Annotated in this window: 49 protein-coding genes, 1 tRNA gene and 2 pseudogenes; 18 read left to right on the forward strand and 34 right to left on the reverse strand. The window is 62.1% G+C overall.

Annotated features, from left to right (window positions below; translation table 11 throughout):
- Positions 1 to 920 precede the first annotated feature (920 nt).
- Both O7B34_RS29695 and O7B34_RS29700 read left to right on the forward strand, forming a co-directional pair.
- Positions 921 to 2150 (forward strand): hypothetical protein, encoded by a 1230-nt coding sequence (locus O7B34_RS29695; protein ID WP_337138455.1) that lies wholly within the window; start codon positions 921 to 923, stop codon positions 2148 to 2150.
- Positions 2137 to 2760: a hypothetical protein gene (locus tag O7B34_RS29700; RefSeq protein ID WP_337149342.1), complete on the forward strand. Its 624-nt coding sequence runs from the start codon at positions 2137 to 2139 to the stop codon at positions 2758 to 2760. Before O7B34_RS29695 ends, O7B34_RS29700 begins: the two co-directional genes overlap by 14 nt.
- A 103-nt stretch (positions 2761 to 2863) precedes the next feature.
- Here O7B34_RS29700 and O7B34_RS29705 read toward each other — a convergent pair.
- The 6 genes and pseudogenes from O7B34_RS29705 to O7B34_RS29730 form a co-directional block, all read right to left on the reverse strand.
- Positions 2864 to 3264: pseudogene (locus tag O7B34_RS29705) on the reverse strand (AraC family transcriptional regulator); the annotation flags it as partial.
- Positions 3265 to 3371: 107 nt separating this feature from the next.
- Positions 3372 to 3821, reverse strand: a complete 450-nt coding sequence (locus O7B34_RS29710; RefSeq protein WP_337149344.1) for a GtrA family protein — start codon at positions 3819 to 3821, stop codon at positions 3372 to 3374.
- Positions 3799 to 4551: a class I SAM-dependent methyltransferase gene (locus O7B34_RS29715; RefSeq protein WP_337149345.1), complete on the reverse strand. Its 753-nt coding sequence runs from the start codon at positions 4549 to 4551 to the stop codon at positions 3799 to 3801. The genes O7B34_RS29710 and O7B34_RS29715 overlap by 23 nt, the downstream gene beginning before the upstream one ends.
- Positions 4466 to 5533, reverse strand: coding sequence for a glycosyltransferase family 2 protein (locus tag O7B34_RS29720; protein ID WP_337139014.1), 1068 nt, complete (start codon positions 5531 to 5533; stop codon positions 4466 to 4468). The genes O7B34_RS29715 and O7B34_RS29720 overlap by 86 nt, the downstream gene beginning before the upstream one ends.
- A gap of 98 nt (positions 5534 to 5631) precedes the next feature.
- Entirely contained in the window at positions 5632 to 5856 is a 225-nt protein-coding gene (locus O7B34_RS29725) for a hypothetical protein (RefSeq protein ID WP_337138451.1), read from the reverse strand.
- Between the two features lie 266 nt (positions 5857 to 6122).
- Entirely contained in the window at positions 6123 to 7463 is a 1341-nt protein-coding gene (locus O7B34_RS29730; protein WP_337149346.1) for a DUF6600 domain-containing protein, read from the reverse strand.
- A 640-nt stretch (positions 7464 to 8103) separates the two neighbouring features.
- On the opposite strand from O7B34_RS29730, the gene O7B34_RS29735 reads away from it, so the two are divergent.
- Together O7B34_RS29735 and O7B34_RS29740 are read left to right on the forward strand one after the other, a co-directional pair.
- Positions 8104 to 9243: a helix-turn-helix transcriptional regulator gene (locus O7B34_RS29735; protein ID WP_337138449.1), complete on the forward strand. Its 1140-nt coding sequence runs from the start codon at positions 8104 to 8106 to the stop codon at positions 9241 to 9243.
- A 174-nt stretch (positions 9244 to 9417) separates the two neighbouring features.
- Positions 9418 to 10197, forward strand: coding sequence for a DUF1194 domain-containing protein (locus O7B34_RS29740; RefSeq protein WP_337149347.1), 780 nt, complete (start codon positions 9418 to 9420; stop codon positions 10195 to 10197).
- 87 nt (positions 10198 to 10284) lie between these two features.
- On the opposite strand, the gene O7B34_RS29745 is transcribed toward O7B34_RS29740, so the two are convergent.
- Together O7B34_RS29745 and O7B34_RS29750 are read right to left on the reverse strand one after the other, a co-directional pair.
- On the reverse strand, positions 10285 to 10491 hold the full coding sequence (locus O7B34_RS29745; RefSeq protein WP_337149349.1) for a hypothetical protein: 207 nt from the start codon (positions 10489 to 10491) through the stop codon (positions 10285 to 10287).
- A 237-nt stretch (positions 10492 to 10728) separates the two neighbouring features.
- The gene (locus O7B34_RS29750) at positions 10729 to 10893 is read right to left on the reverse strand and encodes a hypothetical protein (protein ID WP_337138446.1); all 165 of its coding nucleotides are present in this window, start codon (positions 10891 to 10893) and stop codon (positions 10729 to 10731) included.
- Positions 10894 to 11038: 145 nt separating this feature from the next.
- On the opposite strand from O7B34_RS29750, the gene O7B34_RS29755 reads away from it, so the two are divergent.
- Positions 11039 to 11929 carry a hypothetical protein gene (locus O7B34_RS29755; protein WP_337149350.1) on the forward strand — a complete coding sequence of 297 codons (891 nt, stop codon included), beginning with the start codon at positions 11039 to 11041 and terminating at the stop codon, positions 11927 to 11929.
- 299 nt (positions 11930 to 12228) lie between these two features.
- On the opposite strand, the gene O7B34_RS29760 is transcribed toward O7B34_RS29755, so the two are convergent.
- The gene (locus O7B34_RS29760) at positions 12229 to 12480 is read right to left on the reverse strand and encodes a toxin-antitoxin system HicB family antitoxin (protein ID WP_337138444.1); all 252 of its coding nucleotides are present in this window, start codon (positions 12478 to 12480) and stop codon (positions 12229 to 12231) included.
- Positions 12477 to 12905 (reverse strand): putative toxin-antitoxin system toxin component, PIN family, encoded by a 429-nt coding sequence (locus O7B34_RS29765; protein ID WP_337138443.1) that lies wholly within the window; start codon positions 12903 to 12905, stop codon positions 12477 to 12479. The genes O7B34_RS29760 and O7B34_RS29765 overlap by 4 nt, the downstream gene beginning before the upstream one ends.
- A gap of 444 nt (positions 12906 to 13349) precedes the next feature.
- Between O7B34_RS29765 and O7B34_RS29770 the strand changes: the two genes are divergently transcribed.
- Entirely contained in the window at positions 13350 to 14513 is a 1164-nt protein-coding gene (locus tag O7B34_RS29770) for a recombinase family protein (RefSeq protein ID WP_337149351.1), read from the forward strand.
- A gap of 438 nt (positions 14514 to 14951) precedes the next feature.
- On the opposite strand, the gene O7B34_RS29775 is transcribed toward O7B34_RS29770, so the two are convergent.
- Positions 14952 to 15028: transfer RNA gene (locus O7B34_RS29775), tRNA-Met, on the reverse strand.
- Between the two features lie 239 nt (positions 15029 to 15267).
- Here O7B34_RS29775 and O7B34_RS29780 point away from each other — a divergent pair.
- On the forward strand, positions 15268 to 16233 hold the full coding sequence (locus O7B34_RS29780; RefSeq protein WP_337149352.1) for a Gfo/Idh/MocA family protein: 966 nt from the start codon (positions 15268 to 15270) through the stop codon (positions 16231 to 16233).
- Positions 16234 to 16275: 42 nt separating this feature from the next.
- Here the strand turns inward: O7B34_RS29780 and mnmA are convergent, their stop codons facing one another.
- Positions 16276 to 17466, reverse strand: coding sequence for a tRNA 2-thiouridine(34) synthase MnmA (mnmA, locus tag O7B34_RS29785; RefSeq protein WP_337149353.1), 1191 nt, complete (start codon positions 17464 to 17466; stop codon positions 16276 to 16278).
- 287 nt (positions 17467 to 17753) lie between these two features.
- On the opposite strand from mnmA, the gene sciP reads away from it, so the two are divergent.
- Positions 17754 to 18029: a CtrA inhibitor SciP gene (gene sciP / locus O7B34_RS29790; protein ID WP_006203587.1), complete on the forward strand. Its 276-nt coding sequence runs from the start codon at positions 17754 to 17756 to the stop codon at positions 18027 to 18029.
- Between the two features lie 62 nt (positions 18030 to 18091).
- Here sciP and O7B34_RS29795 read toward each other — a convergent pair whose 3' ends face one another.
- Positions 18092 to 19018: an NADP-dependent oxidoreductase gene (locus O7B34_RS29795; RefSeq protein ID WP_337149354.1), complete on the reverse strand. Its 927-nt coding sequence runs from the start codon at positions 19016 to 19018 to the stop codon at positions 18092 to 18094.
- Positions 19019 to 19107: 89 nt separating this feature from the next.
- Between O7B34_RS29795 and O7B34_RS29800 the strand changes: the two genes are divergently transcribed.
- A complete protein-coding gene (locus O7B34_RS29800) occupies positions 19108 to 19506 on the forward strand; it encodes a winged helix-turn-helix transcriptional regulator (protein WP_140770061.1) in 399 nt (132 codons plus the stop codon).
- A 109-nt stretch (positions 19507 to 19615) separates the two neighbouring features.
- On the opposite strand, the gene O7B34_RS29805 is transcribed toward O7B34_RS29800, so the two are convergent.
- A complete protein-coding gene (locus tag O7B34_RS29805) occupies positions 19616 to 19993 on the reverse strand; it encodes a flagellar export protein FliJ (RefSeq protein WP_027146385.1) in 378 nt (125 codons plus the stop codon).
- Positions 19994 to 20444: 451 nt separating this feature from the next.
- Here O7B34_RS29805 and ctrA point away from each other — a divergent pair, with 451 nt between their 5' ends.
- Entirely contained in the window at positions 20445 to 21140 is a 696-nt protein-coding gene (gene ctrA, locus O7B34_RS29810) for a response regulator transcription factor CtrA (RefSeq protein ID WP_006203583.1), read from the forward strand.
- A gap of 160 nt (positions 21141 to 21300) precedes the next feature.
- On the opposite strand, the gene O7B34_RS29815 is transcribed toward ctrA, so the two are convergent.
- Positions 21301 to 21669, reverse strand: coding sequence for a response regulator (locus tag O7B34_RS29815; protein ID WP_337149355.1), 369 nt, complete (start codon positions 21667 to 21669; stop codon positions 21301 to 21303).
- 244 nt (positions 21670 to 21913) lie between these two features.
- Positions 21914 to 22543, reverse strand: a complete 630-nt coding sequence (chpT, locus tag O7B34_RS29820) for a histidine phosphotransferase ChpT (protein ID WP_027146387.1) — start codon at positions 22541 to 22543, stop codon at positions 21914 to 21916.
- 385 nt (positions 22544 to 22928) lie between these two features.
- Here chpT and O7B34_RS29825 point away from each other — a divergent pair, with 385 nt between their 5' ends.
- Together O7B34_RS29825 and O7B34_RS29830 are read left to right on the forward strand one after the other, a co-directional pair.
- Entirely contained in the window at positions 22929 to 23465 is a 537-nt protein-coding gene (locus O7B34_RS29825; protein ID WP_245262388.1) for a DUF1134 domain-containing protein, read from the forward strand.
- A gap of 155 nt (positions 23466 to 23620) precedes the next feature.
- Complete coding sequence (locus tag O7B34_RS29830; protein ID WP_337149356.1) at positions 23621 to 24775, forward strand: hypothetical protein; 1155 nt, start codon at positions 23621 to 23623, stop codon at positions 24773 to 24775.
- A gap of 41 nt (positions 24776 to 24816) precedes the next feature.
- Here the strand turns inward: O7B34_RS29830 and O7B34_RS29835 are convergent, their stop codons facing one another.
- The 5 genes from O7B34_RS29835 to O7B34_RS29855 all read right to left on the reverse strand — a co-directional run bounded on the left by O7B34_RS29835 (position 24817) and on the right by O7B34_RS29855 (position 28548).
- A complete protein-coding gene (locus tag O7B34_RS29835; RefSeq protein ID WP_337149357.1) occupies positions 24817 to 25611 on the reverse strand; it encodes a TrmH family RNA methyltransferase in 795 nt (264 codons plus the stop codon).
- Positions 25612 to 25730: 119 nt separating this feature from the next.
- Positions 25731 to 26075: an ArsR/SmtB family transcription factor gene (locus O7B34_RS29840; RefSeq protein ID WP_027146391.1), complete on the reverse strand. Its 345-nt coding sequence runs from the start codon at positions 26073 to 26075 to the stop codon at positions 25731 to 25733.
- A gap of 164 nt (positions 26076 to 26239) precedes the next feature.
- A complete protein-coding gene (locus O7B34_RS29845) occupies positions 26240 to 27007 on the reverse strand; it encodes a HugZ family pyridoxamine 5'-phosphate oxidase (protein ID WP_337149358.1) in 768 nt (255 codons plus the stop codon).
- A 107-nt stretch (positions 27008 to 27114) separates the two neighbouring features.
- Entirely contained in the window at positions 27115 to 27876 is a 762-nt protein-coding gene (locus tag O7B34_RS29850; RefSeq protein WP_337105894.1) for a 3-hydroxyacyl-CoA dehydrogenase, read from the reverse strand.
- A 147-nt stretch (positions 27877 to 28023) separates the two neighbouring features.
- Positions 28024 to 28548 (reverse strand): GNAT family N-acetyltransferase, encoded by a 525-nt coding sequence (locus O7B34_RS29855; protein ID WP_027146394.1) that lies wholly within the window; start codon positions 28546 to 28548, stop codon positions 28024 to 28026.
- 267 nt (positions 28549 to 28815) lie between these two features.
- On the opposite strand from O7B34_RS29855, the gene O7B34_RS29860 reads away from it, so the two are divergent.
- Positions 28816 to 29808: a glutathione S-transferase family protein gene (locus tag O7B34_RS29860; RefSeq protein WP_337149359.1), complete on the forward strand. Its 993-nt coding sequence runs from the start codon at positions 28816 to 28818 to the stop codon at positions 29806 to 29808.
- A gap of 1 nt (position 29809) precedes the next feature.
- Here the strand turns inward: O7B34_RS29860 and O7B34_RS29865 are convergent, their stop codons facing one another.
- Positions 29810 to 30307, reverse strand: coding sequence for an NUDIX domain-containing protein (locus O7B34_RS29865; protein ID WP_337149360.1), 498 nt, complete (start codon positions 30305 to 30307; stop codon positions 29810 to 29812).
- A 53-nt stretch (positions 30308 to 30360) separates the two neighbouring features.
- On the opposite strand from O7B34_RS29865, the gene O7B34_RS29870 reads away from it, so the two are divergent.
- Positions 30361 to 31290, forward strand: a complete 930-nt coding sequence (locus O7B34_RS29870; RefSeq protein ID WP_337106052.1) for a metallophosphoesterase family protein — start codon at positions 30361 to 30363, stop codon at positions 31288 to 31290.
- Here the strand turns inward: O7B34_RS29870 and O7B34_RS29875 are convergent.
- The 4 genes from O7B34_RS29875 to leuA all read right to left on the reverse strand — a co-directional run bounded on the left by O7B34_RS29875 (position 31274) and on the right by leuA (position 36744).
- Positions 31274 to 31888 carry a hypothetical protein gene (locus O7B34_RS29875; RefSeq protein ID WP_337149361.1) on the reverse strand — a complete coding sequence of 205 codons (615 nt, stop codon included), beginning with the start codon at positions 31886 to 31888 and terminating at the stop codon, positions 31274 to 31276. The two genes, O7B34_RS29870 and O7B34_RS29875, sit on opposite strands and share 17 nt — an antisense overlap.
- A gap of 109 nt (positions 31889 to 31997) precedes the next feature.
- Positions 31998 to 32798 carry an alpha/beta fold hydrolase gene (locus tag O7B34_RS29880; RefSeq protein WP_337149362.1) on the reverse strand — a complete coding sequence of 267 codons (801 nt, stop codon included), beginning with the start codon at positions 32796 to 32798 and terminating at the stop codon, positions 31998 to 32000.
- Positions 32799 to 32995: 197 nt separating this feature from the next.
- Positions 32996 to 34765: a tetratricopeptide repeat protein gene (locus O7B34_RS29885; protein ID WP_337149363.1), complete on the reverse strand. Its 1770-nt coding sequence runs from the start codon at positions 34763 to 34765 to the stop codon at positions 32996 to 32998.
- Between the two features lie 239 nt (positions 34766 to 35004).
- On the reverse strand, positions 35005 to 36744 hold the full coding sequence (leuA, locus tag O7B34_RS29890) for a 2-isopropylmalate synthase (protein ID WP_337138430.1): 1740 nt from the start codon (positions 36742 to 36744) through the stop codon (positions 35005 to 35007).
- Positions 36745 to 37147: 403 nt separating this feature from the next.
- Between leuA and O7B34_RS29895 the strand changes: the two genes are divergently transcribed.
- Positions 37148 to 38314, forward strand: a complete 1167-nt coding sequence (locus O7B34_RS29895; protein WP_337105886.1) for an ATP-grasp domain-containing protein — start codon at positions 37148 to 37150, stop codon at positions 38312 to 38314.
- Between the two features lie 6 nt (positions 38315 to 38320).
- Positions 38321 to 39097 (forward strand): esterase family protein, encoded by a 777-nt coding sequence (locus tag O7B34_RS29900; protein ID WP_337149364.1) that lies wholly within the window; start codon positions 38321 to 38323, stop codon positions 39095 to 39097.
- Positions 39098 to 39136: 39 nt separating this feature from the next.
- Here the strand turns inward: O7B34_RS29900 and O7B34_RS29905 are convergent, their stop codons facing one another.
- A complete protein-coding gene (locus tag O7B34_RS29905) occupies positions 39137 to 40672 on the reverse strand; it encodes an MFS transporter (protein WP_337149365.1) in 1536 nt (511 codons plus the stop codon).
- Between the two features lie 148 nt (positions 40673 to 40820).
- On the opposite strand from O7B34_RS29905, the gene O7B34_RS29910 reads away from it, so the two are divergent.
- Positions 40821 to 41711, forward strand: coding sequence for a LysR family transcriptional regulator (locus tag O7B34_RS29910; protein WP_337149366.1), 891 nt, complete (start codon positions 40821 to 40823; stop codon positions 41709 to 41711).
- On the opposite strand, the gene O7B34_RS29915 is transcribed toward O7B34_RS29910, so the two are convergent.
- The 3 genes from O7B34_RS29915 to O7B34_RS29925 all read right to left on the reverse strand — a co-directional run bounded on the left by O7B34_RS29915 (position 41708) and on the right by O7B34_RS29925 (position 43371).
- Complete coding sequence (locus O7B34_RS29915; protein ID WP_337149367.1) at positions 41708 to 42016, reverse strand: putative quinol monooxygenase; 309 nt, start codon at positions 42014 to 42016, stop codon at positions 41708 to 41710. The two genes, O7B34_RS29910 and O7B34_RS29915, sit on opposite strands and share 4 nt — an antisense overlap.
- 59 nt (positions 42017 to 42075) lie before the next feature.
- Positions 42076 to 42861 carry an SDR family NAD(P)-dependent oxidoreductase gene (locus tag O7B34_RS29920; protein WP_337149368.1) on the reverse strand — a complete coding sequence of 262 codons (786 nt, stop codon included), beginning with the start codon at positions 42859 to 42861 and terminating at the stop codon, positions 42076 to 42078.
- A 72-nt stretch (positions 42862 to 42933) separates the two neighbouring features.
- A complete protein-coding gene (locus O7B34_RS29925; RefSeq protein ID WP_337149369.1) occupies positions 42934 to 43371 on the reverse strand; it encodes a DsrE family protein in 438 nt (145 codons plus the stop codon).
- Between the two features lie 97 nt (positions 43372 to 43468).
- Between O7B34_RS29925 and O7B34_RS29930 the strand changes: the two genes are divergently transcribed.
- Positions 43469 to 44566: a hypothetical protein gene (locus O7B34_RS29930; protein WP_337149370.1), complete on the forward strand. Its 1098-nt coding sequence runs from the start codon at positions 43469 to 43471 to the stop codon at positions 44564 to 44566.
- Between the two features lie 112 nt (positions 44567 to 44678).
- Here O7B34_RS29930 and O7B34_RS29935 read toward each other — a convergent pair whose 3' ends face one another.
- The 4 genes and pseudogenes from O7B34_RS29935 to O7B34_RS29950 form a co-directional block, all read right to left on the reverse strand.
- Entirely contained in the window at positions 44679 to 45626 is a 948-nt protein-coding gene (locus O7B34_RS29935) for a cation diffusion facilitator family transporter (RefSeq protein WP_337149371.1), read from the reverse strand.
- Positions 45627 to 45631: 5 nt separating this feature from the next.
- Positions 45632 to 47821: an anthranilate synthase gene (locus tag O7B34_RS29940; RefSeq protein ID WP_337149372.1), complete on the reverse strand. Its 2190-nt coding sequence runs from the start codon at positions 47819 to 47821 to the stop codon at positions 45632 to 45634.
- Positions 47822 to 48041: 220 nt separating this feature from the next.
- Entirely contained in the window at positions 48042 to 49097 is a 1056-nt protein-coding gene (locus O7B34_RS29945; protein WP_337149373.1) for a succinylglutamate desuccinylase/aspartoacylase family protein, read from the reverse strand.
- A 150-nt stretch (positions 49098 to 49247) separates the two neighbouring features.
- Positions 49248 to 49792: pseudogene (locus O7B34_RS29950) on the reverse strand (MFS transporter); the annotation flags it as partial.

Below are 49792 nucleotides of genomic sequence, written 5' to 3' on the forward strand. Positions count from 1 at the left end.
TCGCGAAGATCATTGGAAAGAGGTCGAGTCATCAGATGCTGGCCTCCATTCCAGCCAGCATCTTGAATCACAAAACCGACTGATCCGGAATCCCTTCGATTCCATCAACTCGTGAACCGCTCTAGCTTGATGAGCATATTGACGATACCGGTCAATTGGCGGCGGTGTCCAGTCAGGACTGGGACCTTCCGAGTGCAAGGAATCGCTCTTGCGCGACCAAGGCTTGCTTCTCACGCCCCTCGGGGCACCCTTACTCTTGTTTGGGGGCCAGGGGCGATCGGCATCCGCGTAGTTAGGATTGAACGCGATTGTGCGCCGGTCTTCCTTGCGTCTCAACCGCGAACTGCAACGCATCGACGGCGCTGGGAAACTCGATCAACAGACTGTCGCCCGCGGTGCCGACCAGCCGACCCTTGAATTGCGCGATCTTTGGATCGATTACTTCGGCGCGCAGTGCTTATAGATGGAAGAGAGTCCCGGCCTCCTCGGCCCGCATCAAACGCGAGTAGCCAGCTACGTCCGCTGCCAAAACCGCCACAAGCTTTCGTTCCGGACGCGCCACGATGCCTCCGTCAGTTGCTATAGCGCAACTAGCCACCAGAGAGCATCCGCTTTAGCGCCAAAAGGCTTGGCGGATGGAGATCGCTTTCAAGGCGGCCGTCATCGGAGGGGGTACCCAGCGGCCGGCCCACTGAGCCATGCATGTCGATGAAGAAGGCCGCCCGTTGTGAGGAAAAGATGCCGTTGAAGCGTGAAATCTCGCTCCCTTGTTCGGCTGGTGTGATCGGTCGACCTGACCCAACGACTTCCTGCTGCAGAAGGAACCGAAGCGGCGCGGCATCGTTGATCCTTAACATCAAGTCGCAGACGGGGGCTTCAAGTCTGGCTGACGAACTTGACGCTTTCGATGGACCGATTTTATGGCTGGCAGCGCCATCGACCCAGGCTCGCCATCGCAGAGTGTGGCGCCATCACCTGTGGAGACACAACTGGCGCTTGGAGACATGGCCCGCGCCAACGCTGGCGGTCGTCTTTGGGTCATCGCCGCTGCGGTTCCGCTCCTGTTCATGATCAGCGGGCTTGTCATTCGGTATGCTGCATTCCAATCAGTCTCGGCCATACCAGGCTTCGAAGCTTATGCGCGTGCGCTCTGCAGGTGGGACTGCGCGTGGTATGTGGACATTTCCGAACACGGCTACGAGCGTTTTCCCATTCCAGGCCAAAGCAACGTCGGACGCTGGGGCTTCTTTCCATTGTATCCCATGCTCGTGACGACTCTTAGGTTTGCTTTCCCTTTTTCCACGATTCTGATCGCGACGATCACCTCGATTGCATGCAGCTACGCCGCCTGCATTGTGGCATGGCCACTTCTGGAGAAGAACATGCGCGCTTATATACTGTATTGCGCATTCCTGCTTAGCGGCCCGTTCTCCTTCCACTTCACCACGTTCCTTACCGAACCTCTATTCGTGCTCCTGACGTCGTGCGTCTTTTTGGCACTCAAGCGATCCAACTACCTGGCCGCTGGCGTTTCATGCGCTTTGCTGTCGGCAACGAGGCTGGTCGGGGTCCTTGCTGTGTTTGCAATCGTCATCCAAATGTTCGAGCAGCACCGCCAGCAGGGCGGGTCGGCGGTGTCTTTCCCGCGATGGGTGCTTGGTCGTCCGGATATGCTCGTAGCTATCTTCATCTCGCCCGCCGGCTTGTTTGCTTACATGCTCTTTTTGTATCTCACTGTCGGGGACGGGTTTGCGTTCATGCACGTCCAGCGCGCGTTTGGGCGGGTTGCTGGCGATCCGCTCCTTTTTCTATGGGACGGTCTCGCTGCTGTGCCGACAAAAGGATGGCTGCCCACGGCGCCGCAATGGAGCGCGCTCGCAGCGATCATAGGGCTGACCCTATCGGTCGTTCTGGCGGCTCGCAGGCGATATGGCGCTGCGCTCTTCTGTGCGAGCAGCATCATCCTGCCGTTGATCACCAACCTGGCTTCCATGGTTAGATACGTCATTGGGCTTGCGCCGCTGATGATGTTGATTGCCGAGCTGCTGTCGGTATCGAAGCTGACTTATCTCGTGATTTTGGCTCTTTTCCTGAGCGCATGTTATTTCATGACTTTGGCGTGGATTGGAGGCTATCTTGCCCTGGTCTGACAGCCTGTCACCCTATGGCCGTGCTGCCTCGACTGGCGGCTACGCGCTGGCGTTGGTTCTGGCCGTGTCCGAGATCATCATCCTCGCACTCGCTCTCAATCCAGATGTCAACGCCGATTATCGGGCCTATTACATCGATCGCACGACGACCTGCCTCAATCGCGATGCGGTTGGCAGCTACACTCCTAGCCAGACGGTATCGTTTCGGTCCGACGGCGCCAAACAAGCAGTCGGCATGATGGTCTGCGGTTGGTCGGGCCCGGTAGCCGACGGAACCCATTCGCTGGGCGAGACCTCTCGGTTAAGACTGAAAATACCTTCGCTTCGCGACGGGCTAACGGCAACGCTACAAATGTCCGCCGTCATTCGTCCACCACAGACCACTCAAAGGGTAATGATCTCGGTGAACGGAGTTCGGGTACACGAGGTAACACTGTCGAGCAAAGACCCGACGACGATCTCGTTCGCAATCCCGCACGCAGCGTTTGCCAGCGCAAAGGTACTCGAAGTGACTTTCGATTATCGCGACGGGATTCCGCCAAGCCCGGCCGCCAGCAAGATCTACAAACGCGCCATTAAATTGGTATCGTTTCGGCTGGACGCCGGCTAGAGCACTTCGCCGTTTTGCGGAAGCGATGAAGTGCTCTAACTCTTTGATTTGACGCAATTCCGGACGGAAACGCCCCTTCACAATTTTCTGGAGTTGCCCTATTTCAGCAGCACAACAGTTCCGTGATTATCTCATGTGCCTGTACCTCCCGGATGGAGGACAGCCAGCGTTGGCAATAGTTCGGGAAGTCGCGTGCCTCCTCGCCGCTGGCCGGCAGCCAATCGCGACAAGGTAGAGCGCGGCGGCTCGAGATCATTGCAGCACTGCGCAGCGTCCGCCGGGGTCACGCCAGCTTTCATTTGCGCGTCGTTCGCCTCGATCGGCTGATCGGTCCGGGACGCAGGGCTCCCTTTCGGAACGGAAGATCAATGAAAGTAGGGCTTGTCTGCGGCGACAAACCATTCGCTTTGCGCCAGGCCCTGAACCGCTTGAAGGTGTCTTCGAGCGTCACCGGTCCCCGCGATGCTCGATGATCACCACCGGCGTAGGTGGCACATCACGGATCGTTCCTTGCGTTGGAAGCCGTGATTCAGCAAGCGGCTTTGGAGCAGTTCATCGTTTCCGCGAAACGGTGAACTGCTTTAGTACAAATCTTTCTGGCGGATCACCCATCAGCCATCGCCGGACTGATCGGGAATGTGTTCTGCAAAGACCCATCGGTCGAGCACGACGAAATTGATCGCGGGCACGAGCAAGCAGGTAATCATGATGGGAAAGATGAGCGGCAGGCCCAGCTTCGCCGTCAAAAGCGCCGGCGCGCCATAGGCGATAGCCAAGCCGATCGCCGCCAGCAAGAGAAAACGCGGAGCCTCTGATCTATGCGACCCGCGCGATATGAAGGTTACTGACCTGTGCGCGAGATAGGAAAACAACGCCGCGGCTGCGTAAGCTGCAAGGGACGCTCGGACGGGGCTGAAGCCGAACTGTTCCGATTTGACAAAGGCGGCTGCCAAGGCGGCATACAGGATTGTGGCGACGATGCCGACCAGGCCGAAGCGCGCCAGAAGCTTTAGGGCGGCGGCGCCGGCAGACCGATGCTCAGACAAGCCCGCTACACGCATACTGGGCTCCAAGCGGCAGCAGCGCCAGGGCACGTTCAACCTTTCTGGCGAACCCGCCGGCCGACGGGAGCAGCAGGAAGTGCTCGGATCGAACCTCCCTAAAGCCTGCTTGGCGAAAGAGGGCCGCTGCTGTGACCGCGTTGAGCAGGACCGCGTCTTGGTCGAACGGACACCGGACCACCGCCAGACGCGTCAGCGGATTATAGGGATTGTGCTCGATGATGCAGGCGACGCCGCCTTGCCGCACGACGCGTCGCATCTCGCGAAAAAAATCGAGCCAGGATGCGGGCGAAACATGATGAACAACACAACTGGCAAAAGCCAAGTCGAACACGCAGTCGTCATAAGGCAGGCTTGTCGTGGTGCATGTTCTATAGACGACGCCCGGATTGTCCTCGCTGGCGCGCTGGATCGACCCTTGCGAGACGTCGCAGCCATCCAGGCGCTCGAAAGCGCCCTCTAGATAAGGATGGAGCGAACCGACACCGCAGCCGACATCAAGCGCCCGCACCATGGCTCCCCGGCGACGAAGTCCTCGCTCGGCGACTAGGCGCCGCAGCAGGTCGGCCTTTGCGACCAAAAAGAAATCATGCTTGAGTCCCGAAAAGCGGATCGACCCATCGATCGTCTCTGCATAACTGGATCTATAGCTGTCGAAGAGTTCGGACACTGGGAGCGACTCCGTTCTTGGGCTTGCGAAATGATCTCCGGCGCCCATCAGCGATGGCACGCACCGGCTCGTCGAAGCCGGTAAGCCGATTGATCACGTAAAGAGGGCGGCGTTTCACCTCGGCGTGGATGCTACCGACATAGAGGCCGACCACGCCGGTCATGAAAAGATTGATGCCACACAGGAACGATACGATCACCACGGTGGACGTCCAGCCGGCAATGACGCCGGTTCCAAAAATCCAGGCGAACACGGCATAAGCGCCAAAGGTCAGCGCAAGTGCGGAAATGGCCGATCCGCCCCAAAGCGCAAAGTGGAGCGGCTTTTCCGAGAAGCCGACAACGGCGTGGACGGCAAGGTGCATCATCTTCCAGAAAGGGTATTTGGTCTGGCCGATGGTCCTCGGGGGGCGTTCGAATTGCACCGCCGCTTGCTTGAATCCCATCCAGCCGAACATGCCCCTGACGAAGCGATCATGTTCAGGCATGTGTCTGAAAACATCCAGCGCATGGCGGCCGACCAGGCGGAAGTCCCCGACGTTGCGCGGGATGTTGACCGGCGTCATCTTTTCCAGGAAACGGTAGAAAAGATCGGCGCTAAGCCGCTTGAACCTGGATTCGCCCTCTCGCTTGACACGGCGGGCATAGACGATCTCGAAACCTTCCTTCCACTTTGCTACGAGATCAAGAACGACCTCCGGTGGATCTTGCAGGTCTGCATCCATGACGATGACGGCATCCCCCGCAGCAGCATCCATGCCAGCCGTGATCGCAATCTGGTGTCCGAAATTGCGGGAAAGCTCGATAAGCCGGAAGCGAGGTTCGGCGGTGACCACCCGCCGAAGGTATTTGACGCTGCCGTCATGACTACCGTCATCGACAAAAATCGCCTCGGTCTCTCCGTCCAGCCGACTGATCAGTGACCTGATCCGTTCGATCAGTCGCGGCAGCACTTGTTCTTCATTATATATCGGCAGGACCAGCGAGTAGCGCGGCGACGCGTTCACTCCCGTCCCGACGCTTTGGATCACAGAGGCTCGCATGCGGATGAAAATGAAAGGGCCGCACCAAAGTTCCATAAGGCATAGCTAATTTAGGAAATTTAGATATTGCCGAACCGCCTGAGGCAACCACAAGATCTTTAACCCGCGAGACCGCCGTCGCGATGTTCAACGGCATGAATGATCGCTTCATAAACGCTACCGATCTCTTCATCGATCTCCTGAATTGGGATGCCTTCGACGGCGGCGGCCCGCAGGGCCTGGTCTGCCATATCGGTCACAAGCCGGCCCGGCTCGTCGGTTGGCCCTTCCGGCATATGTTCGGAAATCCATTTGTATAGAAAGTCGGCACCGCGGGTGCTCATGGCAGTTTCTGGATAACGACCTCTGTCTGTTACCCATCCTAGGTTTGTCTCGGCAGATGTCAGGCCTTTCGAAATAGCCTCGGGCGAGGTGACGTTTCACCCTCTTGGGGTTGCATGTCTACCCTGTGTTCGTTGACGGGCGTTCCGCGCTTCCAGCCGGTATAGAGAGAGCAGGCAGCAGCGAAGGAAAGTGGCGAGGGTTCGCAGTTTTTCGCGCATTGCCGTTCAGCGGCACCGCGATGGAATAATCGCGGTGCCGCGCACAGCTAGCAGTTCGCGTCAGTCTGCGGATCGCACGCCTTGTTTTTTTGCTTCTGTGGCTTGGGCTTGGCCGCCTGCTCGGGCTCGGCCTGCTGCGGCTCGGCGGCGGGCTGCTTCTTGGCCTTCGGCTTCTCAGGCTTGGCCGCCTGCTCGGGCTCGGCCTGCTGCGGCTCGGCGGCGGGCTGCTTCTTGGCCTTCGGCTTCTCAGGCTTGGCCGCCTGTTCCGGCTCGGCCTGCTGCGGCTCGGCGGCGGGCTGCTTCTTGCCCTTCGGCTTCTCAGGCTTGGCCGCTTGCTCCGGCTCGGCCTGCTGCTGCTCGGTGGCCGGCTGCTCCTTGGCCTTCGGCTTCTCAGGCTTGGCCGTTTTGCCGGGCTCGGCCTGCTGTTGCTCGGTGGCCGGCTGCTCGCCGACCTTTGGCTTCTCAGGCTTGGTGGTGCCTTCGGGCTTAGCCTGCTCGGTCGTTGCAGCGCCTTCGGTCGGCTTCGATTTCCGGCTAGCCTGAACCTGCTTTACCTCGTCAGTGTCTTTGAGCTTGGCTGGTTTGGCCTTAGGGTCGGCTTTCACCTCACCTTCAAAGACAGCGACCGTATTGTTTTCCAGTTTGCCGGACTGCTCGAGCGCGTCGGTCTTGCTAACCTTGACGGTAGTCACCTTCTGGTTCGTCTCTTTTTCGATCACATCGACATTAATGATTTTGTTGATCACCACATTGTTCTGGATCGTCACGTCGCCGGCCGGCTCGGCCGCCTCGACGATGCGCACAAACTCCGGCTCATCACGGATAACGACGGTAGAAATGTCGGCAGCAAGGAATTCGCGGGTGGGGACCACAACCCAGTAATAATCAGGCGTCGTGTCGAAGGTCACCTCGATTGAGATCAAATCCGGATCGCGGCGCGGCGGCAGCGGAGCCCAAATCATGTGCTCCCTGTCACGACGCCAACTCACCCATGCTGGCGCCCAACGAGTGCCCGGAACCCAGTACCAGCCGATATCGTCGGCATAGCCCCACCGGCCGTAATGGTACGTCGCCCAGCCGAATGGCTCGTCGGATACCCACAGCCAGCCATACTGATCGGTATAGGCCCAGTGTCCAACGGTATACGGACGCCAATCGTCAGGTACATCAACCGGCACGAAAACGGACGCGCCGTGGTACGAAACCCAATCACCATGGGAAGACAGGTCTTCGTAGAATGTGCTGATCGAAACCTGGGTGGCAGCCATCGCCTCGGACACAAGCGACAATGGCATAATCGGGTTGGGAATCTCGACGACCGTGAGCAGACAGGCGGTTACGCCGCCCAGCATCAGTCGGACCGCATTTTGGGCAAGGACGCGTTTCATAACTTCCTCCGAAACAGGCGCCCTTCAACTTAGAAACTCGCCGGCTGTCGGATTGTTCCACCTTGCTAACGTTGCCCGCATCCCTCACACAACGGCTTGGCGTCGCACAATGATACTGGCAATCAATTGAGGCGGTGAACCTGGTCATCACCGCCGTCACAGATGCGTGCCGAAGACGCAATGGAACGGGAAGCGCTTTGCGCACCGGCCATCACGGTCGCCTGGGTTGAGCATGCCATAGAGTCATCCCGCGAGGTTGGGAGGTGTTTCTTGCACTCAACTACGAAACCCAGCGTCGCGCTGTGCCTCTTGTGCCACCGCGCAGGCAATTCCATCTGGCTAGGCATTGTTGCGCTGGGTTGGATGAACGAATGGCTGGTTTCAGGGAGACCGCAGGCGCTCGCGAGTGGCTTAGATGAGCGCAAACCCGCCGATTTTCCGCGCCCAAGATTGACCGGTTCGCGTCAAGAGCCAAGCTTTGCAGGCGACAATCGGTCTTAACATTGTGCTGATTAGACGGCGCGTCCCGAAATAGCTGGCCATTACGACCCTGAAGATCCGACCGGGGTTCATGGTTTGCCGGATCCGTGGTACTTTGAAAGCGTGTCCTAGCCCATGCATCACCTGGGTAGATCCGTATATGGCTGCCAATCGGGCAATCGCGTTCGCGATCGAGAATTGCTACGACGCCGCTTTCGAATTCGGGCGGTGGCCGGACGCGCTTCAAAAGCTTGCCGATGCCCTGGGTGCGACGAGTTGTGTTATCCGCGCCTGTGACGACACCCATCCTTTCCGGAGCGACCAGCGCAAGCGGACCACACAGACGCCGGATTCGACGGAACATGCTGAATTTTCGGCGCTCTGGCTCAACAACATCGAAGGTGCTCCCGATCCCCGTTGCGAGAGGTTGAGCCTGCTGGCGAAACCCGCAACCTGCTTCACCGTCGAGGACGAACTCACCACCCCCGAGGAGAGAAGGTTTCTCCCCTACTATCAGGAAATAGCTCTCCCTGGGCACCGTGAGTGGTGGGCAGCCGTCTACTTTGTGGTGAAGAAACACAGGTGGTTCCTGTCGATGTTCCGCGATGCCCGCAGCGGGGCCTTTGATTTGTCGGAGTCCGACCATTTCTTGCGCGTGGCGCCGGACCTGAGGCGGATCATCAGCCTGGCCGAGAAGATCTGGGAGATTTCGCTAGGCCCGACTCTGGCCGTCCTCGACCAATTCAATTTTGGCGCTGCGCTGCTTGATCACCGTGGCTGCCTGGTGCGTTGCAACGAGCATGCGGATGCTTTGTTCGGTTCCGGCCTTGTGATCCGCCATGGCCGCATCCACGCAGCCGATCGGGAGAGCGATACCCGTCTGCAGCGGATGATCGGGGCTGCCGTCTCAAGCGCACTGGACGGGCCGTTACTGGCTGATCCTGAAGTCATCGCCCGCGACGGATCGTTCTGGCTTCTAGCCGAGCTCGTGCCGATGACTTCATTCGTGCGCGACCTTTTCAATGGCGGCGACTTTCTGCTTTGCTTCACCGACCTTGTGAGGGAACGGGCGCCATCGGAACGGTTGCTCGGTCAAACATTTCAACTCACGGCGGCCGAAGCGCGACTGGCCTCAAGCCTGAGTTCGGGCGATGGTATCGATGCGGCGAGCGCCCGATTGGCGATTGGCCGCGAAACGGCGCGAACTCAACTCCGGGCGATCCTCGCCAAAACGGGAACGCATCGCCAGGCCGAGCTCACGGCGCTACTTTCGCGCTTGCGAACGCCTTCACGACCCTGAATGGCGTTCCTCACCCCATCGGGTGAAGCGCGCAGACGCTAGCCAACGCATACTTCCCCATCGGATCGCGAGATCGCGCCTGTGGCGCCGGGGGTAGTGCGGTTGGCAAAATCGTTTGGCCGGAAAATTCGACCCGTCCCGCCCAAGATGCGGCGGCCAGCAAGATCGTACCTCATGGCACTGGCGCTGATTGCCAGCTATCCCTGCTCACCATCGGCGGGGGCCGAACCCGGAACACTCGGCGTTGACCTTGAGCTGGTCCTTGCCGTGGACGTCTCATCCTCGATGAGCCTGTCGGAGCAACGGGTTCAGCGCGACGGTTACGTCAATGCATTTCGGCACGCGGACCTCGCGAGAGCCATAGGATTGGGCGCTCGTGGTATGATCGCGGTTTCGTATCTCGAATGGGCTGGGCCGAACTATCATCGCGTTCTCCTGCCCTGGACGATTATCGGTAGCTACGCAGACGCAAGACAGTTCGCCGACGCCTTGGCGATCGAGCCTATTAGCGCGCAACCAGGGACCTCCATTTCGGGCGCTATTCTGTCGGCGGGCGACCTGTTTTCACAGATCCGTACCGTAGCCGCGCGCCGGGTGATCGATATTTCGGGTGATGGTCCCAACAATGCCGGCCTGCCGGTCGCACCGATACGGGACAGACTGACCGGCTCCGGCATCACTATCAACGGCCTGCCCGTGTCGCTGCGGCGCGGTGGTTCCAATGCCTTTCAATCCTATGGCGCGCGCTATCTCAATCTTTATTACGAGCATTGCGTCATCGGTGGCCCAGACGCTTTCGTGATCGGGATTGACGACCTCAATCTGTTCGAAGTCGCAATTCGGCAAAAACTGGTTCGGGAGATCGCTGGCCTTGCCTCGCGACCCAGGCTCGCCTCCTATTTGGCAGGCAGCCCGGTGTTCGACTGCTCCATTATCGGAACCATCCCACGGTAGCCCACAGCCGTCCTCGACAGTTTACCGATCGGCATCTGGGAGAGACGATCACGACGTTCTGGGCCGGCCGAAGCTCCCCTGTCTGAGTCACAGCTCGGCGCGTTTGGCTCCAGAATTTGCTCGCTTGTCACTCGTGTTTTTGTACGCCGGAGGGTGGTCCGCTTCGAAAGCAAACAGCGTAGGCAACGCCTGATGTTGGCGCAACCGCAACCTCCAGTATGTCGCCAACATGTCTGCTTTCAGCCAGCGCCAGCGGATCACCTCAACGGCCGGAACCAGGCGCATTGCTGCCATTCGGTCGTGAACTCTCCGATGACCAAGCGGGTCAAATTTGCCTGTTTGTTGCTAGGTCATTTGCGTTCCAGACGCACGCCATGCCCGCCCCATTCTCTGGGATGAACTCAATACCGACAGGATCTGATGCATTGGGAACCGCTGCGTTGCGTATTATTCTAATCTTGGAGCGGGCGCCTCGCTCAAAATCGACTGCGGTAGGCCACATCCCTTCGCGGCGTCCGTCAATTCGTCTGTCTATTCGCCTTCCGTCGCGCTTACCTTGATTCCGCGCCGCTCGGCGTACTCGATCAATGCGAGTTCTATGACCGAGGTGATCGAGCGCCGTTCTGTTTCAGCAAGCTGTTGAGCCAACGCCAACACCGGCGGATCAAGGCGAGTGGTGAACGGCTTTTTTGTCATTTTCGCTCTACGGCTCGATATTTGATTTCAAAGGGCACATTGATATGCACGTGCAATGAACATGCATTGAACGTGCAGCGGCTGGCTAGAATGCGTCAACACTCCAGCCAGCCTGACTACAACCAAGCTGATTGGAGCTCGGATCATGGCTGATTCCGACAATACCATGACTTTGCCTTTCGTCACCCGCAGGCGACTGCTTGCGGGAGGGATGATCACATCCACCGCATTGGTGCTTGAGAAAAGTGCGCTCGCCGGCAACGCTGTTGCCACGAGTGCGCCGCCCGACCCAGCGCTAACACTTTGGCGGGAATGGCAGACAGCCTGCAAGCTGACGGAGCGGCTTTGCCGCAGGCAGCAGCGCCTGGAGACGAAGCTCGTCGAGATCGTCGGTTTTCCTTGTGCGACCGTCCGCCTGCCCGAGGGTGAGGACGTGATGGTTCACTCCATCAGGGCGCTCAATGAAGTGCTTGGCAAAGGACCGGATATGACGGCTCTGCGCGAGACAGCCGAGGCTGATTTCACGGCGCATCAGACACGCTGGGATGCTGCTGCCGAGGAGACCGGTTACACCGCCGCGCTCAGAGCCGAGCGCGAGGCTGGCGAGCGGGCGGGAGAACTTTTGGAAGCGCTCTCAACTACCCCCGCCACGACCCTCGCCGGGCGTGGCGGGCAAGCTCGATGCCGTGTTGCGCGAGGGCGAGGCCTGGGAGGATTGCTCCGAATTCCCCTGGCCGCAAATCCGCTCGGCGCTCAGCGATATGGTGCGCATTGCCGAGCAGAGGATGCCGGAACAGTTCTTTCCCGGCGAGCGGCGTCCCAAGCTCCGCAAGCGGCGGGCTGGCTGCTGTTTCCGCGCCTGAAGGACGAAGATGGAGGCGAGCTATCAAGATGCTTCCAACCCAAATTCCGGCTTCAGCCGAGCCCCTCGACTCGCAGCGAAGCATCTGCCTCCCGTCGCCCTTCGACCGGTAGGGAGTTGCCAGCACCGGACGCCTCCAACTGTGACACCGCCTTGAAAAAGGGACCCTGCTGAAGCCCCAGCGGCAGCGCAAGCCCTGTGGGGAAAGACACCGCGACTACAATCGCGTGGCGCGCTTTCTCGGCGCATTGCGACGGGCAGACAGAGGAGTTTCGATTCTGATTTCGGGTATTCACCGATCTTCAGGCGAGTTCGCCCGATTCCGAATCGCAAGCAGCGTCAGGGAAAGCTCGTCCATGCCCGTCCCAATAAGGGAGACTATGTCCGCCAAGGCAACTGCCTGCGGGCAGTTTTCGGCCCGGCGCACGCTTCGGACGCAGGCAAGGCTCCGGCACGAGCGATCCGGCGGTGTGCTACTCCGGCAATTCGTCGCCCTTGATCGACGCCTTCCCTTTGCCGGCCCGCTTCAGGATGTCCAGCGCCTTGGGTATGTCGGCACGGGCAGCGCGTTCCTGAAAGTAGCTTTCCGTGCGCAGCGCCGAAAGCTTCTCAGCGACTGCCACGTTAATAAACTGGTTAAGCGGCACGCCTTCGCTCTCCGCCACCTTGCGGGCCTCATCGAGAAGCGAGAGCTGAAGCCGCAGCGCGAAATTGCTTCTCCTCATGTCTTTCTCTCCAATCGTCTTAGCGCCTCACCCGGCGACAGGACTATGATACCGAAGCGCTCGGCCACCTTGCCGAAGTCGCGCAGGTTGAACGTCACTATAGCCTCCGCCCGTCCGTTTACCGCAGCTTCCAGCACCATGTCGTCGTCCGGGTCGCGAACGGCGGGTCGCCAAAGGAAGACAAGGCGAACCGGCTCGGCGACGGCCGCCACGGCATCCAGCAACACGTTCACGTCCTCAGCCGACAAGGCGGAAGCCTCAAGGTGCTCGGGCCTTGTCATGACCGCCTCGTATTCGATCATCAACGGCACCGAAGCGATGAGCGTCAGCCGGCGCTCCAAAGCTGCCACCAACAGTTGGCGTGAGGCGCCAGCGTCACTTCGGATCGCCGCCACCATGATCGCCGTATCGAGAAGCAGTCTCATGCAGCCATATTGGATATCGCGCGCGATATTGCAAGACGATCGAGCTTTTGGTAATCTGGCCTGGCTTCGGAATTCCAAATCGCAGTGCTCAAGTATTTGCACGCCACACTACGACAGCGCGGAAAACTTACTTGTCTTGATGATCATCACGCCGCTCAATGCCCGCGATCTTCGCGGAAGAGCGGGCATAACATGGTGGATGAGGCCAGACCTGGGAACGACAGCGCAGGCTATGATTACACGGCCGACATGTCGGCACGAGACATGGCTGAACGAGCCGTCCTGTCGATCGCCCGTTTGTTGGGTCGGCGGATTGCTCGGGAGCATTTCGGGGAATTGCCGCCGGCCAACGACAACAAAGCTCACCCTCTTGAGAAAGCATCGTCAGAAGGGGAGGATGGTGACGGCGGCGGAGATTAGCAAACAGAGGCAGAGGAGCGGTCCATGACCCGTGTCGCGCTGTACGCTCGTTACTCATCCGACAACCAGCGCGAAGCCTCTATCGAGGATCAGCTGCGGCTTTGCCGAGAACTCGCGGCCAGGGAGAAGTGGACTGTCGTTGGGACCTATGCCGACGCCGCCATATCCGGCTCAAGCATCATCCGTCGACCAGACATCCAGCGGCTTCTCGCCAATGCTCAAAGCGGGCAATTCGAGATCGTTCTAACTGAGGCACTCGATCGCCTATCACGCGACCAGGAGGACGTAGCCGGCCTCTTCAAGCGGCTACGCTTTGCTGGTGTCCGAATCGTCACTCTCTCCGAGGGCGCCGTAGACGAGCTGCACGTGGGCCTCAAAGGAACGATGAACGCGTTGTTCCTGCGCGATCTTGCCGCCAAAATCAGGCGGGGCCAAAGCGGCCGCATATTGAACGGCTACAACGCCGGCGGCCTCTCCTACGGCTATCGCGTGGTCAAAAAGCTCGATGAACGCGGCGAACCGATCCGCGGCCTGCGTGAGACCGATGAGATGCAAGCCGACGTCGTGCGTAGGATTTTTCGGGAGTTCGCGGCTGGGCAATCGGCACGCACGATAGCTGCAGGCCTCAACAAGGAAGGTATCCCGTCACCCTTTGGTGGTGCGTGGGGCGCCTCGACCATCAATGGCAATCTCAAACGGAGAAGCGGCTTTCTGTACAACGAAGCCTATATCGGGCTGCTCGTCTTCAATCGTATCCAAATGCGCAAGGATCCCGAGACTGGCAAGCGCATCTCGCGGCCGAATCCGCCGGAAACCTGGCAGGTCGTTGAAGTGCCGCATCTGCGTATAATTGACGATGAGCTGTGGGACGCGGTGCAAGCACGCAAGAAGCTTTATGGAGGCATGAAGCTCCATCACCGTCGACGGCCGAAGCACATGTTCTCTGGGCTTGTCCGGTGCGGCCACTGTGGCGCTTCTTATACGGTGAAGAACGGAGACCAGCTTGCTTGTGCCGCGCACCGTGAGAAAGGCACTTGTACCAACAACAGGACGATCCGTGTTGGCGAGCTTGAGAAGCGTGTGCTCGCTGGCATCCAGCGGCGCTTGCTGGCATCCAGCGGCGCTTGCTGGCCCCAGATGCCATTGCGGGTTTCCTTGCTGAATATCGTGCGGAGCATAAGCGACTGAACGCCATGAACCGCGAACGGCACAGGGAAGCCGAAAGGCGGCATGCCGGCATCGACCGGCAGATCACTAACATCGTCGATGCCATCGCTGACGGTGTCGCGACGACCAGCATGAAGTCGAAGCTGCTGGACCTCGAACGCGAAAAGGAGAATCTAGCCCGAGAGCTTCGGGCGATGGCGGCCGGTGAAAGCGTTGTGGAGTTTCATCCGGCAGCGGTGACGGTTTACCGTCGGCAGGTATGCGAGCTCCAGGACGCCTTGCAATCCGATGAGCGCGAGCGCCACGACGCGGCGAGGATCATCCGCTCGCTGGTCACGGGGATCGATATCATTCCGACGGAGGGTAGGGGACAGGTTGAGCTGAAAGTCCGCGGTGCGCTCGCGGAGCTTCTCAACCTGCCAAATCGTAAACCAGGAACAGCGCCTAACGCTGCATTGATGGTAGCGGGAGAGGGACTTGAACCCCCGACCCCAGGATTATGATTCCCGTGCTCTAACCAACTGAGCTACCCCGCCAGGGCGGCGACAGGCCCGAAATCCGCCTTAAATCGAAAGGCATTTCGAGGCGTTCGCCAAGGTCGCGCGGATATAAGGTTGGGAGGGCGAGCCTGTCAAGCTTCGATGCATTCGATATCGGCGCATATTCTCGATGGAGAAAAGCTTTGCCGCGCGAACAGCTGGTTGCAGCCGCCGGGGTTGAGTTCGACGGGGCACGTCGCTATGTCTCGGCCACGAGTTTTTAGAGTTTGAAACATATGAAGCCGCGCATTGCAGTCCTCGGTTGCGGATACTGGGGCTCCAACCATATCCGCACCCTCAAGGCGCTCGGCGCGTTGCACGCGGTCTCCGACACCAATCGTGCCCGCGCCGAAGGTTTCGCCAGCGAACAGGACTGCCTGGCGATCGCGCCGGACCAGCTGTTCGTCCGCGATGACATCGACGCCATCATCATGGCCTTGCCGCCGCAGTTCCATGCCGATCTTGCCGTGCGCGCCGTCGAGAACGGCAAGGACGTGCTGGTGGAAAAGCCGATCGCGCTGACGGTGCCGGATGCCGAGCGCGCGGTGCGGGCGGCCAAGGACAATGGCCGCGTCTACATGGTTGGCCATGTCCTGCGCTTCCATCCCGCCTTCGAGACGCTGAAAGGCTTGATCGACAAGGGCGAGCTCGGCGAGGTCCGCTACATCCATTCGCACCGGCTGGGGCTCGGCAAGTTCCATACCGAGAACGATGCGCTGTGGGACCTCGCGCCGCACGATCTGTCGATGATCCTGGCCATCACCGGCACCGAGCCGATCGAGGTGCGCGGCGAGGGGGCGGCACTCCTCGACAATCTCAGCGATTTCGCGCATCTGCACATGCGCTTTCCCAATGGCCTGCGCAGCCATCTTTTCACGTCGCGGCTCAACCCCTATCGCGAGCGGCGGCTGACCGTGGTCGGCACCAAGGCGATGGCGGTGTTCGACGATGTCGAGCCATGGGAGCGCAAGCTCGCCGTCTACCGCCACGCGGTGTGGCAGGACAGCGGCCAGTGGGCGTTCACCACCAATGAGCCGTCCTATGTCGCGGTTGCCCAGGGCATGCCGCTGACGCGCGAGCTGGAGCATTTCATCCAGTGCATCGAGACGCGCGCCGAACCACGCACCAGCGGCGAGGAAGCGATCAGGGTGCTGCGCATCCTGACGGCCGGCACCGTCACCCACACCAAATCCACATCCTGAGGGAGGGCCGCGTCGTACCTCTGATGCGACGGGCAGGGAGAGCTACTCGGCGGGAACCTGCGCCGGCTTCGCGGCGAGCCGGCTCAGCATCGCTTCGGCTTCGGCGCCGCGCTCGGAGCGCACGATGAAGCCGCCGCCGAAGACGCGGGCCTCGTTGCCGTCGTCGGAATAGAGCACGCAGGCCTGCCCGGGCGCGATGCCCGACTCGCCATCGGCCAGCTCGACCGAGGTCACGCCTGCCTCGTGGCGCAGCACGGCCGGCCGTGGCGGCCTGGTCGAGCGCACCTTGGCGAACAGCTCGATGCCGCCGGCGGGAACATCGGCGAGCGCGCCGTCTCCCAGCCAGTTCATGTCGCGCAGATAGATCTTGTGCGTTTCCAGCGCCTCGCGCGGGCCGACCACGACACGGGCGCGCTCGGCGTCCAGATGGACGACATAGAGCGGCTCGCCGGACGCGATGCCGATGCCACGGCGCTGGCCGATCGTGTAGCGCAGAATGCCCTCGTGGCGGCCGAGCACGCGGCCGTCGATATGGACGATGTCGCCCGGGTTGGCGGCAGCCGGCTTCAGCTTGGCTATGATGTCGGAATATTTGCCCTGCGGCACGAAGCAGATGTCCTGGCTGTCCTGCTTGGCGGCGACCGTCAGCCCCATCTCCTCGGCGATGGCGCGAACCTGCGGCTTCGACAGGCCGCCGAGCGGAAAGCGCAGGTAGTCGATCTGCTCCTGCGTGGTGGCGAACAGGAAATAGCTCTGGTCGCGGTCGGCGTCGACCGGCCGGTAGAGGGCGCGGTGGGCGCCATTGGCCCCGGAGCGGATGTAGTGGCCGGTGGCCAGCGCGTCGGCGCCGAGATCCTTGGCCGTGGCCAGGAGATCGGCGAACTTGACCGTCTGGTTGCAGGAAACGCAAGGAATGGGCGTCTCGCCGGCGACATAGCTTTCGGCGAAGGGGTCGATGACCGCCTTGCGGAACCGCTCCTCATAATCGAGCACATAATGCGGAATACCCAGCGTCTCGGAGACGCGGCGGGCATCGTCGATGTCCTGGCCGGCGCAGCATGATCCGGCCCGATGCGTTGCCGCGCCATGATCATAGAGCTGCAAGGTGACGCCGACGACATCGTAGCCCTCGCGCTTCAACAGGCCGGCGACCACGGATGAATCGACGCCGCCCGACATGGCGACGACAATGCGGGTCTCTTCGGGACGTCTGGGAAGGTCGAGACTGTTCATGGTGCTTTCATTCTGCGGCAGCTCAAATGCCAATGTCGAGAATATAGGTCAAGCTTTCATGCGGCGCCAGCTTGCAGGACGACCCGCGGCGCGTGGCGGACGCTGTGAGTGGGTACATTCCTCCCGGCTAAAACAGGGTTTCCAGCCGGATATTTCAAATGCCCGCTAAAAGACTAACGCGGCGTTCACGATCCTTACCTAGTCATTAGGGTCTGCTTAGGCAATTTTTAAAGCTGTGGCGGTAACGTGGCGGGGATTGGGTCTTTGAGTTTTTTGTAGAGAGTACGATGACCGATCTGGTTAGACCTAGAGTCAAATACGTTATCGGGCCTGACGGCAGCCCTCTTACGATTGCCGATCTGCCGCCGACGAACACGCGTCGCTGGGTTATCCGGCGCAAGGCGGAAGTGGTTGCAGCGGTGCGCGGCGGACTTTTGAGCCTTGAAGAGGCATGCCAGCGCTACAAGCTGACCACGGAGGAATTCCTGTCCTGGCAAGCGTCGATCGACGAATACGGCCTTGCCGGGCTGCGCACCACGCGCATCCAGCAATACCGGCACTAGGCCGGTCTCACCACGATCGAAGGGCGCGGCTTGCCGCGCCCTTTTGCTTTCGGTGCCGCCGCTCAGACCGTCAGCGCTACCTTGCCGATTGGCCTGGTGGCGAGAAAGGCGTGGGCGGCTCCCGCCTGGTCGAGCGGAAAAGTCCTGGCCACGTGGACCGCAAGCTTTTGCGCGTCGATCAACCCGGCGAGCTCAACCAGGCCCTCTCGGTCGGGCACCACCGACATGCGCTCGACCCTGATATCGCGCGAACTGGCGTCGGCGCGCGTGGCGTCGTTGACGTTGAGCAATGATACCAGCACGCCGCCGGGCTTCAGCACCTTCAGCGAGCGATCGGCATGGTCGCCGCCCACCGGCTCCAGCACCAGGTCGATGTCGCTGATCTGGCTGGTGAAATCACCCTTGGTGTAGTCGATCACCTCATCGGCGCCGAGCTTGCGTACGAAGTCGAGCTTGCCCGGGCTGGCCGTGGCGACGACGTAAGCACCACGCGCCTTGGCGATCTGCACGGCCAGATGGCCAACGCCGCCAGCTCCGGCGTGCACCAGCACGCGCTGGCCTGATTTCAGTCCGCCATGACGGACAAGGCCTTGCCAGGCGGTGAGACCGGCCAGCGGCAATGCGCCGGCCTGGATGTGGTCCGCCCGCGTCGGCTTCAGCGCGATCTCATCGGCCGGCACGGCCGCCAGTTCGGCATAGGCCGCCGCCTGCTTGGGGAAGCGCGGCATGCCGAACACTTCGTCGCCGACCTTGAAGCTGGTAACGCCGGCGCCCAGTGCCTCGACCGTCCCCGAAATATCCCAGCCAAGGATGAAGGGTGGCTCGCCGAGCAGCGGATAGTTGCCCGCGCGCACCGCGCCATCGACCGGATTGATGCCGGCCGCCTTGACGCGGACCAGCACCTCGCCGGCCTTCGGCGTGGGATTGGGCAATTCGGCGGTGACAAGAACGTCGGGCCCGCCAACGGAATTCTGGGTTACGGCACGCATGAAATCTCTCCTGCTTGATTAGCGCCACTATCATTTGGAGAGTAAGGGCCTATTGTCCAGTATGCACCTTTTTGATATATAGGCACCTCATGGATAGTGATTGCGACTCCCCCCTCGGCTACGACGCGTTCCGGCGGACATGTCCGTCGCATACCGTTTTGGAGATGCTGGCCAGCAAATGGGTCTACCTGGTGGTCTGCGCGCTGCGCAACGGCCGGCAGCGCAATGGCGCGCTTGCCCGCAAGCTCGAAGGCATCACGCCCAAGATGCTGACCCAGACCTTGCGTGTGCTGGAGCGTGATGGCCTGGTGCGGCGAGAGGTCTATCCGGTCATTCCGCCGCGCGTCGAATATGAACTGACCGAGCTCGGCCTGAACCTGGCGGGACTGCTTACCCAGATCAGATCATGGGCGGAGCAGCATGCGCCCGATATCAAGGATGCCCGCGCAAGGGCGATCGCCGGAAACGAGGTGGACTGGGCGGCCTAGGTCTTGCGTGCCACCCGCGCTCTCGCGGCGGCCGCCGGCGCCGGAATTCAGGCTGTCGCCCAACAGGGTGCGCGCTTGTGCGCGCCAAATAGCGCCGATGTCGGCCGGTTCAGCCGATCATGGCGCTGCGGCCACCGGTTTCGGCCTCGCGAATCTTGGTATCGCGCGATTCCAGCATCTCAGCCTTGGAAAGCTCCGCTTCAGCTTCGCCGAGTAATGATTCGGCGGCGCTTCGCTGCTGGGCGAGGTCGCCTTGCGAGTTCCTGAGATTGTCGCGGCGCAGGCGCGCGGCCTTGGCGAAGGTCGGATAGGCGAAATGATTGATATCTGTGATGCCGGCTTTCTTTTCCTCGGCGGTGATCTGAAGCTCCAGTTCGACGGCCATGCGCTCGAACTCGGCGATCATCATGTCGAGTTGCAGCATCTGGCGACGCTTCTCATTCACCTGAAACTGTTTCAGCCGAACGAGGTTTTCACGTGACTTCATGATTCGGTACTCCCGGAAACGCACACCCGCACATATCGTCCAAACCACTTGGAAAGGCCCAAGCGCTGCCCGTATCCACCGGCTTTCCCCGCACTATAGGAAACAAAACCCTAAAGTTTTTTGCCGACGGTAACCATTCGTTTACGGGCATTGTTAATCATACGTGTCAGGGCTTAAGGCCGGGTAAAAATTCCGGCCGCCGAAGCGAAGCCGCGTCGATGAGTCCCTGGAGTCACTTAGTCCAGGTTATTAATGTGTCGCATTAGGAATTTTGGTCTGTGATTCGTTATTAGATTCAAGAGGGTGTAGAAAGGGGTTAAAAAATCTGATACCGTATTGGACGGGAAATTAGGTTTTGTTAACCATTCGATGGCAGCCTCTATACCAGGCAACCACTGCTCCGGGGCAGGACGGGTCGTGAAATGGTCCGGCGGCAGAAAAGGGGAATGAAATGCGTGTTCTGCTGATAGAAGATGACAGTGCAACCGCACAAAGCATCGAGTTGATGCTGAAATCGGAAAGTTTCAACGTCTATACGACAGACCTCGGCGAAGAGGGTGTCGATCTGGGCAAGCTCTACGACTACGACATCATCCTTCTCGACCTCAACCTGCCAGACATGTCCGGCTACGAGGTCTTGAGAACGCTTCGCCTCTCCAAGGTGAAGACGCCCATCCTGATCCTCTCCGGCATGGCCGGCATCGAGGACAAGGTACGCGGCCTCGGTTTCGGCGCTGACGACTATATGACCAAGCCGTTCCACAAGGACGAACTGGTGGCGCGCATTCATGCCATCGTGCGCCGCTCCAAGGGCCACGCCCAATCGGTCATCACCACGGGCGATCTGGTCGTCAATCTCGACGCCAAGACCGTCGAGGTCGGTGGCCAGCGCGTGCACCTCACCGGCAAGGAATACCAGATGCTGGAGTTGCTCTCGCTGCGCAAGGGCACCACCCTCACCAAGGAAATGTTCCTCAATCACCTCTATGGCGGCATGGACGAGCCGGAACTGAAGATCATCGACGTCTTCATTTGCAAGCTGCGCAAGAAGCTCGACGCCGCGTCCGGTGGCCAGAACTACATCGAGACCGTCTGGGGCCGCGGCTACGTGCTGCGCGAACCGGAAGACATCCGCGTCAGCGCCTGAGCGCGGTCGGCAGAGCTTTTCTTAAAAAACCTGGCCATGTGAACTGACCCCCGAAAGTTGGACGCAACCTTCGGGGGTTTTGCATTGTGGACTGATAATTATTTGTTTTTGCACCGCGAGACGGCGGACCGCCACGCGGTTTGCCTGAAATAGCTTCCGTTCAGGCAGCGATCTTCAAGGCGCGAAAGCGTTCGAGCAGTTGCGGGCGATTAAAGGGCTTCAAGAGATAACCCTGGGCGCCGGCGCGCTTGGCCCGCATGATCGCCGCGATATCGAGCTCGACCAGTGAGATCAGGATCTGCGGCCTGATCGGGCTTTCCATCGCGCGCAGGCGCCGGATGAGGTCGATCGCCTGCACGTCCGGCAGGGCGCCATCGATGACGATGATGTCCGGCATGTCGGCGGCGCACATCTCCAGTGCGTCAAGCCCGCTGGCTGCCTCGATGACCATCATGTCGGAACCGCCCAGGATGCGTTTTGCAACCTTCCTGATGACGCTTGAATCGTCGACGAACATGCAGCGTTTCATTTCCGGGTCCTCTTTGCCCTTGGACAATCCGGTCGTGCGGGGCATCTGCGGCGTAGCCTAGACCGATCTGGTAAAGAAGCCGAAAAGCCGTTAGGTAAAATTTTTGCAAAGATGCCGTTAGGCTAAATTTTCCTTGCGGATGCTTCGACGTTGCCGGCGTGTCAAAGGTCATCGCGCCCGATTGCCGTGTCAATAAAATATTTCAGATTGAAATACTTTGTTCGGTCGCGCTGCCGCGCCGATTTCAGACCACCGAAAGGACGATTTCTTCAGCCGTTGCATGGATCGAAATTGTCATGTTGGCCTCGCGGGCCAACAGCAGCGTGTAATAGGGCTGCACCGAATGAGCGTCGATCGGCTCCTCCGGCTTGTGACCGGAATGCAGTTCGAGGAATTTCGGCGGCACACGCAGCATCGGCCCGCTTGCCGAAAGCGAAAAACGCGGCTCGGTTTCGAGATTTTCGAGCGTCACCACCAGCTTGCCGCCGCGCGGAATGGCGGCATTGGCGACCAGGAGCAGGTTGAGCAGCAGCTTGACCTTGTTCTTGGGCAGCAGCGCGCGGATTCCATTCCAGACCAATTCCGGCTTTTCGTTCTTGAGGAAGGCGATGGCGACGGCCTCGGCATCTCCGGTGTCGATCATCATGCCCGCCGAGCCGGCGGCGCCGAAGGCGATCCGGGCGAACTGCAAGCGGGCCGAGGCGTTCTTTGCACTCTGGCGGATGAGCCGCATGGCGTCTTCGTCGGCGCCGCCTTCGTCGAGCAGTTCAAGCCCGTTATTGATCGCGCCGACCGGCGAGATGATGTCGTGGCAGACGCGGCTGCACAAAAGCGCCGCCAGGTCGGGAGCGGAAAGGGTGAACAGTTCGGCCATCGGCGAAATCCCTGCAAAATCTTCCAGTTCGTGGCCGAGCGATCGATCTTCGCGCCTGCCCACGCGAATCACGCTTCAACCCAAGGCTTTCTGAATACACAGCGCCCGCGCGTGCAGCAACAAATCCAAATTGTCGTCATGGCATATGGCGCATTCACGCAGGCTGCGTGTCCCCTTGAGCGGCCAAACAGCCTTCGAACCGCCATCTTCATGTGGGAGTTTAATGGTTGAAAAAGGATTACGGCATAGTTTGCCCCTAACAGTCATCCTTAACGGCCGCCTAAAGAGCCGTACGGATGCGAGGCGTCGGCGAAAGTGCTTCATGACGGAGATTGGAAGCATGTTTTCCCGATTGTATGACCGGAGTTTTCTCCGTGCCCTCTCAATGGCGTTCACGCTCATGGGCGTTCTCGTCTTCACGACATCGCCCTTGCGGGCCCAGGAGTACACCGCTCAGGAGATTGTCGATTCCGGCCACAAGTTCTTCGGCGCGACGTCGGGCGGGTTGGCCACGGTCGTGGAGAAGATTTTCGCCTCCTACGGTTTGCCTAACGGCTATCTGCTCGGCGAGGAGGGATCCGGTGCGCTGATCGGCGGCCTGACCTATGGCGAAGGCACGCTCTACACCAAGAATGCCGGCGATCACAAAGTGTTCTGGCAAGGCCCGTCGCTGGGCTGGGATTTCGGCGGCGAGGGGTCACGCGTGATGATGCTGGTCTACAATCTCGACGATGTCGGCAACCTCTACAATCGCTATGGCGGCGTCGCCGGTTCGGCCTATGTGGTGGCGGGTGTCGGCTTCAACGTGCTGAAGAACAACAATGTGCTGCTGGTGCCGATCCGTACCGGCGTCGGCGCCCGGCTCGGCGTCAATCTCGGCTACCTGAAACTGACCGAGCGGGCGACCTGGAACCCGTTCTGATCTGACCGATATGATGAAGACGCGGACCGTTCGACCGGATTCCCGAGCCACGACCCGAATGAGCCGCGGCAAGCCCTTGCCGCGGTGCCGGATTTCCGCCATGCCAAGATGGCACGGTCCAGCCTTCCAAGTTGTCGTCGATAACGGGTAGTCCTTTGGTTCAGTCGGTCCTGTTCTTTGCCCTCGGCTTTCTCTGTGCCGGCTTTCTGGCGCTGATGGTGGCTCCGGCCGTCTGGCGGCGTGCCGTCGCCCTGACCCGCAGGCGCATCGAAGCCTCCATCCCGCTGACGCGAGCTGAAATCCAAGCCGACAAGGACCGGATCCGGGCCGAGTACGCCATGTCGACGCGCCGACTTGAAATCAACGTCAAGACGTTGCGCGAGAAAGTGGCCGAACAACTCGTCGAGATCAATCGCGGCCACGAGGCGCTGAAGGGGCTGGCGGTCGAGCGCACGGACAAGAACCATGCGCTCGCCGAACTCGGCGCCAAGAGCGAAGCGTTGCGGCAGCGCGAAGAAGAACTGCATCAGCTTTCGGAGCGGCTCAAGGAAACCGAACGAAAACTGGAAAGGCGGGCGCTCGATCTCGAGAAGCTGGAGCACATGTATGACGATGCCAGTTTTGCCTCCAGCAGCCGCCAGATCGAGCTCGTGGCTCGCGAATCCGAATTGCAGAAGCTCTCCAGCGACATCTCGCTGCTGCGCGGCCAGCGCAAGGAAGCGGACCGGCGCAGCCAGGAGATCGCGGCCGAAAGCAAAGTCGCGCGCGATGCCCTGAAGGCCGAGAAGAGAAGGGCCGCCGAACTCGACAAGAAGGTCGAGCGGCTGCTGGCAACGCTCGCCGATCGTGAGGACAAGCTTGATCGGCGCGAAAAGGAGTTGGCGCGGTTGCGGGAAAAAGCGAAAGCCGAGGACGGCGCATCGGCCTTGCGGCTGGTCGGCAAGCCCGATGAAGCGGGGGGGCATGACGAGGCCGGCAAGCGCGACGATGTGGACCGTGCGATTGCCAGGCTCGACGGCGAGCGCGAGCGGCTGGAGGCCAGGCTTACGGCGCTGGCGCGTGAGAACAAGCGCCTGAAGGCGGACCTCGGCGCCGCGGCATCGTCGGGTTTGACGAATGGCAATGGCGCCGCGCTGCGTGAGCAGATGAACGAACTGGCTGCGGAGGTCGTCCATCTGACCGCCAAGCTCGAGGGCCCCGATTCGCCGATCGCCAAGGCGCTGGCGGCACCGCAGGAAAACCGCTCCGCCGGCCATGACCGCAGCCTCGCCGACCGCGTGCGCGCCTTGCAGAAAGCAGAAGCCGACTGACGCGGTGCGGGCTGGCCGCCTTCGTCGCACTCAAATCATCGTCAGTGCGAGAAATGATGCAGGGCAATGGCCGAGGCGGCTGCGACGTTCAAGCTGTCGAAGCCTTTCGACATGGTGATCCGCACCGTTTGCAAGCGGGAAAGCAGGCTTTCGGGCAGGCCTTCGCCCTCGGTCCCGAGGTAGAGCGCCAGCCGCTCGCCGCGCGGTGCATGGCGTATGTCGATCCGGCCGCGCGGTGACAGTGCGAACTGGTCATAGCCCCGCCGATCGAGACCCGCCGTGAATTCCGCCGTGTCGGTGAAGGACGCGAAAGGGATCTTGAGCGCGGCGCCGACCGAAACCCGGATCGCCTTGCGGTACAGCGGGTCGCAGCATGTCGTGTCCATCAGCACCGCGTCGGCGCCGAAAGCGGCGGCATTGCGGAAGATCGAACCCATATTGTCATGGTTGGCGATGCCGACAAGCACGACGACCAGAGCTTGGGCGGGCAAGGCATCCAGCAATGACCAGGCCGGGTGCGGCGTCTCCTTGCGGCCGATGGCCAGGATGCCGCGATGCATGTGGAATCCGGCAATCGCGTCCATCACCGCACCGGCGACGACGTAGATCGGCAGGTCCGCTTGTGCCTTGCGCAGCATGTCCTCCAGGCCGCCAAGCCTGTTTTCCAGGATCAGGATGGATTCGGCGCTGAAGCGGCGCGACGACAAAAGCAGGTCGAGCACCACCTTGCCTTCGGCGACGAAGCGGCCTTGCCGGCCCGCCAGATCGCGCTCGCGGATATCGAGATAGGCAGCGACACGCGGGTCGCGTGGATCGTCGATGCGAATTGGGTCCATGTCTCGCTCAACAATCATGTCCCGCTCAACAATAAAGAGCGTGGCTCGTGTGCCGGGAAAGACACACGAGCCACGCTCCGGAAATCGTCAGCGAGGTAAACGGCCTCGGCAGCGTGCGGTCAAGTCCCGGCGCGGCGCAACCTCTGCGCCATCTGGGACAGATCTTCCTTGCCGCTGCCAAAAATGCCATCCAGCATGGTGAGCAGTTCGCGCACCGCATCGGATTTGCAGGAATAGTAGATCATCTGACGATCGCGCCGGGTGTCCACGATGTCGAGCGCCCGCAACTTGGCCAGGTGCTGCGAGAGAGCGGATTGGCTGAGCATCACCTTTTCGGCGATGGCGCCGACCGACATTTCACCGTCGATCAGATAGCTCATGATCAACAGCCGTTTTTCGTTGCCCATCAGCATCAGAAATTCGGCAGCCGATTCGGCGTTGGCGATTAGCTTTGTCGAGACCATTGATGCCCCATGCTGTTTGCTCATCGAGGCGCCATGGGGGCAATGGTGCCTGAATCCATAAATTCACTTGTGAAGGTGCCGACGAGTCAGCACCACATCTAAGCCTAGAACATTTCTTTCAAATCTCAAGCGTTGCTTTTGATCAAATGCAATTTAGTCGCACCTTATATCTCCGATGCGGCCCTGCCGGCCCTGGCCATGGCAATCAGAGCGGGACGCAGTTCCGACACCATTACCAATGGTTGTGGAAAAAATACCCGGCAAATATTGTCTCCCGACGCCAGATCGATGCCTTCGGCGTCCAAACCGGCAATGGTCCAGCCGTCGCCGGGTGCCTTGGCGAGATGACGGGCGTAGACGGCGATCGCATCGAGATGGTCCGCATTCATGTGCTCGATGGCCGATTGTTCGCTTCCGGCGAGTTCCTCGATGATGGGCCCAATGGTGAGAAGGTCGAGCCGTTCGAGCTGATAGGCCTTGCCGAAGCCGCCGTTGAGGCTGGCGCGTTGCGGCTCAAGGCGAAGGATCGAAAAGTCGCCGAGCCCGGCATAGAGGCTCGCCTTGGGATTGCGGTTGAGATAGCGGCGCTCGGCACGGGCATGCGCCTGCGAGCCGCGCTCCAGCCGCGATGCCTGGCATGCCAGCGTCAGCCGCGGATGCGCCAGCGGATCGCCTTTGCCGGGCTCGCCGAGCAGCAGGGAACAGCGCGGATCGGCAAGCAGGGCCGACGTGTGCGCCGCGAGCATCGACACCAGGACAAGCGGTGCGCCGTCGATGTCGGTGGCGATGCCGACCCGGCTCGCCAGTGGCGATCCGGTCCTTGGTTCCAGCACCGCCAGGGCGCCGAAGCGGGCGCTGCGCAGAAGCGTTTTCGCCAACCGGATCGCCTCGGCGTCGGTCTCGCGGATCACATCCTTCTTCCGGTCGCCCAAGGTTCTCGTCCTGCTAAGTTGATTTTCCTATTCCACTTATCAGCCGGCGTGCCGAACTTGGCAAGGGGAGGCACCCGCCGCATTTCGCACCCTTTGGGCGACACGCCCTATTTCGGCGCCATGCGGATGGCGCCGTCGAGGCGGATGGTCTCGCCGTTCAGCATCTGGTTTTCGACAATGTGCAGGGCAAGCGCGGCATATTCGGATGGTTCGCCGAGGCGGGACGGGAAGGGCACGGCGGCGCCAAGTGAATCCTGCACTTCCTGCGGCATGCCGGCCATCATCGGCGTCTTGAAAATGCCGGGCGCGATGGTGCAGACCCGGATGCCGGAACGGGCGAGATCACGCGCCACCGGCAGCGTCATGCCGACCACGCCGCCCTTGGAGGCGGAATAGGCCGCCTGGCCGATCTGCCCGTCATAGGCGGCGACCGAGGCGGTGTTGACGATGACGCCGCGCTCGCCGCCCTGCAGCGGCTCGAGTTTCGCGGCGCGGTCGGCAACCAGGCGGATCATATTGAAGGTGCCGATCAGATTGACCTCGATCACCTTGCGGTACTGGTCGAGCGGATGGGGTCCATCCTTGCCGATCGTCTTCACCCCGATGGCGATGCCGGCGCAATTGACCAGAATGCGCGGCTCGCCCAGCCTGGCGGCGACATCGGCGAGGGCAGCGGCGCCATTGTCGGCACTTGCAACATCGCACTGGACGGCGATGCCGCCGACCTCGGCAGCAACCTTGGCCGCGCGCTCGATGCCGACATCGAGGATGGCGACGCGGGCCCCTTTGGCGGCAAGCGCGCGAGCGGTCGCCTCGCCGAGGCCGGAGCCGCCGCCGGTCACGATCGCGATCTGGCCGTTGGGGGTCATGGCGTCATCCTTCCTGTGAGTATGGGCTTTTCCATGAAAACAGGGACGGATCAGGCCCGGATCGACCGACAAGGTCAAGATGGAGCAGTTCGCCGTCTTGCAGAAACGGTGAACTGCGGAACCCGTTCATACCTTCCTGAAGCTGCCCTAGGCGTGCTCGGCGACCCTGGCCTGGCTGGCGTGACCGACCTCGCCCATGAGCCTGGCAACCGCGCCCGGCGTGATCTCGTGCGACAAAAGGCGGTCGAGGTCGACAGGCCTCGGCATCGAGATCTGGCCGCGCGGAATGCGCTTGAAGCCGAGCGGCCCGTAATAGGGCTCGTCGCCGACCAGCATCACGGCGGGCGCACCGGCCTTGGCGGCCGCTTCCAGCGCGATTGCCACCAGCCGGCGGCCGATGCCGAGATTCTTGAAGGCGGGCCGCACCGCGAGCGGCCCAAGCATCAGCGCCCGGCCGGCACCGGCAGCAATGCGCGTCATACGCACCGAGGCGACGACGAGGTCGCCGTCGACCGCAACAAAGGACAGCGCGCGCTCGTGGCCACCGGCCTCGCGGATCTTGTAGGCGGCCAGCACGAAACGGCCGGGGCCGAAGGCCTCGTCGTTGATGGCTTCGATTTCAGGATCGTGCGCCGGAGTTTCCGGCAGGTACTTCACGTCGGCAAGGCTCATGGTCGTTGCGTTCCGGTAGAGGAGGAAAGGTTGCTGCAAACGGCAGCATTCGCCAGTCAGCGCTTCATCAAGCGCGGGCGCCCTTTCGTCGTCGGTCAAACCGGATCAAAGCAAAGTCGAACATGCGGAGTGTCCGCTAGCATCAATTTTCGCCCGCCGCAATCGACGCCTTCGCTGGCCCTACTGATTGACGATCTGTTCAGCCCTGGATGATTTCCGCCTTGCCGCATCGCGCCCTACATGACGGGAAACGCGAAAGGACAATTCATGGGATTGCTCGTCGATGGCAAATGGCAGGACCGCTGGTACGACACGAAAAACAGTGGCGGCAAGTTCGTGCGGGCGCAGTCGCAGTGGCGCGACTGGATCACGCGCGACGGCACACCGGGCGGAGGCCGCAGCCGCGGCTTCAAGGCGGAGCCCGGCCACTATCACCTCTATGTCTCGCTCGCCTGTCCTTGGGCGCACCGGACGCTGATCTTTCGCGCGCTGAAGAAGCTGAACGCCATTATTTCGGTATCGGTGGTGCATCATTTCATGGGTGCTGATGGCTGGACGTTCCTGGCCGAGGACGGTGCGACAGGGGACACGCTCTACGGCCTCGACTTCCTGCACCAGATCTACACCAAGGCCGATCCGGGCTATTCGGGCCGGGTGACGGTGCCGGTGCTATGGGACAAAAAGGAACAGACTATCGTCTCCAACGAATCCTCCGAGATCATTAGGATGCTCAATTCGGCCTTCGACGAATGGGGTGATGCCAGCCTCGACTTCTACCCGGAAGCCTTGCGTGGCGAGATCGACGCTGTTAACGCGCTGGTTTATCCCGCCGTCAACAATGGCGTCTATCGCGCCGGTTTCGCCACCACGCAAACGGCCTATGAGGAGGCGTTCGGCGAGCTGTTTTCGACGCTCGATGCGCTGGAAGATCGCCTTTCCAGGCAACGCTATCTGGTTGGTGACCGCATTACCGAGGCCGACTGGCGGCTGTTCACCACTCTGGTGCGCTTCGACCCGGTCTATGTCGCCCACTTCAAGTGCAACCTGCGCCGCATCGCCGACTATCCGAACCTGTCGAACTATCTGCGCGACCTCTATCAGGTGCCTGGTGTCGCCGAGACGGTGAACCTGCACCACATCAAGGCGCATTATTACGCCAGCCACGAGACCATCAATCCGACCCGGATCATACCGGTCGGGCCGGCGCTCGACTATGGTGCGCGGCATGATCGGGGGCGGTTCAGGAAGGCTGCAGCCTGACCTACCAGTAAGCCGATGCCGGCTCGCCCCTAAAAACCTCAGCGATCCGCCGCAGCGTTGCCGGCGTCGTGCTTTCCGGCAAGCGATCGAGCGGGAAAAAGCCGGCCTCGGCGATTTCATGGTCGGGCAGTTTCGGCGCGGTTTGGCTGAAATGCTCGACCAGGTAGAAGCCGACATGGTCGCGGGGGCTGGCGCGGCGGTTGAAATGCATCGATCTGAAAACCGGTGGCGCGGCCAGCGCGATGTTGCCTTCCTCGGCGAGTTCGCGGGCCAGCGCCTCGGTCATCGTCTCGCCGATCTCGACGCCGCCGCCGGGAAGCTGCCAGCCCGGCACATAGGTGTGGCGAATGAGGAAGACGGAATTGTTGGTGGCATCGTGGATCAGGCCGCGCACACCGAGCGTCATCGGCCGCCGCAGCACGAAATAGAGATGGAACAGCCGGGCCCTGAAACCCGGCCAGCCGGCCTGGCGGAACGGAGCCTCCTCATCGGTCGCCATCAGTAGCGAAACCGTGGGTGGAAAGCCGCGTGCGCGTCGCCTATGAAGGAGGAATGTTCAGGCTCGCGCATATTTCCGATGTCCATCTGGGGCCGCTCCCCGATGTATCCTATCGCGATCTCGCGTCCAAGCGCGTGCTCGGCTATGTCAACTGGCAGCGCAATCGCCGCCGCCACATGCACGATGCCGTCATCGATGCCATCGTCGCGGACATCAAGGCGCAAAACCCGGACCATCTCGCCGTCACCGGCGACCTCGTCAACCTGGCGCTCGACGGCGAGATCGAGATGGCCAAACACTGGCTCGAGACGCTTGGGGCGCCGCATGACGTTTCGGTCGTGCCGGGAAACCATGATGCCTATGTGCCCGGTGCCTTCGACAAGATCTGCAGGTCATGGGCGGCTTGGATGAGCGGCGACGGTGTCAACACGCCGGTCGATCGCAATGCCTTCCCCTATCTGCGCGTGCGCGGCAATGTCGCGCTGATCGGCGTCTCGACGGCGCGCGCCACGGCACCCTTCATGGCTAATGGTTTCTTCATGGAGGAGCAGGCGGCTCGGCTCGGCAAGATCCTCGAGAGCACGGCGAAGCAGGGGCTGTTCCGCGCGATCATGATCCATCACCCGCCGGTTCGGGGCGCCGTCTCCCAACACAAGCGGCTGTTCGGCATCGCCCGCTTCCACAAGATCGTCCGCCGCCACGGCGCGGAGCTTGTGCTGCACGGCCATTCGCATCTGCCATCGCTGTTCCAGATCGGGCTCCGCGGCGCGAAGGTCCCGTTCGTCGGCGTCGCCGCCGCCGGCCAGGCGCCGGGCGGCAAACATCCCGCCGCGCAGTACAATCTGTTCGAGATCGACGGTGAAAAGGGAAACTGGCGCATCCACCTGACGCGGCGCGGCTTGACCGGGCCGTCCCTACCGCCTGCCGATCTGCAGACCCTGGAGCTCGGTGTCGAGGCCGACGCGGCTATGGCCGCCAGTTGAGAACCATGGCCGCGAGGCGGTCCCAGAACAGCGCAGCCGACACCGCGAGACCAACCAGTCCGCCGGCGGCGATCAGCCCAAGGCCGGACAGGAAGGCCGACCAGCCCCTGCCTTGCATCGACGCTCGCAGCGGCGGCTCGGCTTCCGCGACCTTGGCGCGTCTCATGCCGGCGACCGCCGGCTCGACGCCACCCTCCATCATCCTCCGGCGCTCGACGATGCGCTCGGCGACATAACGCGTCACGGAATCGGCGACAGGTTTCATCTCGGTCGATTCGGCAAGCACGACCCGGCCAACGCGTGTGTCCTTGAGGAAGCGGTACGTGCGGCGGTCGCGCCCCATCGCGACATGGCTGACGGCGTCGATCCACAGGCGCGGCTGTAGCCCCGAGGAGACGACAAAGTCGAAATTGTCCATGTCGGCTGGAACGTCGGCAAAGACGGGTGCGAGGTCCGCGGCCAGGAGGTCGAGGCGCATGCGGTGCGCCTCGCGCATGTCGACGACCACATCGTCGCGGTCAGCGAAGGCGTTCTTCACGTCACGGATGGCGTCGGACAGTTTGCTTGATGGATCGATCTTCTCGCCTGCGTCCTTCATCGGCGTCGGCCTCGCGGGTTTGGTTAACATGCAGTTAACACAGCCGCCGGCAAAATGCACTGGCGAGATCAAGGCGGGGAGGCGTCCGGGCGAGGTCGCGCGGGACGTGTCAACCGGTCGCGGCGAGTTTCGGGCGCAAGGGCCTGGCGCGGCGGTTCATGTTGCGCCGGATGATCGTGGCAACCAGCCCAGGCGCCTCCTCGATCAGCATATGGCCAGCCCCCAGCACGTGGTGGACATGAAATTGCGCAGGCAGATTATCCGTGTGGGTAAAGGGCAGCACAGGATCGTCGCTGCCCCATACCACCATCACCGGCATGGTCAGAGTGTCCAACCGGTCACGCGGGATGACGCCCTGCCGGTCGTCGCTGGTCATGGCGGCAGCAATCTCAATGAGTTTCTCCACCTGGCCAGGTCGCTCGCGCATGTCCGCAAGGGCGTCCACGGTGTGATCGATGGGCCGCGTCAGTGGTCCCGACATGGCAACGAGGCACGCCCGGATGTCGGATGGGTCCCTCGCGGCGGCAAAGCGGCGCAACAGCGGGCCGTTGATCTCGGCGCCGAAGCCGCCAGGCGCCAAAAGTGTCAGCGACGCCACCTTCTCGGGCTCGGCCAACGCCATCAGCGCCGCCACCGCGCCGCCCATCGAGTGGCCCACCAGATGAACGCGCTTCAGAGATCGCGCGGTGAGATCGGCCAGGACGGCCCTTGCCGCCACCTTGGCCGGGCCGGCGCCGGGGAAATCGAGCGACAGCCCGTGCCCGGGCAAGTCATAAGCGAGTGTGCGAGCGGCAGGCGACAGCGACGGGACCACTTCGTGCCAAATATCGTGGCAGCCGCCGAAACCATGCAGTAGGACGATGGTCTTCGAACCGGCACCTTGTTCGGCGGCATGAAGCGATGAAATCATGAAGCTGGGGACTTGTTGCAGGGCAATGGGAAACGCGAGACCACGGTCAATTGTGGCTGGATTGCGCCTCGTTCTGCGCGATGGCCAGTAAAATTTTCGCGATTTGTACGGTTGATGACAGAAGTCACCGGCTAACCGATATTCGGTGATCGGTGCGTACGAAATCGACAATGCTCAGCGCCGTCGATCGCTTGGCGTTAGCCAGCGCTGCCGAGTCCGGCGGCGCGTAACGCGCCGACCAAGCGCTCGGTCAGATCGGCCGGATATTTTCGGTCAATGAAGGTCGCGCGCGGATTGGCGGCGAATTTCGGAAATTTGGCGTTCAGCTCGTCGAGCAGCTTGCGCGCCAGATTGTCCTGACCGGCGATCTTGGCGCCGATCAGCCGGGCGGCAAGATAGTGCGATTTCGTTGCGGTTGTTCTCAGAGAGGAACTGGCGATCGCCGCCTTGTTCGTGTCGCCAAGCATGAGTTCGCCAGCGAAAAGTCCAAAATCCCACCATGTCGGATGACCGCTGGAGGCGTCCACTGCCTGGGCCAGGATCGGCGTCCCCTCGGCATACCGGCCGGCGAAAATCAGCCCGTAACCGTAGGCGGCAGCCATGGCTATATCGTAGTGGTTAAGGTCATAGGCCTTGCGCATCCAGCGCAGCGCCTCGTCGGCATTGCCAAGTCGCGAATAGATGTAGCCATAGGCGCGATGCGCGTTGGGGCTGGTCGGTCCCATCTGCACGGCGCGGTGGGCGAATGTAAGCGCCTTGTCGATCGTCGCATCCGGCGGGTAGGCGTAGTGGTCGTTCACGGCCTCGAGCTGCAACGAAGCGAGCTCGGAATAAACCAGCGACGATTTGGCGCCGTTTTCGGCGAGGTTTTCGAGGCAGCGATAGGCGGCCTCGTGGGTCCTGGCGTTCTGGTCGAGATAGTATTTGCCGTTGAACAACAGGCACCGCGTCAGGCCGGCTTGTATGCCGCTCTGTTCGAGATAGCTGTAGATCGTGCCGGAATCGGGAAGAGCGGACGTCAAGATGCCGGCTATACGGCTCTCGACGGTGGTGGGTGCGCTGTCGGCGGCGGTCAGGTTGCGCGACAAAAGCACCCGCCCGGTCGCCACGCTCTGCAGTTCGATCGTGATGTCACCCGTATCCGGTCCAGGCAGAATGTCGAAGATGAAGCTCGTGGCATTGGTGACCGGATCGGTCGTGTCGACCGTGTCGCGACCGATGAAGTCGATCGTATCGAAGCCGCTCAGGCCGGCGCGCAGCGTTGCGGCGACACGGCTGGCATCCGTGCCGCTGGCCTTGACGGCGATGTAGACGAGCGGCAAGTCCTCGCTGGACGACGCGACGCTGCCGGTCAGGCCCGCGGTCTCGAGCGTGGCCGCAAGGTCGCCGCCTGCCAGCAGCGCACCGCTGCCCTGACGCAGGATCAAAACGCCGAGCATGGCGATGACGACGGCGATCGCCATCCAGAAAAATCTGAGGTGACGTGCCACCGACGGCGCCGACGCGACCATCGGTGCCGGCAAGGCAGCGGCCGGAATGGCACTTTCGGCAGTGTCGCGTTGCGCCGATGGAGCCGCCGCCGCTCCGTTCTGGACGGCGGGTTGGGACGTCTCCGGCAAGCGGATTGCGTTGAGCTCATAGGCCGGGACATAGCCGCCGCGCGGAATGGCTATGCGGACAGGCTCGGCAACACCTTCATTGGCAAAATACTGCTGCAGCAAATCGCGCAGCCGGCCGGCCTGAACCCGCACCACCGCGTCGGTCGAAGGATCGAAATCGCCATCCTTGCCGAAGACATCCATGGCGATGGAAAAGCCCTTGAGCCTGTCGGCTTCGCCGGCCTGTTCGCGCTCGACAAGATAACGCAGCAGCTTGCGTGCCCGTTCGGATCTTCCGAACGTTTCGCTGGCAAGCAGTCGCTCCAATGTTTCGCGCACTGCGGGGGCGGCAGGCGTGGCATGCTGCAAGTGTCGATCCTCTCGAAGTCGGCACAGGTTAAGGCACGGATCATATAATGCCCGCACCGCCGTACAAGTATACACGCATTATGTGATCGCGTACCTCACCGGATATTTTTCCGGTGGTTAACGGCCCGGCCGGTGTCGGTCACGGGATGATCGTGGGAGCCAGTCGAGGCCAAAGCCTTGTGCGAGCTTGAAAAAATGGCGGCGCGAGGGAGCTGCTCCCGCGCCGCCGACGACCGATGCTATCGCGCTCTGCGACCGACGATACGGTTGGCCGCCGACGTCACCGCTTCCAGCGAAGCGGCGACGATGTTGGTGTTGATGCCGGCGCCGAACAGCTTACCGCCGGGATATTCCATCTCGACATAGGAGATGGCCGATGCATTCGAGCCGCGCTGCATCGAATGCTCGGAATAATCGAGCACCGACATCTCGACGCCGACATGGCGCGACAGCGCATCGACGAAAGCGTCGATCGGGCCGGTGCCGGTGCCCGATATCGTCGTTTCCTTGCCATTGTCGAGGATGACCGCCTCGACCACGCGCCGGCCCTTCACCTCGGTATCCGGATAGGTGTGGTGGTCGAGGAATTTCAGCCGGGCGCCCGGCTGGTCGACATAGGTTTCGAGGAAGCGGTCATGAATACGCTTTGCCGGCACTTCCTTGCCTTCGGCGTCGGTGATCGCCTGGATCGCCTGGCTGAACTCGATCTGCAGGTTGCGCGGCAAATTGAGGCCGTAATCGGCCTGCAGCACATAGGCGATGCCCCCCTTGCCCGACTGCGAGTTGATGCGGATGATGGCCTCGTAGCTGCGGCCGACATCGGCGGGATCGATCGGCAGGTAAGGTACTTCCCAATGCGGCGTGTTGGCCTTCTTCAAGGCCTTCATGCCCTTGTTGATGGCGTCCTGGTGCGAGCCGGAAAAGGCGGTGTAGACGAGCTCGCCGACATAGGGATGGCGCTCGGGAATCTTCAGCTGGTTCGAATATTCGTAGACGTCCTTCATCCGGTTGATGTCGGAGCAGTCGATGCCGGGATCGACGCCTTGCGTGTACATGTTGAGCGCCAGCGTGACGATGTCGACATTGCCGGTGCGCTCGCCATTGCCGAAGAGCGTGCCTTCGACGCGGTCGGCGCCGGCCATCAGGCCGAGTTCGGTCGTGGCGATGCCGGTGCCGCGGTCATTGTGCGGATGCAGCGAGATGATCAGGTTTTCGCGGTTGTCGAGGTTGCGGCACATCCACTCGATGCGATCGGCATAGATGTTGGGCGTCGACATCTCGACCGTCGATGGCAGGTTGATGATCAGCTTGTTGTCAGGCGTTGGCCTGACGATCTCGGTGACGGCGTTGCAAATCTCCAGCGCGACCTCGAGTTCGGTGCCGGTGAAGCTCTCCGGCGAATATTCGAAGCGATAGCCGCCGCCGGCCTTGGCCGCCATCTCGGTGATCATCTTGGCGGCGTCGGTGGCGATGCGCTTGATGCCGCCGACATCTTTCTCGAAGACGACACGGCGCTGCAACTCGCTGGTCGAGTTGTAGAAATGCACGATCGGGTTGGTGGCGCCCTTCAGCGCCTCGAAGGTGCGGCTGATCAGTTCGGGCCGGCACTGTACCAGCACCTGCAACGACACATCGGCCGGCACATTGCCTTCCTCGATGCACCAGCGGGCGAAATCGAAATCGGTCTGCGAAGCCGACGGGAAGCCGATCTCGATCTCCTTGAAGCCCATGTCGAGCAGCAGGCCGAACATGCGCGCCTTGCGCTCGTGGCCCATCGGATCGATCAGCGCCTGGTTGCCGTCGCGCAAGTCGACCGAGCACCAGATAGGCGCCTTGTCGATGATCTTCGAGGGCCAGGTCCGGTCCGTGAGGCCGACGGTAGGGTAGGGCTGATATTTTCGAGCCGCGTCCGGCATGCCCCGGCCACCTTGCTTGCCGGTCGCGGCCTCGCTGGCGCGGATGTCTTCTCGTGCGTTCATCGTCGTTTCTCCCGGCGGCTGGCGGGTCCACCTGTCAGGCGGATGTGGTGCCAAGCGGCGCCTTTACCAGAATTTCGTTCGCTTGATATGATTTGCCAAGGAGCATGCGCTTGCGCGGCGGTTCGACCGCCGGGCGCTCCTTCAGCGAACCCGGCGATCGCCGATAAGGCCGAGAAGAAGCAGGGTCGAGGCAAGCGCGCGCACGGTCTCGCCGGCAAAGCCGGTCTGACGGGAAGCGGTGGTGGCGCGCCTGTTCATGGTCGCTCTCATACAGGAGCGACCTGTTGGAGGCAAGCGGGGCCGGAACGCGTCCGATATATGCCTGATGCGGATGCTCTTCCCCGCGCGCTGCAAATGCGCCAGACTTGACCGGTGGCGGGGTGCCGCCGGCAGGGGGTCGTCCATGAATTTCGTGTTCTTCTCGCCGCATTTTCCCGCCAATGGCGCCGATTTCTGCGATCGGCTGAAGAAGGCCGGCGCGACGGTCCTCGGCATTGGCGACGCACCCTATGATGCGCTGGACGGCAAGCTGAAGGCAGCACTTTCCGAATACTACCGCGTAGCCGACATGGAGGACTATGAGCCGGTGTTCCGGGCGATCGGGCATTTCATCCACAAATGGGGCCGCATCGACCGGTTCGAATCGCTCAACGAGCACTGGCTGGAACTGGAAGCCAACATCCGCACAGACTTCAACATCTACGGCACCAAACTCGATTTCGTGAAGAATCTGAAGCGCAAGAGCCGCATGCGCGCCTTCTTCCGCAAGAGCGGCGTCGAGACCATCGCGCAGCGCAAATGTTCCGACCGGGCCGGCGCCATGACCTTCATCCGCCGCGTCGGCTATCCCGTGGTGGTCAAACCGGATTCAGGCTCCGGTGCTTCGAACACGTTCAAGATCTCCAATGCGAAAGAGCTCGACCAGTTCTTCCGGGACAAGCCGGAGGACGTGACCTTCGTCATGGAGCAGTTCATCGAGGGGCTGGTGGTGACTTATGACGGATTGGTCAACCGCGACGGCGAGGTGGTGCTGGCGGCCAGCCATCGCTACGACCAGAGTGTCATGGATGTGGTCAACAAGGACCGCCACATGAGTTACACCTGCTTTCCCCGGATCAGGCCTGTCGTCGAGGAGGCCGGCCGCAAGATCCTGAAAGCATTCGACGTGCGCGAACGCTTTTTCCACATCGAGCTGTTCGAGACTAGGGATGACCGCATCATCGCGCTGGAGGTCAACATGCGCCCGCCCGGCGCCTGGATGACCGACGCGATCAACTACACGTTCGACATCGATGTCTACGCGGCTTGGGCGGACATGGTGGTCAAGGACGCCGCCGGCGGCCCTTATGAGGGCAAGTATTTCACCGCCTATGCCAGCCGCAAGCGCCACCTCGACTATTTGCACAGCCATGCGGACGTGCTAGCCGCGCACGGCGACAAGATCGTCCACCATCAGCCAATAGAAGAGGTTTTCAGCCGCGCCATGGGGAATTACGCCTATCAGATGCGCTCGAAGGATCAGGCGGAGCTGCGCGAGGCGGTGGCCTATATCCACGCGGAAAAGGCTTGAGGGCCCATGGACGTCTCCTATCACAAGGCTTTCGCCCGCAATCTCGGCCGCGACATGGAATACAAGCGCTACGGTCATGCCGGCCGGCCGGTTGTGGTGTTCCCGACTTCGCAAGGCCGGTTCTACCAGTTCGAGGATTCCGGCGGGGTGGGCGCGCTCGCCGAGTTCATCGACACCGGCCGCATCCAGCTGTTCACCGTCGACGGCATCGATTCGGAATCCTTCTTCGCCAGGCACGTCGATGCCGCGCACCGTATCGCCCGCCACGAGGCCTATTTCCGCTATGTGCGAGAGGAAGCACTGCCGGAATTTCTGGAAACCTCGGCGCAAGCCAATGGCGGACGGCGGCTGAAGCCGCTGTTTTCAGGCTGTTCGATGGGTGGCTATCATTCCTCGAACTTCGTCTTCCGTTTTCCCGAACTCGCCAGCGGCGTCATCTCGCTGTCGGGGGTCTATTCGGCGCGCGATTTCTTCGGCACGGCGCTCGACGGGGACATCTTCTACAACTCGCCGCTCGATTATCTGCCAGGGATCGTCGACCCGAAGCTGCTGGCGCGGCTGAAGGCGCTCAGGCTGATCTTCTGCTGCGGGCAGGGCGCCTGGGAGGAACGCATGCTGGTCGAGACGCGCCAGCTGGAACAGATCCTGCGCGACAAATCCATTCCCGCCTGGGTCGATTATTGGGGTGGCGACGTCAGCCATGACTGGCCGTGGTGGCACAAGCAGCTGGCGTATTTCTTCGGCCGCTGGCTTGATGACGATTTGATGCACAGGCTGGACTAAGGCGCATCGATATCCAGGTGGCCTGCAAATGGCTGATGCCTATCCTTCCTGGCATGCCGGCAGCGGCACGGTCTCGTGTTCGGGCGCCGATCCGCGACGCAGGCCTAGAAAGACGACGAGGGCGGTGACGATGGTGATTGCCGCCAGCACGATCAGCAGCCTGTCGAACGCCGTTTCATAGGCCTCGGCCAGAACGGCGGCGCCGGCCATCGGCAAATGTTGCGCGGTTCCGCCGACATTGCCTGTCACCAGCAACTGCGCCGCGGCGGCCGCATCGCTGGAAGACGCAGCGCCTCGAGCGGCGAGTTGCGCGGCGGTGAAGCCTGACAGCGTCGCCATGACGATGGCCAGTGCCACACCCTCGCAAGCGACGCGCGTGGTGTTGAAGATGCCGACCGCCATGCCGGCCCGCTCGGTCGGCACGACGCTGACGGCGAGCCCGTCCATCAATCCCCAGGGCAAGGCGATGCCGAGGCCGATCAGGATTAGCGGCGCGATCAGCGCGACGCCGATCGATGGCGCAAGGCTCAGCCAGACCAAACCAGCCGCCGCGACGAGCAGGCCGACGCCGCAGATCGTTGCCGGAGCGATCCAGCGCGCCAGCTGGCCGGCAAGCAAGGGCAGGACCAGCAACGGCCCGGAAAGGCAGATCATCAATTGCCCGGCCTTGATCTCGCCCATCCCCTCGATGCCGATGAAGCGGATCGGCAAAAGCACGAGCAGGACGACGAAGCCGTAGGCGGGCGCCGCAGCCAGGAACTGGACACCGACGAAGCGCGGATAGCGAAACAGGGTGAGATCGAGCATCGGCCGGCGCACGCGTCGCTCGACGACGACGAACAGCACAAAGCAAAGGACGGCCACGCCGAGAAGCGTTACCACAAGAGGATCGGCCCAGCCGCTCTGCGGCGCCTGCAACACGCCGTAGGTCAGCGCGGCCAGCGCGACGGTGAACGTGCCGGCGCCCGCCCAGTCGAGGCCGGTCGCATCCGGGTCACGCGATTCCCTGATGGTGCGCAGGCCGAGGATTGCCGAGGCAACCGCGAGTGCCATGACCAGAACAAAGATCGACCGCCAGCCAAACATGGAGATGAGCAGGCCCGAGGCAATCGGGCCGAAGGCCAGCCCGATGCCGAAACTGGTGCCGAGAAAGGAGAAGGCGCGCAGCCGCAATGGTCCCTCGAATTCCTGGGCAAGTGCCGAGGCGCCGCCGGCAAAGGCCAGGGCACTGCCGAGCCCTTGCGCGGCCCGGAAGATATCGAACCAGGCGATGTCGGGAGCCAGCATCGCGCCGAGCGAAGCGAGGATGTAGAGGGCGAGACCGACGAGGAAGATCCGCTTGCGGCCATGATTGTCGGCCAGAGCGCCCGCCGCCATCAGGCTGGCGGCGAAGGTCAGCATGAAGGCGTTGGTCACCCAATTGAGCGCGATCGGGCTGCCGCCGAGATCGGCCGCGATACGGGAGAGCGCGACGGCCGGGCCGGTGAAGGTCAGGGGCATCGTCATGGCGGCAAGGCATACGGACAAGAGCACGAGCCATCTCTCGGCCGGGCCGGCGGTGATCTTCAAGGTCATGGATTTTCCTATCTGAGTAGTCTGCGCCGGCATGCCGCTCAATCGCGGCGCCCGGTCATGACGACCAAGATAGGTCAGAGACAGATCAGGAAGAATGGTATCAAATATCTCGACATAACGGAACGAAACGCTCGAATGGAGCAATATGATGGATCGCCTCAGCGGCCTTCTGGCCTTCGCCCGCACCGCCGAGTTCGGCAGCTTCGTCGCCGCCGGGCGGGCGCTCGGCATCTCCGCTTCCGCGGTCGGCAAAAGTGTGGCGCGGCTCGAGCAGGAGCTCGGCGTGCGGCTGCTGCAGCGCTCCACGCGGCGGATCGGCCTGACGGAGGAGGGCAAGCTGTTCAACGAGCGCGTGCGACGCATTCTCGACGACATCGACGATGCCGAGGCGATGCTGTCGCGGACACGAGAGACGCCGCGTGGGCGGCTGCGCGTCTCGACCCCGATCGTCACCTACCATCTTTTGCTGCCGGTGCTGTCGGAGTTCATGGTGCGCTATCCCGAGATCGAGCTCGATATCGATTTCAACGACCGGATCGTCGACGTCATCGAAGAAGGCATCGACGTCGCGATCCGCAGCGGCGAGCTGCCCGATTCACGATTGGTGTCGAAACCCATTGCGCCCTTCCGCATGTTGCTGTGCGCGGCACCCTCCTACCTCGATCGCCATGGCATACCCGGCGTGCCGGCGGATCTCATCGGGCATTTCGGCATAAACTTCCGCTATCTCAACAGCGGCAGGCTGCTGGACTGGCCATTCATTACCGGGAGCGCCCAGCCGCTGATCCGTTCGATGCTGACCTGCAACAACATGGAAGCGTTGAAAGGCGCCACGATCGCCGGACTCGGCATCGCCTGCATGCCCGATTTCCTGGTGCGGGAGGCGCTGCGCGAGGACAGGCTGCGCACCGTGCTCGACGATCATGTCGACGGTCGTGGCCAGTTCCGGATGCTATGGCCCTCCAATCGCCACCTGTCGCCAAAGGTGCGCGTCTTCGTCGATTTCCTGCCCGAGCGCCTTGCAGCGCGCGCGCCTTAGCTGGTTTTGCTCTCTGGCAGGCCGAAGCCTCCGACGGGATGGGTTTCCACCTGGAACTCGAAGCCGGCGATGAAGGGCCGTGCCTTGGCGATCGCCGCCTGCACCTCGGGAAGCTGCAGGGATGCCTTGTGGCTTGCCTGATCGGTCCACACTTCGGTCACCCAGATCGCGTCGGCGTCGGCAGGGTCGGTGGCGACGATATAGCTCAGGCAGCCGGGCAGGGCGCCGGTGCTTTCACGCAGCACAGTCATGACCGCGTCGCGTTGGCCGCGCGCCGCCCGCATCTTGCCGATCAGTCCATACATGTCCTCGTCTTCCCCCTGGGTTGGCGCGAAAGGAGTGTGTCCAGTATGCCGGTCGCCGGTCAAGGCATCAACTGGCCGCCATTGACCTCGATCACCTGGCCGGTGATGTAGCCGCTCAACAGGTCCGATGAGAGGAACAGATAGGCGCCGACGCAATCTTGCGCCGTGCCGGCGCGGCCCTGCGGAATGGTTGCGACCATGCCCTTCACCTGCTCATCGGTCGAATAGCGTTCGTGGAAGGGGGTGAGGATCGTGCCCGGCGCCACGGCGTTGACGCGAATGCCGAAGCCGATCAGTTCCTTGGCCATGCCGCGCGTGACGTTGGAGACGAAGGCCTTGGCCGAGCCGTAAAGACCCGCGCCGCCACCTGCACCGTTTCGCGCCGCGATCGATGAGGTGTTGACGATGAAGCCGCCCTGTTTCTTCAGCCATGGCATCGCCTTGCGCGAGGCGGTCAGCACCGAGCGGGCGTTGAGGTCCATCACCGCGTCGTAATGCGCCTCGGTCTGCTCGGCATAGGGGATGCGGCCAAGCATGCCGCCGGCATTGTTGACCAGCCCGTCGAGGCGGCCGAAATGTCGCGCGGTGTCCTCGACGACGCGTTCGACATCGGCGGGGAGAGAAAAGTCGCCCTGGACAAGGAAGACCTCGCCGCCGCCGTCGCGAATGGTCTGGCCGAGTTTCTCGGCGGCGTCGCGGCTGGAATTATAGTGCAGCGCCACCTTGCATTTCTGCTCGGCATAGGCGAGCGCGAGCGCCGCGCCGATGCCGGTCGAGGCACCGGTGACCAGCACCGCCTTACCGGCGAGATCGGGGATGACAAGACCAAGGGCCGTCTCTGGCATTGCTGTTCCTCCGGGGATTTCCGACACCTTGGTGGTGGGTCTTGCCACCCTTGCATTCAAGTCAGTGCCGCTTCAAGGCCTGAGATAGACATAGCCCTGGCTTTGCAATTCGGCGAGCTTGACGACGCCGCCCTTGTCGGCGGCATGGAAGCCGTCGAGCAGGTCGGCGAGCGTGATGTCCATGCCGTGCATGGTGTTGCCGCAAGCATGCGGGTCGAGCCCTTGCTGGACAAGACCGGTAAAGCGCCCCGAAATCGCCGCCGATATGCCCTTCGACTTGAAGGCGGCAAGCGCCGGACCATGCACGACCAGCGCGATCTCGACATTGCCGCCGGTGCCCTCATAGTGGTTCTTGATGTTGCCGAGCACGAAATTGACCTTGTCGAGATCGCTGAGGTGATAGGCGACCTTTAGCCTGGCAGGCTCGGTGGTTGCCGCCTGCACCGCCCGCAGGCCGAGAAGCGTTCCGGCTCCGGCGAGAACCGCGTGGAACATGTCACGTCGGCGCATGGTGTCCCCCCAGATTTCACCGCGATTTGCGTGGCTCAAGCCGCAATACTAGCATAAATTGACGTCACGTCCTGTCGATGCGGAGGAGGGGGGTCACATGGCGTCCAGGGAATGGAAGATGCTCGCTGGCGCCGGGTTCGGCGCCGCACTGCTTGGCGGACTTACGGGTTCTGCTTTTGCTGGCGATGCGCTCAAGCTCACCGAACTCAGCCCTAACGGGGCGGACGCCTGTTTCGGCCGGGTCTATGACCCGGCGCATCTCAAGGCGCATCCGAAACAGAAGGTGGCGCGGATTTTCTTCTACTACGGCCATGATCCGGTCAGCCGTCCCAATGAGGAACCGAGCGCCAATTCCGATACATCCTACAATGGTTTCCTCATCACCACGGTGCGCGGCGCCAAGGCGCCGGAATGGGCCGGCGGCTGGTGCAATCACGAGGCCGAGGACGGCAAATCGGGCCCGATCCGTTGCGGCATGGAATGCGACCGCACGCTTGCGTCGCTGAAGGTCGACGACAAGGGCAGGCTGATCCTGTCGAACCTGTCGTCCGATATCTATCTCGACGCCGGTTCGGAAGAAGAACTCGGCACGGCTGAATACGACAGGCAGGCGCTGGGCAAGGAAGACGACAATTTCCGCCTCGACCCGATGCCCCCCGCAACCTGCAAGGCGGAGTTCGCGCGGATCGATCCGATCGATCCGGCGCTCGGGCCGCCGCTGCGCGAGCGGTTCAAACCCGACCAGGCCTTCTGCTACGGGCGCGACTATGACGCGGCGCATATGAGTTCGCATCCCGACCAACTGACCCAGTCGATCCGGGTGTTCCGCGGGCCGGTGGAACTGGCCTCCTTCGCCTCCGGGAACGATGTCGCGAACTGGCCCGACGGCGCTGACATAGTCGTCTCCGTCACCACGCGGCAGAAGGGGGCCAAGGTCACGCAGACCTATTCGTGCCAGGGCGAAGCCGACCAGTGGCGTTGTGCCGCGAGTTCGAAGACGAGCAATTTTTCCTGCGACATCGCGCAAAAGGAAATCTTCCTCAAGCGCGGCGCCAACGGCACCATCATGCTGGCCAATCCCAATAGTAGCTTGGCGGTTGTCGACCTCTGTTCGAAAGCGGCCGTCGGCAAGACCGCGTCCGACGACAAGGTCTATCGGCTCGAGGCGATGCCGCAATCGGCCTGCGCGCCTTGAGATCTGGCGCTTGGCCATCCTAGGGTCTGCGCCGCGTCGCTTCGCTCCTGCTTCGCCTTGGGATGACGAAGGAGGAAGGGCTTCGGCCAATCTTCCAACCGCTCTAACCGCCTCAAGCAAACGGCACGGCCGTCGTGCCCTTCGGAAGTTTCGCCTCGTCGTCGGGCTCGACATGGATGGTCACCCGCACCGAGGGAATGTCGGCCTTCAGCGCGTCCTCGATGCGGTCGCAGATGATATGGCTGGCGCCAACCGACATGTCTGCATCGACGACCAGATGGAACTCGATGAAGGTGGCGCGGCCGGCGATGCGGGTCTTGAGATCATGCACCTCCAGAGCGCCCTTGCAATTGGCCGAGATGATGTCGCGGATGCGCATGTGCTCCGCCGTATCGACGGCCCGATCCATCAGGCCGTTCATCGACGAGCCGATGACATGCCAGCCCTGCCACAGGATGTTGAGCGCGACGATGACGGCCAATGCCGGGTCGAGAATCTGCCAGCCGGTCAGGATCGCTCCGACCAGGCCGCCGAAGACGCCAACCGAGGTCACCACATCGGTCATGATGTGATTGCCGTCGGCGACCAGCGCCGGTGACTTTTCGGCTCGGCCCGTGCGGATCAGCGTCCAGGCCCAGAAAGCATTGATGGCGGTGGCGACGCCGTTGACGGCAAGGCCTTCCCAAGGCTGTTCGAGTGGGGCCGGGGTCTGCCAGGAGCGCCAGACCTCGCTCAGGATCAAAAGCGCGGCGACCACGATCAGCACGCCTTCGAGCACGGCCGAGAAATACTCGGCCTTGTGATGGCCGAAAGGGTGATCCTGGTCGGCCGGCTTGTAGCTGACCTGGATCGCCCAGAAGGCGGCCATCGAGGCAATGACATTGACGATCGATTCCAGCGCGTCCGAATAGAGCGCGACGGATCCGGTTACGTACCAGGCGGCGGCCTTGAGCGCGAGCACGACAAAGGCGACCACGATCGACCAGAAGGCGAGATTGGCGACCTTGCGCTTCGCGGCGGCTTTCGCCGCGATCGCCATGGTGTTCTCGGCTTCGGCCATTACCGTCAGGCTGCCTTTTCCTTGGCCTTGCGCGGCAGGTGGGCGACGATGTTCTCGATGATGCGCATGCCGGCATTGTGACCGAGCGTCATGATCGATTCCGGGTGGAACTGCACCGCGGCAATCGGCTCCTTGCGGTGCTCGAAGGCCATGATGACGCCGTCCTCGGTCTCGGCCGTGACCACGAAATCGTCAGGCAGGCGCACCGGATCGGCGAAGATCGAGTGGTAACGGCCGACGGTGACTTCCTTGGGCAGGCCCGAGAAGATGATGCCCGGCTTCGAGACGCGGATACGCGACGGCTTGCCGTGCATGGGAATGTGCAATTGCCTGAGTTCGCCGCCATAGGCTTCGGCCAATGCCTGCAGGCCAAGGCAGACGCCGAAGATCGGCAGGTCGCGGGCGCGCGCTCGTCTGATGGTCGCCGCGCAGTCGAAATCCTTCGGCGTGCCGGGTCCGGGCGACAGCACGACGAGGTCGGGCTTCAGCCGCTCGAAGACTTCTTCCGGCACCGGCGTGCGCACGGTCGAGACATTGGCGCCGGTCTGGCGGAAGTAGTTGGCCAGCGTGTGGACGAAGCTGTCCTCATGGTCGACCAGCAGGATGTTGACGCCATCGCCGACGCGCGCCGTGGTGCGCTCGGTGCTGGTCGAATTGCCCAACTTGGCGTCGCGGATGGCGGAGAGCATGGCGGATGCCTTCAGTTCGGTTTCAGCTTCTTCTTCCTCGGGAACGCTGTCGAAGAGTAATGTAGCGCCGGCGCGCACCTCGGCGATGCCGTCCTTGATGCGGATGGTGCGCAAGGTCAGCCCGGTGTTCATGTCGCCGTTGAAGTTGACCATGCCGATGGCGCCGCCATACCAGGCGCGCGGGCTCTTCTCGTTCTGCTCGATGAAGCGCATGGCCCATAGTTTCGGCGCGCCGGTGACGGTGACCGCCCAGGCATGCGACAGAAACGCGTCGAAAGCGTCCATGCCTTCGCGCAGCCGGCCCTCTATGTGATCGACCGTATGGATCAGGCGCGAATACATCTCGATCTGGCGGCGGCCGATGACGCGCACCGAACCTGGATCGCAGACCCGCGACTTGTCGTTGCGGTCCACGTCCGAGCACATTGTGAGCTCGGATTCATCCTTCTTGGAGTTGAGCAGCTTGATGATCTGCTCAGAGTCCGAAATGGCATCGTCGCCGCGCTTGATGGTGCCGGAGATCGGGCAGGTCTCGACGCGGCGGCCGTTGACGCGCACGAACATCTCGGGCGACGCGCCGATCAGGTATTCGTTCTCGCCCAGATTGATGAAGAAGGAATAGGGCGACGGGTTGATCGACTTCAGCTTGCGTGAAATCTCGGATGGCTGCGTCTCGCAGCGTTCGTAGAACATCTGGCCGGGGACGACCTCGAACAGGTCGCCGCGCTTGAAGCTGTCCATCGCCCGGCGCACCAGATTGGCGTATTCGCCCGGCTCATGGTCGCCGCGCGGCGGGATGCGGTCGGCGGTCTTGAACGGCTCGGCGATTTGATCGCGCGGCAGGCCTTCGGTCGAAAAACCCTCGCCCGCATAGTCGTAGCGGTCGGTCCAGGCCTTGGCCGAATAATGGTCGACGACCAGGATCTCATCGGGCAGGAACAGCACCAGGTCGCGCTGGCTTTCCTTGCGAACGAGCGTGTGCTCGACCGGGTCGAACTGGAAGGCGAGGTCGTAGCCGAAGGCGCCGTAGAGGCCGAGATTGGCGTCTTCGGCAGTCCTGAACAGAGCGGTGATGGCGCGCAGGACGGTGAAGACGGAGGGAACGCGGCTGCGTTCCTCCTCGGTGAAGACACGGCCGGGCTTGGCGACGTTGAGGCGGATCAGCTTTTTGGTGGTCTCGGCGATTGTGACCTCGGCGAGACCGCCGAGCGCCTTGCCGATGACCGGCAGCAGCGCCTCGCCGCGGCCGTTCAGCGCCTCGATGCGCATGGCGCGACCGCGTGCGGAGATGACCAGCGGCGGATCGATGATGGCGGTGTCCCAGCGCGTATAGCGGCCGGGATATTCGTAGTTCGAGGAAAATACCGCCCCTCGGCGCGAATTCAGCCCGTCGACATAAGCGTCGATCGCACCTTCATAGGGCCGGCCATGGCGCTCGCGGGTGATGGTGATGCCACCCCCCGTCACGAAGCTTTCAGCGCCGGTTTCCAGAACCTTCAACGTCATTGCCGTCTCCATCAGCTACTTGGGCAACGGACCCGGGAATGGCTTTGAAAAACAAATGGCCGCCCGGACATTCCGTTGCGGCCACCCTCTATTTTCACGCGCACGCGTTCGAACAGGCCGCTGTCAGCAGGCCCACCACCAAATGGTCTTGATCGAACGCATGTTCATGGCGATTCCCTTACCGGCGATTGGGCGGCCGCGCAACTGGATTCGACGGAGGCTAATCCTCCAGCGTGCCCGACCGCGCGTCGGTGCTCTTCCTGTCGCCGACCAGTTTCAACAGGTCTTCGCCGGCGCGGATGATGCGACGCGAGCGGCGGGTCAGGATGATGCCGTCCTGCGGCGCGAACACTTCGGTGCGGCCGTCGGCTTCCCCCGGCGCGTGGACGATGGTGGCGAGGCGCGCCCCCCTGGTGACGCGGTCGCCAGGCTTCACGTCGTAGAGGACGGCGCCGCCCCGGGGTGCCGGCATCATGTCGATGTTTTCCAGTAGTGCCGCGACACCCTTGAACGGGCCGGGTGCCGGCAGCGCGCTGTCGGATATCACGCCGCGCGCCGCCAGCAGCCGGTAGAGGCCTGCCGCGTCGGCCGAGGCAAGCGCGCCATCGACATCGAGGATGCCGCGATATTCGACCGTGGTGGCGACGCGCCTGTCGAACTTCGCCACGTCGGCTGATGCGTTCTGGTAGGGCATGATCGAGGCGCCCTCGAAGGTGCCGTCGGCGTCCTCGCTCCACAGCACCACCGCATCGACGCTCATGGCGGCGGCGCAATCGGCCATTTCAGGCCACAGGCTGGCGTGGACGTAGAGATAGGCAAGGCCCTCATCGTCGCAATGCAGGTCGAGCACGATGTCGTGGCCCAGCGAAAGCTGCACCAGCCGCGACTTCAGCCGCTGGTCGGCGCCGCCAAAAGAGGCGTCCGGCAAAAGCCTGGTGTCGGGCGCGGCAAGCAGCGGAAAGCCGCGGTTGAAATTGGTGCGGGTGCCCAGATGAAAGCGGCCCTGGTGCTCGCCGAAATGATATTGCGCGCGGCCGATCGGGTTGGCCCAGGGCACGATGGTGATGTTGCCCTTGATGCGATCTTCGGCCTCGGCTTTGTTCAGCATCGGCATCAATGCGTCGATGGCGACGACGCCAGGCAATTCGCCGGCATGGAGCGCCGCCTGCAGATAGGCCGAAGGTGCTGCCTTGTCGGCACCGGCGAAGCGGAACACCGGGAATTCGTAGGAAACGCCTTCGCTGTCCCCGGCGATGCGTTCGATCGATTTCTGCATGACATCCTCCATCAAGCGCGAAAAGACATGCCCATTTGAAGGTGCCGATGTCGATTGGTCCAGCCCGCCGCGCCATGGGCGCAAGCTAGTCTTTTGCCTTGCTGCATGTCGTTGTCCCAAAACCGCTTCGCATTTTTGGGCGACAGGCAGTTACTCCGCGGCAGGCTGAAGGGCGACGGCCGGCGCGCGCCGGTCAAGCGTCTGCGACAGTACCGCGACGGCGACCGCCAGCAGGGCGAGCACCGCCCCGACCAGCGGCAGATTGGCGTAGGAAACGCCCGCGGACAGCGCCACGCCGCCGATCCACGCGCCGCCGGCATTGCCGACGTTGAAGGCGCCCTGGTTCAACGTGGCGGCAAGGTTCGGGCCTTCCGACGCTGCCTCGACGACGCGGATCTGCAGCGGCGGCACGACGACGAAGATGAGCAGGCCCCACAGGAAGACGATGCCGACGGCAACACTGGCGATCGCGCCGAACTGCATGAAGCCGACGAACAGCAGGGCCATCAACAGCAAGGTGGCGATCACCGTCGGCATCAGTTTCCAGTCGGCCAGCCTGCCGCCTATGATGTTGCCGATGGTCATGCCGGCGCCGAACAGCAGAAGCACCCAGGTGACCGCCGCGGTCGACAGGCCCGACACGTCGGTGAGGTAGGGTTTGATGTAGGTGAAGACGGCGAACAGGCTGGCAGAGG

Source organism: Mesorhizobium sp. Cs1299R1N3 (genome assembly GCF_037179625.1).
Lineage (GTDB): Bacteria > Pseudomonadota > Alphaproteobacteria > Rhizobiales > Rhizobiaceae > Mesorhizobium > Mesorhizobium salmacidum.

Bases quoted from the DNA above. Each gene is read 5' to 3' on its own strand.
- O7B34_RS29850 (WP_337105894.1), bottom strand. From the start codon at position 27,876: ATGACCCCCAACGGCCAGATCGCGATCGTGACCGGCGGCGGCTCCGGC.
- O7B34_RS29780 (WP_337149352.1), top strand. From the start codon at position 15,268: ATGAAGCCGCGCATTGCAGTCCTCGGTTGCGGATACTGGGGCTCCAAC.
- O7B34_RS29735 (WP_337138449.1), top strand. From the start codon at position 8,104: ATGGCTGCCAATCGGGCAATCGCGTTCGCGATCGAGAATTGCTACGAC.
- O7B34_RS29815 (WP_337149355.1), bottom strand. From the start codon at position 21,669: ATGAAACGCTGCATGTTCGTCGACGATTCAAGCGTCATCAGGAAGGTT.
- O7B34_RS29875 (WP_337149361.1), bottom strand. From the start codon at position 31,888: ATGAAGGACGCAGGCGAGAAGATCGATCCATCAAGCAAACTGTCCGAC.
- O7B34_RS29745 (WP_337149349.1), bottom strand. From the start codon at position 10,491: ATGGCAGCAATGCGCCTGGTTCCGGCCGTTGAGGTGATCCGCTGGCGC.
- O7B34_RS29860 (WP_337149359.1), top strand. From the start codon at position 28,816: ATGGGATTGCTCGTCGATGGCAAATGGCAGGACCGCTGGTACGACACG.
- O7B34_RS29915 (WP_337149367.1), bottom strand. From the start codon at position 42,016: ATGTATGGACTGATCGGCAAGATGCGGGCGGCGCGCGGCCAACGCGAC.
- O7B34_RS29825 (WP_245262388.1), top strand. From the start codon at position 22,929: ATGGCGTTCACGCTCATGGGCGTTCTCGTCTTCACGACATCGCCCTTG.
- O7B34_RS29920 (WP_337149368.1), bottom strand. From the start codon at position 42,861: ATGCCAGAGACGGCCCTTGGTCTTGTCATCCCCGATCTCGCCGGTAAG.
- mnmA (WP_337149353.1), bottom strand. From the start codon at position 17,466: ATGAACAGTCTCGACCTTCCCAGACGTCCCGAAGAGACCCGCATTGTC.
- O7B34_RS29800 (WP_140770061.1), top strand. From the start codon at position 19,108: ATGGATAGTGATTGCGACTCCCCCCTCGGCTACGACGCGTTCCGGCGG.
- O7B34_RS29750 (WP_337138446.1), bottom strand. From the start codon at position 10,893: ATGACAAAAAAGCCGTTCACCACTCGCCTTGATCCGCCGGTGTTGGCG.
- O7B34_RS29945 (WP_337149373.1), bottom strand. From the start codon at position 49,097: ATGCAGAAATCGATCGAACGCATCGCCGGGGACAGCGAAGGCGTTTCC.
- leuA (WP_337138430.1), bottom strand. From the start codon at position 36,744: ATGAACGCACGAGAAGACATCCGCGCCAGCGAGGCCGCGACCGGCAAG.
- O7B34_RS29840 (WP_027146391.1), bottom strand. From the start codon at position 26,075: ATGGTCTCGACAAAGCTAATCGCCAACGCCGAATCGGCTGCCGAATTT.
- sciP (WP_006203587.1), top strand. From the start codon at position 17,754: ATGACCGATCTGGTTAGACCTAGAGTCAAATACGTTATCGGGCCTGAC.
- O7B34_RS29855 (WP_027146394.1), bottom strand. From the start codon at position 28,548: ATGAGCCTTGCCGACGTGAAGTACCTGCCGGAAACTCCGGCGCACGAT.
- O7B34_RS29805 (WP_027146385.1), bottom strand. From the start codon at position 19,993: ATGAAGTCACGTGAAAACCTCGTTCGGCTGAAACAGTTTCAGGTGAAT.
- O7B34_RS29720 (WP_337139014.1), bottom strand. From the start codon at position 5,533: ATGCGAGCCTCTGTGATCCAAAGCGTCGGGACGGGAGTGAACGCGTCG.
- O7B34_RS29770 (WP_337149351.1), top strand. From the start codon at position 13,350: ATGACCCGTGTCGCGCTGTACGCTCGTTACTCATCCGACAACCAGCGC.
- O7B34_RS29930 (WP_337149370.1), top strand. From the start codon at position 43,469: ATGGCGTCCAGGGAATGGAAGATGCTCGCTGGCGCCGGGTTCGGCGCC.
- O7B34_RS29695 (WP_337138455.1), top strand. From the start codon at position 921: ATGGCTGGCAGCGCCATCGACCCAGGCTCGCCATCGCAGAGTGTGGCG.
- O7B34_RS29755 (WP_337149350.1), top strand. From the start codon at position 11,039: ATGGCTGATTCCGACAATACCATGACTTTGCCTTTCGTCACCCGCAGG.
- O7B34_RS29935 (WP_337149371.1), bottom strand. From the start codon at position 45,626: ATGGCCGAAGCCGAGAACACCATGGCGATCGCGGCGAAAGCCGCCGCG.
- O7B34_RS29760 (WP_337138444.1), bottom strand. From the start codon at position 12,480: ATGAGGAGAAGCAATTTCGCGCTGCGGCTTCAGCTCTCGCTTCTCGAT.
- O7B34_RS29925 (WP_337149369.1), bottom strand. From the start codon at position 43,371: ATGCGCCGACGTGACATGTTCCACGCGGTTCTCGCCGGAGCCGGAACG.
- O7B34_RS29870 (WP_337106052.1), top strand. From the start codon at position 30,361: ATGTTCAGGCTCGCGCATATTTCCGATGTCCATCTGGGGCCGCTCCCC.
- O7B34_RS29740 (WP_337149347.1), top strand. From the start codon at position 9,418: ATGGCACTGGCGCTGATTGCCAGCTATCCCTGCTCACCATCGGCGGGG.
- O7B34_RS29905 (WP_337149365.1), bottom strand. From the start codon at position 40,672: ATGACCTTGAAGATCACCGCCGGCCCGGCCGAGAGATGGCTCGTGCTC.
- chpT (WP_027146387.1), bottom strand. From the start codon at position 22,543: ATGGCCGAACTGTTCACCCTTTCCGCTCCCGACCTGGCGGCGCTTTTG.
- O7B34_RS29895 (WP_337105886.1), top strand. From the start codon at position 37,148: ATGAATTTCGTGTTCTTCTCGCCGCATTTTCCCGCCAATGGCGCCGAT.
- O7B34_RS29765 (WP_337138443.1), bottom strand. From the start codon at position 12,905: ATGAGACTGCTTCTCGATACGGCGATCATGGTGGCGGCGATCCGAAGT.
- O7B34_RS29795 (WP_337149354.1), bottom strand. From the start codon at position 19,018: ATGCGTGCCGTAACCCAGAATTCCGTTGGCGGGCCCGACGTTCTTGTC.
- O7B34_RS29835 (WP_337149357.1), bottom strand. From the start codon at position 25,611: ATGGACCCAATTCGCATCGACGATCCACGCGACCCGCGTGTCGCTGCC.
- O7B34_RS29710 (WP_337149344.1), bottom strand. From the start codon at position 3,821: ATGCGTGTAGCGGGCTTGTCTGAGCATCGGTCTGCCGGCGCCGCCGCC.
- O7B34_RS29940 (WP_337149372.1), bottom strand. From the start codon at position 47,821: ATGACGTTGAAGGTTCTGGAAACCGGCGCTGAAAGCTTCGTGACGGGG.
- O7B34_RS29880 (WP_337149362.1), bottom strand. From the start codon at position 32,798: ATGATTTCATCGCTTCATGCCGCCGAACAAGGTGCCGGTTCGAAGACC.
- O7B34_RS29910 (WP_337149366.1), top strand. From the start codon at position 40,821: ATGGATCGCCTCAGCGGCCTTCTGGCCTTCGCCCGCACCGCCGAGTTC.
- O7B34_RS29730 (WP_337149346.1), bottom strand. From the start codon at position 7,463: ATGAAACGCGTCCTTGCCCAAAATGCGGTCCGACTGATGCTGGGCGGC.
- O7B34_RS29725 (WP_337138451.1), bottom strand. From the start codon at position 5,856: ATGAGCACCCGCGGTGCCGACTTTCTATACAAATGGATTTCCGAACAT.
- ctrA (WP_006203583.1), top strand. From the start codon at position 20,445: ATGCGTGTTCTGCTGATAGAAGATGACAGTGCAACCGCACAAAGCATC.
- O7B34_RS29900 (WP_337149364.1), top strand. From the start codon at position 38,321: ATGGACGTCTCCTATCACAAGGCTTTCGCCCGCAATCTCGGCCGCGAC.
- O7B34_RS29865 (WP_337149360.1), bottom strand. From the start codon at position 30,307: ATGGCGACCGATGAGGAGGCTCCGTTCCGCCAGGCCGGCTGGCCGGGT.